The organism is Gilliamella intestini, from assembly GCF_900094935.1.
GTDB classification, from domain to species: domain Bacteria; phylum Pseudomonadota; class Gammaproteobacteria; order Enterobacterales; family Orbaceae; genus Gilliamella; species Gilliamella intestini.
The window spans coordinates 57,672-115,342 of sequence record NZ_FMBA01000001.1 but is presented as its reverse complement, the minus strand read 5'-3'; the positions used below and the strand labels follow the sequence as shown (position 1 = coordinate 115,342).

Here is a 57,671-nt window from a genome sequence, read left to right as displayed (position 1 = left end):
AAAGCCGACATAGACGTTGCCTTCTTGCGCCATGCCGTTAACGGTTGGGTAGATGATCTTATCCATTACTTTTGCAAAAACCGCATCAGTTACAACAGGAGCTGGCGAATACGCGCCCATGCCACCTGTATTTAAACCTGTATCGCCATCGCCAACACGTTTATGATCTTGGCTAGTTGCCATGGGTTCGACATTTTTGCCATCTACCATAACAATAAAGCTAGCTTCTTCACCATCGAGAAACTCTTCAATCACTACTCGGTGACCTGCATCACCAAAGGCATTTCCAGCTAACATATCACGAACGGCGTCTTCGGCCTCTTTTAGTGTCATGGCAACAATAACGCCTTTACCAGCCGCAAGTCCATCGGCTTTAATGACAATTGGGACGCCTTTTTCATGAATATAGTTAATAGCTGGAGCAACTTCGGTAAAGTTTTGATATTCTGCTGTGGGGATGTTGTGGCGAGCTAAGAAGTCTTTAGTAAAGGCTTTTGATCCTTCAAGTTGTGCAGCCGCTTTGCTTGGGCCAAAGATTTTTAATCCAGCTTTTTGGAAGCTATCAACAATGCCAATCACTAATGGGGCTTCTGGGCCAACTATAGTTAAATCAATTTGTTCTTGTTGAGCAAAACTAAGCAGTCCTCCGACGTCGGTCGCTTTGATGTTGATATTTTCTAAACTAGGTTCTAGTGAAGTACCTGCATTACCTGGTGCAACAAAGACTTTAGAGACTCGCGGTGATTGTGCAATTTTCCAAGCAAGCGCATGTTCACGCCCGCCATTACCAACGACTAAAACTTTCATAAAAGATCCTTTAACGATGTCTTTTTTAATAAAAAGATAAATATAGCTAATTTATTTTTAATAATAAGCAAAATTGCCATATTATTCATATCAAAATTAATGCCTAAAATGACGCATATCTGTAAATATCATTGCAATATTGTGTTCATTTGCCGCTTGGATCACTTCGTCATCACGAATCGAGCCACCGGGCTGAATTACACACGTTACCCCCGCTGCTGCTGCTGCATCAACCCCGTCTCGAAACGGGAAAAACGCATCTGAAGCAACAACAGAACCTGCAACTTCTAGATTTTCGTCTTGCGCTTTGATTCCAGCGATTTTGGCGGAATAAACTCGACTCATCTGTCCTGCGCCAATACCAATTGTCATGTTGTTTTTGGCATAAACGATGGCATTGGATTTAACAAATTTGGCCACTTTCCAACAAAATAAAGCATCAGACAGTTCTTGCTCTGTTGGTTTGCGTTTGGTGACGACCGTAAGCTCGTTTGGCGATACCATGCCTAAATCACGATCTTGCACTAATAAACCGCCATTAACACGCTTAAAGTCTAGACTGGCTGTTGTAGAGGTTGACCATTGGCCACATTCTAGTACTCGTACATTTTTTTTCGCTTCAATAATGGCTAATGCGTCTTGATTGACAATTGGAGCAATGATAACTTCAACAAATTGTTGTTGAACAATCGTTTGAGCCGTTGCCGCATCTAATGGGCGGTTAAAGGCAATAATGCCACCAAAGGCCGATGTGGGATCGGTTTTATAGGCATTTAAATAGGCGTTTAGGATATTGTCGCTAACCGCAACACCACAAGGGTTGGCGTGTTTGACAATGACACAAGCAGGCTGTTCAAATGATTTGACACATTCAAGCGCTGCATCGGTGTCGGCAATGTTGTTATAAGATAGTGCTTTACCTTGCAGTTGCTTTGCCGTTGCAATCGATGCTTCGTTAGCGCCTTCTTCAATATAAAAAGCCGCTTGTTGGTGGCTGTTTTCGCCATAGCGCATGTTCTGTTTTTTTATAAATTGAAGATTTAATGTGCGTGGAAATTGTCCTGCTGGTTTGTCGGTTTCGCCCATATACGGTGGTACTTGTTGCCCAAAATAGTTGGCGATCATGCCATCATATTTGGCGGTGTGTTCAAAGGCTTTAATGGCAAGATTGAAACGATATTCAAAAGAAAGGGCGTTTTGGTTATTATCCATCATATCAATGATATGTTGATAATCACTACAATCAACCACAATGGCAACATCTTTATGATTTTTAGCAGCAGAGCGCACCATGGTTGGACCGCCAATATCGATATTTTCAATGGCGTCTTCTAATGTGCAATTTGGTTTAGCAACCGTTTTAGCAAATGGATAAAGATTGACAACCACCATATCAATCGGTGCAATTTGGTGTTGTTGCATAATGTCATCATCAATACCTCGTCTACCTAAAATAGCACCATGAATTTTGGGGTGTAGTGTTTTGACTCGCCCATCCATCATTTCAGGAAAACCAGTATAGTCGGATACTTCGGTTACGGGTATTTGGTTGTCCATAAGTAGCTTTGCGGTTCCCCCTGTTGAAAGGAGTTCTACATTTCGTTCTGATAGGGCTTTGGCGAACTCTAAAATGCCAGTTTTGTCGGACACACTAAGTAAAGCACGGCGAATGGGTCGAAACTGCTGCATAAATGGCTCCGAAGTTAATATAAAAATCAAATTATTAAGTCGCATTATATATAAATTAAGGGAAGATGTTTAGTATTAACTTGTTAATAAAGTGAATAGAGAGTTGTCAAAATTAGGGTTAATTTGGTATATATATTGTTAATATTAGAATTAATTTTGTTGAAAAGTTTTGGAAAGCTTCCTAGTAAGCCATATCCTCAATAAAAAACTTTAATAAAATAAATAACTTTCCTGAAGTGTTTTTAATAAAAAAACAAAAATTTTTATTAAATTTAATGAAGATTTGATTTAATTATTTCTTAAAATTAGGTAAAAAATCAGGCATAAATATGCCTGATTGATAACTTTAAAAATCTAGCGAGTTCGTTAATCATCGCTATAGCCTAAACTTCTTAACGCTCGTTCATCATCTGCCCAGCCCGCTTTGACTTTGACCCAAAGTTCTAGATGGACTTTGTTGTCAAAAAATGATTGCATGTCTTTACGCGCTTCAATACCAATTTTTTTAATTTTTTCGCCTTTGTTACCAATGACCATTTTCTTTTGTCCGTCACGCTCAACTAAGATTAGTCCGTTAATGCGGTACATTCCATTACGTTCGTCAACTTTAAATTGTTCAATTTCAACCGTTACTGAATAAGGTAATTCATCACCTAAAAAACGCATAAGTTTTTCACGGATAATTTCTGATGCCATAAAGCGTTGTGAACGGTCGGTAATGTAATCTTCAGGGAAATGGTGTTCGCCTTCTGGTAAGTGTTTTTTGACGATATCTTTGATGATATCAACGCCTTCACCTTTTTCGGCGCTGATTGGCACCACATCAAGGAAGTTAACTTTTTGGCTGATTGCTTGAATATGAGGTAATAGTTGTGTTTTGTCAGTGACGTTATCGATTTTATTAATGACTAATAATACTGGACATTTGCAGTTTTTGAGTTTGTTGGCAACCATTTCATCATCGTCATTCCAATGAGTCCCTTCAACAACAAAAATCACAAGTTCAACATCCCCAATTGAGCTACTTGCCGCTCGGTTCATTAGGCGATTGATGGCTCTTTTTTCTTCAATGTGCAGCCCAGGAGTGTCGATATAGATAATTTGGTCGTTATTTTGCGTGTCAATACCGATAATACGGTGCCTTGTTGTTTGCGCTTTGCGCGAGGTAATGGAAATCTTTTGACCAAGCAATTGGTTTAATAGCGTTGATTTACCTACATTTGGTCGCCCCACAATGGCGACAAATCCACAATGTTGTGTTGTTTCTGTCATTTTATACCTAGTTGGTTGAGTGCTTCTTGTGCTGCTATTTGTTCTGCTTTTCGGCGACTTAAACCACGACCTAAATATTCGCGGTCGTCATTGTCGATTTTGCACTGAATTAAGAATTCTTGTTCGTGATTATCACCAGTGATTTCAACAATAAGATAACATGGGCGTGGTCGATGAGTCCCTTGTAAATATTCTTGTAATTTTGTTTTGGCATCTTTTTGTTTTATGCCGGGTTGAATTTGGGTTAAGCGAGTTTGGTACCACGATAAAATTAATTGACGAATTGTGTCGATGTTGCTATCTAAGTAAATGGCGCCAATAATGGCTTCAACGGCATCAGAAATAATCGATTCCCGACGAAACCCACCACTTTTTAGCTCGCCTTGTCCCAAAATAAGGTGATCGCCCAATTTAAAATCTTTGCCTATTTCGGCAAGTGTTTGACCACAAACAAGCGTGGCTCGCATTTGGCTTAGATCACCTTCATCTTGTTTGAAAAAACGGTGATATAGCTCATCAGCAATAACAAAACTTAAGATTGAATCCCCGAGGAACTCTAAACGTTCGTTATGCTTTTTATTCGCGCTTCGGTGAGTGAGCGCTAATTCAAGTAGTGATAGATCTTGAAACTGATAGCCGATCGATTGTTGAATTTGACTAAATTTTTTCATAACTATAATTTTTAATGTATCCCACCAATACGACTAAAGCGAATCCCTGTTGGCCATTCGTCTGGTTGTTTTTCAAAGCTGATCCAAATCGCAGTTGCTTTCCCCACAAAGTTACCTTCAGGTACAAAACCAAAGTATCGACTGTCACCGCTGTTGTCACGGTTGTCACCCATCATAAAGTAGTGACCTTGTGGTACCACCCAAGTGGCTGTTGGTTGATCTTTTTGGCGGTAATAATAATTTGGATCCTCTTGCGATCCTTGTGTAATCAAAATGTCGTGCGGTTTGTCACCTAACGTTTCTTGTTGAATGTTCATATTCAATGTTACAACACTATCTGAGTCAATAATACCTTTATCAGCATATTGCTGTAAGGTGTAAAAGCTTGGCGAAGTTTTAAATTGCTCATGAACCTCTTTCCAGTTGCTTGTTTTTGGTTCGCTGTAATGCAAGTCAAGTGGCTGTGATTGCTGGCCTTTACAATCAGTATCCGTTGTTTGGCACGCTGGATAAATTACAATTTTCTTTTCTTTAACCAGATAGACGACTTTGTCACCAGGTAAACCAACCACACGTTTAATCAGATCCATTTGTGGAACATTTGGATGTTTAAACACTGCTACATCACCACGTTTAGGGCGCCCTGTTGGGATGATGACAGTGTTAGTAATAGGATCACGCAAGCCATAAGCGTATTTTTCAACCGCAATAAAATCGCCAATTAGTAACGTTTGCATCATTGAACCAGATGGGATTTGAAACGGTTCATATATGAACGAACGAATGACAAATACGACAAATAAAACAGGGAAAAACGATGCCAAATTTTCAACCCATCCTTTGGGTTTACCCACTTCGGCAAGAATCTTTCCGTCAACCTCGCCATTGCTTTGGGTGCGGATTTCTTCTACTTTACGCTGTCTTGCTGGTTTCCATTTAAATTTTTCTAAAAACCAAAAGATCCCAGTAATGAGTGTTGCTGTTGCTAATATGATGGCAAATGTTCCAGCCATTTTGTTTCCTCTTTAAATAAATCTTTTTATTGATTTGTTTTTAATTAGTTAATCTTTTCCTACATGCAAAATCGCTAAAAATGCTTCTTGTGGTAATTCAACATTACCAACTTGTTTCATACGTTTTTTACCTTCTTTTTGCTTCTGTAAAAGTTTCTTTTTACGACTTACGTCACCCCCATAACATTTGGCTAATACGTTTTTGCGTAGTTGTTTTACGGTTGATCGAGCTATAACATGATTGCCAATAGCCGCTTGTATAGCAATATCAAACAGTTGACGAGGAATAAGATCTTTCATTTTTTCAACTAATTCCCGTCCACGATATGGTGCGTTGTCTTTGTGGGTAATTAAAGCTAATGCGTCAACACGTTCACCGTTAATTAATACATCCAATCTTACCATGTCGGCAGCTTGGAATCGTTTAAAGCTGTAGTCTAATGAGGCATACCCGCGCGAAGTTGATTTTAGTTTGTCAAAAAAGTCTAATACGACTTCGGTCATTGGTATTTCGTATGTTAAGGCTACTTGGTTTCCATGATAAACCATGTTGGTTTGCACACCACGTTTTTCAACACAGAGTGTGATGACGTTGCCTAAATAAGTTTGCGGAACTAATATGTTACATTCTGCTATTGGTTCGCGTAATTCTTGAATGTTATTTACTGCTGGTAACTTAGCAGGGCTATCAACATAAATAATGTCATTGGATGTGGTTAGCACTTCATAAACAACCGTTGGTGCAGTAGTTATAAGATCGAGGTTGTATTCACGCTCTAAACGCTCTTGGATAATTTCCATATGCAATAAACCAAGAAAACCACAGCGGAATCCAAATCCTAATGCCCCTGAATTTTCAGGTTCATAAAATAACGAGGCATCGTTTAAACTTAATTTGCCAAGCGCATCACGAAAAGCTTCATAATCGTCAGAGCTGGTTGGGAATAATCCAGCATAAACTTGTGGTTTGACCTTTTTGAAACCAGGTAATGGATTTTGTGCAGGCGCTTTTGCTAAAGTTAAAGTATCCCCTACTGGCGCACCTAAGATATCTTTGATAGCACAAACAACCCAACCCACTTCACCACAATGCAGGCATTGTTTATCAACTTGTTTAGGCGTAAATATACCAAGTCGATCAACGTTGTATGTCATACCTGTACTCATAACTTTAATTTTGTCACCTTTGTTTAATTCACCATTTTTTATGCGAATTAATGAAACTACACCTAAGTAATTATCAAACCATGAATCAATAATAAGTGCTTGTAATGGCGCATTTGAGTCGCCTTCTGGTGGTGGAATGTCGTTGACAAGTTGTTCAAGAACATCAGTCACGCCAACGCCTGTTTTAGCTGAACAGCGAACAGCATTACTTGCATCAATGCCGACAATGTCTTCGATTTCGGCCGCAACGCGCTCTGGTTCAGCTGCGGGTAAATCAATTTTGTTTAGAACTGGTACAACTTCAAGATCCATGTCTAAAGCGGTATAGCAGTTTGCTAGTGTTTGTGCTTCAACGCCTTGCCCTGCATCGACAACTAATAATGCGCCTTCACAAGCGGCAAGCGAGCGCGAGACTTCATACGAAAAGTCAACATGACCTGGTGTGTCGATAAAATTGAGCTGATAGGTTTCGCCATTTTTAGCATGATAATCAAGCGTAACACTTTGTGCTTTGATGGTGATACCTCGCTCACGCTCAAGATCCATTGAGTCGAGCACTTGGGCTTCCATTTCACGATCTGAAAGTCCACCACAAATTTGAATTATGCGGTCTGAAAGCGTTGATTTACCATGGTCAATATGGGCAATAATCGAAAAATTGCGGATATTTTTATTCATATTAATAATATTATAATGAGTATCTTGGTTATTAATGGTTAACTATCTAAAATGCCTTTGGTTATTACCAACATTGCTAATAAGTACATAGTCATAAAGGAAACATTTTACACATTTATCACTGCTAAGCATAGCGTTATCGAGAAGTTTGCACTTATTTCTGGATAATATTTTGTGCTATACGTTCAAGCGTGGTATGCGGTAAATTACCAATGATGATAATATTTTTGTGTCCCAAGTTAGTTGAATAAATAGTGCGTCCACCTTGTTGGATAATTTGATGTGATTGTTTAGCTTGTTCAGAAGAAATATTAACTGTAAATGAAAATACACCATCTGAAAACAATTTAGTTGCAATATCAGAGTTGTAAAAATTCAAATTATAAGCAGCTATTTCCTTAAACCCTTTAGGTAACCACGCTAATCGCCATTGATCAAACGCACTATCTTGCTTTTCGATCGATAATAAAACAGGATAGGTTCGATTGTTGATATAATCTAGCTGTTTTTTCTTATCAAAATCTTCATCTAATTGGATTACTTTTATCTGATTAATAATGTTGTTATTTTGATCTAATAAATCAACTCTGATCGGCAAATAGGTTTGATCATCAATCCAGATCAGGTAGCTATAACGATCCTTTTCTTTAGCGATGATTTTTACCTGTTGTGCACTGCGATTTGCCGTTCTTGCTTTGCCTAATAGAATAAAATCGTAAAATTCGCTTAGATCATTAAAATTATTATAAATCACATCAGGAAAAGCCTCGATGATGCGTGGGCTTGTGATCGAAAACGAAGGGCTATCAGGTTGAAAGTAACTCGTTACACCATTATGCAAGATGATCTCTTTATTTGGGCCTTCAAGATAGCGTAGGCAGGCATTAATGTCATTTTTGTTTACTGCACCTAAATGGCTATATTCAAATGTAGTTGCATATTGATCTTTATCTTCAAATAAAAAGTGAATATGGTAATTTTGTGTTTGAGCTGCATGATGCATTTTATTTAATAGCGTTAAGGCATCATCAGTATCATTAGCGTAAATGGATGCTGGAAAAAACACAAAAAACAGAGTGAAAATAAAATTTCTACTCTGTTTTATAAAATGTGGTACAAAATAATAAGGTAATTTCATTTCCAATTAGTGAGCATTTAATCTTTTTTGTAATTCATAATCTTGTACAAGCAATCTGATTTTGTCGTATTGTCGCTCTTCAAGCTGTTGCTGATCATTTTGCTGATGAATTCCACCTACTGGCGCAATATTAACACCGACAGGAACAGTGTTTAATGTAGGGATGCCATTTGCATTATCCGTTTGGCTTTGCTGATATTGAACACCGGCAATAATGCCAAGCGTGACACATGCAGCAAGCCCAACTTGGCTGGCTTTAGCAAAAAAGTCTTTAACGTGAATCCAAATTAAGTTTTCAGCTTTGAGTTGTGCGGTTGTTTTGATATTTGGTTGATCTGTTAGATTATTGTATAAATCTTCACTTGCAATAGCTTGAGCAATTTGATTAGAGATATCTAACGTTAATGCGCTACTATGCAACTCGCCTCGCATTGCTTCTCTTACAATATGATAACGGTGCCAGCATGATTGTAAACTTTCATTATGCGATACTTCATCAATAATATGATCGTTTGTGAATTCGCCATCCATAAGTAATGAAAGTTGCTCTTTCTGTTCAATTTGCATAGTAGATACCTTAAATTTATGACTACTTTTATCAATTTTTTGTAGCCATTAACCGAGTAATGGTTTTAGTTTTTCATCTATTGCTTCACGCGCTCTAAAGATACGTGATCGCACTGTTCCAACGGGTGTATCCATAATGTCAGAGATCTCTTCGTAGCTTAAGCCATCAATTTCACGCAATGTAATTGCTGTTTTTAAATCATCTGGCAGAGCTTCAATCGTTGCAAATACGGTCTTTTTTACTTCGTCTGAAAGTGCTAAATTTTCAGGATTATCAAGATCCCTTAATGAATCGGCACCTTCATAACTTTCCGCTTCGCTAGCGTCAATGTCTGATGCTGGCGGCCTTCGTCCTTGAGAGGTTAAGTAATTTTTAGCCGTATTAACTGCAATACGATACAACCATGTGTAAAAAACACTTTCACCTTTAAAAAGACTTAATGAACGATATGCCTTAATAAAAGTTTCTTGCACAACATCAGGAACTTCAGACGCTAATACATAACGAGAAACTAAATGAGCTAATTTATTTTGATAACGAACCACAAGTAAATTAAATGCGTTTTTGTCACCATTGACAACGCGATCTACGAGTACTTGGTCTGTTACTTGCTCCCCCATTAAAGGCCATTCCTTATTATGTTAATAACTGTCAATCGGCCCAAATTTGTGCACACAAACAGTTAGATTCTTAAATTAAAAAAAAGTTCCCATTATTTTAATAGAAATTTAATTATTTTACTTATTAATTGTAAATTTTTATCTTTTTTATACTAAAACACATGCTTTCCTGAAAGTTTTTGACATAATTATATTTAAATAAGATCATTTTGATCGTTTAATTGACGGATATGATCTTGCGCTCACCTGAGTCATTATATGTGATTTGATAAAATTGAGGTAGATTAAAATTAACAGCACTGCCCGTTGTAAAAGTAAAACGATCGTCAGATAAAACATAAAAATCGTTGATATCTTTTACCATATTTTCTTTTGAACCGTTACAATTACGGTAAATTTCAACCTGATTATGTTCATTTAAGATGTAAAGATCAAAACCCGATTCGGTATCTTCAAAAATGAACTGGATGATCCCTCTATAAGCAATGCTGTCGATTTCTTTGGGTAGTTCATTGGTTTCGTCTAAAATATTTAACGGTCTACCTTGTATTTTGTTGTTTGATACGGCACCATAAAAATCGATCGCATTTTCAAATTGATGGCTAGAAACACCTAATCGTTCAAAAAATAGATACCAAGAAGATCCCCCCACCCTTAATGGCTTGACTTGTGTTGAATTGTTTTCAGTCGTGGTTAAGCGCAAATCAACACATTCATCCATAAGTTTTTTTATTTGTTGTTTGATTTCGCAACTTAAGTGTTCACTATAACAAAAAATTTCAATTGAATTAGGAAGATCAGCATTTTTGTGCATGCGATTTAATAATGCTTTAATCGCTTCAAGCACGGACAGTGATCCGCTAAAATGAAGCATACGAATTTCATTCCATGAATTTCTATAAAGAAGATCAATTGTTCCAACTAAGCTAAGTTCATCTTTACCGTAATTAAGTACGCTATTAGCCACTTCATTATCTATCTTTATGTTGGTAGTTGGATCATCTTCCAGATTTAAAATGATCGCTAAATGGCGAATTTCACATGGCCCATATAACTGTTCTTCAGTTGCAGCAGGAACATCGATGGGAAAGTAATTTTTTAGATCGGCGATCAATTTATTGATTTTTGAGTTATTACGATTTTCACCATTCCGATAATAAAATTGGGTAGTATCAGCAATTAAACCATTAAAATAACACCAACCAACCAGTTTTACTAAATATTTGCTGTATTCCAAATATTGGTGACTAATAATCGAATTGAGGATAGGTTTTTGGTTATAAACATACCATCCTGCTCGATTAATGCGATCTTCTGCCACATGAATAAACGTCAAGGCATCTTCTTGCAAATTGTCGGATATATTAAGTTTTAATGTTGTTATTTTGCCTGGTAATACTTCAAAAGCAGCATAGAGTTTACGTGTTAAGATCGCAAGATCTTGAGGACTAATTAATGAGTCTAAATTATTACGACGACCAAAATTGAGTAAATTTCGATAACCTTTCATCATGGTGTGTAATAGAATTTCATGCATTTCTCGAACTTGTTCTATTTTCCAAGTTTGGCAAGCATCTAATTTGGCAATTTGTTGCTCATTCCAGCCCCAATTTTTAACTAAATTACTCAAAATAGTACGACGCCAAGACGGTGATTGTGTAGGGATTGATAGTTTTTCATTCACTTTTAAATAAAAACAGTTACGAATTAGCTCAAGCCGTTCATAGTCATTAATTTCTACAAGATAGTTACTGATTCTGTCTAATAGCATGTAGTATGAATCTAGATTATCCCCTTTATGTTTTTGACCTTTTTGAATAAACTCTCTCATCTGATAAGCAATCGGATCATTTTTAGGGTAAATCCATGAGTACGCTTCTAGTAATAGGGTTTTAAGTACTGCTTTAAAGGGGGAATCGATGCTTTTATAAAGTTGCCATAGACTTGCGCCAAAATACTCTTGTGCAGATAAGCCAGTTAGTGGCCCAAAATCAATCCAGTCATTTCGTTCAATTAAATTAAGATCAACCATAGCGTTAACGCACTGTTCATAAGTGGGATAAGTGACGTTATTTACGGTATAGTTATAAGGCACAGCAAACCATAACAAAAATTTCCCTGCTAATAAATTAGCGGAACGGTAAAATTCTTCAAGCAATAAGATATGTTGAGCAGTTCCACAGTTTTCACCCATTAAACATTCGTGATGTTGATTGATAAAACGATCGGCATCGACCACAAATAACGTTAATTTGACTTGCAAATTCGCTGCCCATTTTTCGATTAATCGGCATTTTTGCTGTAACGCTTCTTTTTGTTGATCGGTTAAATTGTTTTCAATACATATCCAAATATCAAGATCAGATTTTACTGATTGTCCAAGAGAGCAAGTACTTCCCATCGAATATAAAGCGGAGATTGCCGGTGGTAGTATTTGGGTTTGGGTTGTGTTTGTCGGTGGAATAAAATTGAATTGTTTTTTTAGTCGTTTTTTTGCGTCATTAGATAATTGATAGCAAGCAATACCTGAAGGTATATGACCTTCTATATATCCAGGTAGTTGAGGAGTATGATAATGAAAAAGCGCCGGAAGTAATAAAAATACCTGTTGGAATTCAGATGGCATACCAATAAGCGCACGCTCACGCTTTAAATTGGCAAGATCTTCGAGTTCTTTTTTAAGGTTATTGATATAATATTGCATAGCTTTAATTAGGTAAAACGAGCGTATTAGACTAACGCTTTTGTTAAATCTAGCATGTTATTCGTGTAAGGTAAATAGAACAACAATTTAAATTAAATGCTGAATAAAATTAATTATTATGATCACAATCGAAAAGATAACAAAACAGATTCAAAAAAAACAGATTATAAAATGTGTTGATAATAAAGCTGCTGTGCTATTGCCGATCGTTCATGTTGATGATCAACTCGAGCTATTGTTTCAAGTCAGATCAAAAAAGCTAAAATGGCAACCGGGGGATATCTGCTTTCCTGGTGGTCGTGTTGAATTAACGGATATTAATCCCGAACACACAGCTAAACGTGAAACCGCTGAAGAATTAGGCATTGCCCTTAATCAAATCACAATTTTAGGACAATTACCCAAATTTATTGCTACGTTAGGTATGATGATTTATCCATTTGTAGGCACAATAAATTCATTAGATGATTTGCAACTAAACCATGACGAAGTTGAGCAGATTTTTACAGTTCCTATTAAGTGGTTTATTGACAATCAACCACAATGTGCAACGATGTTTTTAGGACATAAACCTGCCGATAATTTTCCATTTGATGTTATTACTAATCGTTCAACCAATTGGCAAAAAAGGTCTGAACATGCGGTCTATTATTATCAGTATCAAAATTGGGTTATTTGGGGATTAACAGCACAATTGCTTAAATTTTTTATTGATACAATTGGTGAATAATCATTATCAACAAAATAATTAAAAACGCACATCGAATTAACACCATTTTAAGCAATTAATGCTAGGTGTTCTACTGTTTCATTAAAAGAACTTGAGGATTATTACTGAACGTCTTATAAAGGTAGCTAGTTGTTTTACTATTCATTCCTGCCAAAACAACTATATGTCTTAACGCTTTTAACAAGTAGACAAGGACAAGACATTCTGGAGCTCCACAAGTTAGAATAATCTCGAAGCAATACCATTAAATCTGCAAATTAAATAGGCGTTAAACAATGATTTTCTATTTTAATAATTCAAAAGTGAAGGACTCAATCATGAAACGTTTTACTAAATCTTCTATAGCTTTAGCTGTGTTATTCTCTTTACCTATTGCTAATGTTTATGCAGCTCAACCATTAACTTCTAAAGAAAGCCGCCACTTAATACCATTGAAAGAAATCTCAGTAACTGGCAGCTATTTACAAGCGGATAATGCTGCTGATGATATTTCACGTGCCGCAGATGAAGCAGGTGCCCAATATTATTATATTACAGCAATGGAAACCCCTGCCAATGGGACTTCTTCAGATCGTGCTATTGTTTATGCCAATATTTATAAATCTAATGCACAAATAGCTGTCGAGCAAAATCCAACCACTTATAATGGTATTGTTTCCTATAACCGCTCAAAAGCCCTTTACTATTTACCATTTGAAGTTGTTAAATTTAAAGGCAATTACAACAATACTTCTGAAATTACTGAAGCAGCAAGTAAATTAGCCGCTGAAAAAAATGCCTACGCGTTTTATATCGATTCTATTTCATCAGTTGGTAGTCAAGACCAAGCTCAAGATGTCGATGTTTTATTATATAAACAAGATGCCCCGGTAAGAGATTACATCGTCACAACCGCAATACAAGGCCAAGATGCCTATGAAATCAGTAGTGAAGCATTTAAACGTATGACACCATACAAGACTATTAGCTTCCATGGTGTCTTTAATGATACTTCTGAAATCAGCGAAGCTGCACAAAAACATGCTGTTGCTAATGGTGCACATTTTTATTATGTAAAAGAAGTATCAAACAACCCTGCAAGCACAGCGCAAACTGTTTTTGTCAATTTATATAAATAATAACGCGTTACCCATGATTTTCCACGTGTTACATAGACTATGCACGTGGAAAGTTCTTTTTATACTAGCCTTTCCTTAAATAAAAGCACCAACTACTTATTATCTCAAATCATCAAAATAAAAATTTGCATCAATAAAGTTATAACTTATAAAAGCTTTGATGAGCATAAAAGACATTAACTGTTAAAAAAACACACATAAAATCAATATTTTTATAGTAGTTTTTGATAATAAACGGGTATTTTTTGAAAAAAGGCACATTGCCACCCTAGTCACAAGTAACTGGTATAGTTTTAAGATTAAATCCTGCCTCTTTATAATACTTATACCTTACCCTTGCTAATGCTTTTAAATCCTCGCCAACAGGTACAAAATCAATAATATCACGATAGACATTAGCAAATTCAGGAAATTGCTCTTGTAAATTAATTAGTAGCGGCCTACTACCACTACTGCGTTTTTGTGGCCAGCTGATTTCAACAGGTGATCCGCCTTTCATACCTTCACCAGCTAAGTTATGTGGCACAAAGCTGTCGGTACTCAGTTGCCATAGATATTCGTCGATTCGCTCAGCTTGTGCTTGATCTTGACAAGCAACTTGTACACACAAATTAGCTTGCCATGCTTCGGCGATTTTTTGGCATGCGAGTTTTTCATAATATAGCATGCCTGATTCGTTGGCTTCTGTTTGGTTTTCAAGTAGATAGAAAATCACTTTTTTCATAAATGCTGGCTCGATTTATTGATCAAGTAAGTATTGAATCAACATAGCAACAGGACGCCCTGTTGCACCTTTTTGTGCGCCCGATTTCCATGCAGTGCCCGCAATATCTAAATGCGCCCATTGATATTTTTCAGTAAAACGAGACAGGAAGCACGCAGCGGTAATTGTGCCACCATCACGCCCACCAGCGTTAACAATATCTGCGCATGTCGATTTGATCTGTTCTTGGAATTGATCGTCGATCGGCAGTGCCCATGCTTTGTCTTCCGCTTTTTGTGATGCGCTAACTAATTGTGCGACTAACTTATCGTTGTTACCCATGACTCCTGTATAGTGATGACCAAGCGCCACAATACAAGCGCCTGTTAAGGTAGCTATGTCGATAACGGTTTTGGGATTATAACGCTCAACATAGGTTAAAGCGTCACACAATACAAGCCGCCCTTCGGCATCGGTGTTAATCACTTCAACCGTAGTGCCTGACATGGTAGTTAATATATCACCAGGACGGTAGCTATTACCGTCAGGCATGTTTTCACAACCTGCCATAACACCTACAACATTGATCGGTAATTTAAGTTCAGCAACGGCTTGCATAACACCATAAACCGTTGCTGCACCACACATGTCGTATTTCATTTCATCCATGCCAGCAGCAAGTTTGATAGATATACCGCCTGAATCAAACGTTAGCCCTTTACCAACTAAGACATAAGGTTGGGCTTTTTTATCTTTGGCTCCTTGGTATTCAATAATGGTCATGATCGATTCGTTTTGCGATCCACGCCCAACGGCTAAATAGGCATTCATGTTTAATTTTGCCAGTTCGCTTTCGCCAAGGCAGGTGACTTTGAGCGATGTGTGTAGTTTTCCTAGCTGTTTGCCTTGTTCGGCTAAATATTTTGCATTACAAACGTTCGATGGCATGTTGGCAATAGTCTTGGTTGCGGTAATGGCATTAGCAATAATTTCACCTTGTAACAAGTTGCTAGTTAATTCATCAATATTGCTTTTATTGCCCGTTAATAATGTCACTTTTGCTAAGCTTGGTGCTGGGGTTTTGGTGGTTTTAAATTCGTCAAACCGATATGTTATGTCACTCACGATTTGTGGTAACTGTTTGGCAATTTGTAGACTATTGCTTTGATTAACAGCTAGCAAGTCCCAAGCAATACTTTTAACTTTTTTGGCAAGTAGTTCTTTGATAACGGCTTGAATCACTTTTTTGGCTTGCGCTACCCCAAAGTCGTTGGCTTTTCCACAGCCAACAAATAGGAGTTTTTGTTTTAGATCGCTATTAGTTTGATACAATAACGTCGTTTTACCCAATTCATGGCTAATATCGCCTGATTTGATAAGCTGACTAACTAAACCGTTGGTTAAGTTGTCGATATCTTTAACAATATCTGACTGGCTTTTTCCTGAATCAATTGAAATAACTAAACACTCTGTTTTTTGTTTGGTTATAATAGTGCTGTTTTTTATTTGAAATTCCATGATGTTTCCATTTATGCGTTGATGGGAATAATGAATATTCTATCGGTTCATTATGGGATAGCAACAAAAAGATAACTAAAACTTAGCAAATCAGATTATAATAATCAGATTTTGTACCAACATGTATAGGTAAAATGTGATAATTCGTCGATATTTAGTTAAAGAGACATTGAAAACCCAAGGAGCAATATTATTTATTTTGTTGCTGATTTTCTTTTCTCAAAAATTAATTAGAATTTTATCAAATGCAATTGATGGCTCTATCCCTCGTGATTTGATTATGCCATTGTTGGTGTTGGGCGTGTCGAACATGGCGGATCTGATTTTACCGTTAAGCCTATTTCTTGGCGTACTGGTGACTTTTGGGCGACTTTATGCTGACAGTGAAATGGTGGCAATGCATGCTTGTGGTGTTAAAAAGAGTTTAACTTATCAGGTGGTGCTGTTTCTTTGTATTTTAACTTGCCTATTAACGACGTTAAATTCATTGTGGTTTGGGCCTTGGTCTAGTATTAAGCAAGATCAATTGCTTGCCAATGCAAAAATCAATCCAAGTTTAGCGGGACTGTTAGCGGGGCAATTTCAACAAACGCCCGATGGCAATTCAATGATTTATATTGGTAATGTAAATGATAATAATTTAGAGAATGTTTTTATCGCGCAAATCAACCCAAAAACCAATCAGCGACCTTCGATTATTATTGCCAATAAAGGCAAAACCGGTCACGACAATGAGGGTAATCAAATCATTACTCTTGAAGATGCCAACCGCTATGAAGGCACTGCGCAACTTAAGGATTTTCGAATTTCTAACTTTCATAATTATTTAGGTATTATCAAACCTAAAGCACTAGATATGAATGAAGATACCGATAAAATCGATGTTCAGCAGTTAGGATTACAGGCACTTGCTGATATGGATACGCCTAAAGCCAATGCCGAATTTTATTGGCGATTAACGCTAATTATTTCCGTGCCGTTAATGGCATTTTTGGTTATTCCATTGAGTGTATCTAATCCTCGTCAAGGGCGTCTTGCTCAAGTTTTTCCTGCATTGTTGCTTTATTTGGTTTACTTTTTATCAGCCAGTTCGATTAAGGCCAATTCGGGTAAAGGTCGGTTAGATCCTGATTTTTGGTTTTACGCTTTGAATGTTGGGTATTTTTTATTAGCTTTAATACTAAATTATTGGGATAGCCTATTTATGCGCAAACTTCGCTTGAAATATGCGGCATCTTAAGGAGATATGCATGTTTTCGATTTTAGACCGTTATATAGGTAAAACTATTTTAAGCACCATAGGTATTAGTCTTTTTTTACTGATCAGTTTATCGGGAATTATCCGTTTTATTGATCAACTTCGAAAAATCAAAGTGGATTATGATGCGTTTTCTGTCGGTGTTTATACACTGTTGATGGTGCCAAAAGATTTAGAAGTGTTCTTCCCGATGGCAGCATTATTGGGGGCTTTGATTGGCTTGGGAATACTCGCGTCACACAGTGAGCTAACCGTGATGGAAACCTCAGGCTTTAGCCGTTTTAAAATTGCCTTTGCTGTAATGAAAACCGCAATACCTTTAGTCTTGATTACTATGGCAATTGGTGAATGGGTTGCCCCTGTAAGTGAACAAACTGCGCGCAACATGCGTTCTGAAAAACTGTACGGTAATTCGCTTATGGTTGAGCAAGGCAGTCTTTGGGCAAAAGATGGGAATGATTATATCTTTATTGGCCATGTAAATAACGATAATTCAATTTCAGATGTGTATATCTATTCGGTCGATCAAAATAAATTACAGTCCATTACTCACTCCGCTTATGGTGTTTATGAAAATAACGCTTGGACTTTGTCACAAATCGAAAAAAATGATTTAACAAACCCCAATAAAGTGGTAGGTATCAATATGGTCTCTATCCCTTGGCAAACCAATATTACTCCCGATAAACTCAGCATCGTCGCGTTTGATCCTGATTCGTTGTCAGCCTCAGGGCTTTATCAATATTCACAATATCTAAAAAGTTCAGGGCAAGATACCAAGTATTACGATTTACTGTTTTGGAAAAAGCTTATTAAGCCTGTTTCAGTGGCGGTAATGATGCTATTAGCCCTATCGTTTATTTTTGGTCCACTGCGCAGTGTGTCGATGGGGATTCGTGTAGTTATTGGCATTAGTTTTGGTTTCTTGTTTTATATTGCCGATAATTTGTTTGCCCAAATTAGTATTGTAATGGGCATTTACCCATTAATTGGATCGCTTATCACCAGTTTTGTGTTTTTATTAATTAGCTATATTCTATTTAAGCGAAAAAATTAATTTAAAAAAAGTTAATCTAGCTGTACTTTTATCAATCCTATCATCTTTTTTAAGATGATAGGATTTTTACTTGTGAATTAGATGGTTCGATTTTATTTATGATTTATCAAATAACTTTAAATACTGTCCATACCCAGCATCTTCAAGTTCATCTTTAGGAATAAACCGTAACGCGGCCGAATTGATGCAATAGCGTAATCCGCCAAGCTCTTTAGGACCATCATTAAACACATGACCAAGATGTGAATCAGCACTAGCCGATCGCACCTCAGTACGGCGCATACCAAAGCTAGTATCTTTTTTTTCAACGATGTTGCTCTTTTCTATCGGTTTTGAAAAACTTGGCCAACCACACCCTGAATCAAATTTATCTAACGAGGTAAATAATGGCTCGCCCGATACGATATCAACATAGAGCCCCTCTCGCTCATTAGCATAAAATTGGTTATCAAAGGGTGGTTCTGTACCATTTCGTTGCGTAATATGATATTGCATAGGTGTTAATACTGATAGTGCTTTTTCTTTCATTGTATTATCCATAAGTCACCTTTTGTTATTTCATGTTGTTTGTTTTATTTATGCTGATCAATCACATTTTAACATTGACTGTAATACTTTATCTTTAATCCAAAAATAATGAAATAAAGCACTAGCTATATGTACAATAAGTAAAGCTATCAATAAATAGGCACTGACTTGATGGGCTTGATGAAATAACTGATAAGCTTTATTTGGCATATCAATAGCAGGAATCAAGATAACACCAAAAAAATTCAGTGGACGGCTACTCATTAAATAACCAGAAAGTGGCACAATAATCAGTAAAAGGTAAATAAAGCCTTGCCCCGATTTTGACAAAATACGTTGTCGTTTTTGTGCTTTGGGTAACACATCTGGCACTCCGTCTTGTTTAATGACGATAAAGCGCCAAAGTGTTATGACAAAAATCAGCACGCCAAAGGATTTATGGAATAAATAAATGTTAAACATGCCACCTAAATAGGCTGATAAAGTTAACTTGAACAGAATCAATAGATATGTAAACACAATCAATATTAATGTTAACCAATGTATCCATTTTTGTTTACTACTGTATTGTGGGTAGTTCTGCATAATTGAGTCATCCTTCTATTTGTTTTTTGACCAATGTTCAGATAAAAAGTGGGCTCGTCCTGATAATTGGTAATATTGATGATAATGCTGTGGCTGTTTAAGGTAATAATTTTGGTGATAATCTTCAGCCAAATAAAAAGTAGAGGCCGGCTCAATAGCTACCTGAATTGGCTTATCAAAGTGGCCGCTATCTTGTAAAGCTTGTTTAGATGACAATGCCAATTTGTGTTGAAATTGGTTATGGTAAAAAATCGCAGGGCGATAAGATTTCCCCCTATCAGCAAATTGTCCTTCTGAATCAGTTGGATCAATTTGATGCCAAAAGATATCAAGGAGCTTTTTATAACTAATTATTTTAGGATCAAATGTGATTTGTATCGCTTCGGTATGCCCCGTATTACCTGCACAAACTTGCTGATAAGTCGGATTGGCAACATGCCCCCCCGTATATCCCGATGCTACATTAATCACCCCCTCATACTGATCAAACGGTTTTACCATACACCAAAAACAACCACCTGCAAATGTTGCTTGTTTATATTGCTGCATAATAACCTCCTGAGTTGATGATTTTATAATGTTTAAAAATCGCTCCGTATGTTGCTTAACACAGGCTTTATGGTACACATTAGAATGTTATGCTGTTAGCAGTATATTACTTGAAAATAAATAAAAAAACACCATGTTGTTTAACAATTATTTTCGTTATAGAGGAAATTGGTTATGGCAAGTGGATGGGCGTCTGACGATGCTGTTAATCAACAAATCGATAATACAATTGCCGATGCTATTACAAATGCAAGACGACAACTCCATCACGGCATAGCAAGCGCACATTTTTGTGTTGAATGTGGCGATCTTATTGCCGAAGCACGAAGACAAGCCTTACCGGGTGTACAATACTGTTTAAGTTGTCAGCAAGAAATCGATAAGCAAATGGCCAAAGCATTTAGCTTATATAATCGTCGCGGTAGTAAAGATAGCCAACTTCGGTAATAGCTGGTTGTATCTAAAAATTGGATGGTCACTAACCACCCAATTTAAGAGTATTACGTTTAAGGTAAAAAATAATAACTATTTTTTACCTTCGGCAACCGAATCATAAGGGTAAATAATTAATTTATTATCAAACCATTCAGCACAAAAAATATCTTCTATTTTTTCATAACCTTGTTTGCTGATCTCTCGTTTAACCCAATCTTCATCTTTCTCAAGTTGCTCAAGATTATCATGGCTAATGCCACCATTTTCGATAATAAGCAAGGCGATATCTTTGTCACCTTTTTTAATAACTGTTAAAGAACCATTTAGTTCATACCATACTTCTTTTAATTCACCAAATGAAGCAATACCTTGAACATTAACTAACGTTTCAAAATCCCTTACTGGTAAGTTTGCTTTAATAAAATTATCCGTTATTAAACGGCCTTTTTTAACCAATTGAATTGGTTTACCATCAATTGTGTCACGTAAACGAGAGTTTTTAGATTTGATAAATCGAATTAAAATAAGCAACCCCGCCCAAATTGCAACTAACCCAGATGCTTGCCAAGGTGATACCGTCGGGCTAAGTAATGCCCCCCCAACTAACGCACCAATGACCATGCTACCAACCTGATCAAGCTGTGACATTGGTGCAATTTGACTTTTTCCTGATAATTTCACATAAATAAGTAAAATAAATAAAGCTAATAAAAATTTTGGTGTCATTTCTAATAAATACATTTTTTCCTCCAAACCAAACATCATATGTTGAACGACAAGCGCAAATACAAATTTCAATAATACTTTTGATTTGCAACGGGTAACAATTTATCTAAAAATCGGTATAACTTTTGTTTTAATTAAGCTTTAACTAAATATTAATGAAATAGAGTTTTGTGTTTACTATTATTTTTAGTATTGCTCAAATATCAATGGTAAGACGAGTTAGAAAAGTTAATATCATTATTCTACTCCAAATTTTTGCCAAGAAAATGGTACTTAACAAATTAATTGTAAAATTCTTTGCTCCTAAAAGCAGAAAAAATTGGCCTATAAATAAAATAGATAATATTTTAAGAATATATTTTTGATAAAAAGTTTGTTAGCGAGTTTGGAATTTTTGGCTCTTGTGTGATGTAGAACAATAAAAAGAGCCAAAACTTATCGACTTGAAGCTTTCTTTGAGAAAGCTTCGCTCATTGATAAATAGTCCACAATTAGAATATAAGTTCTACATGGACTAAGAATTAAAAATTAACAATTAATAACTAAAAATTAAGGTGTAACACAAACCCCATAGTCCCTAAAATTCTTTCCGTAGCTGTGCACAGCACCACTATATGAGTATACATTGAACAGTTGGATATCTGTAGCATCACTCGTCAAATAACCAGCATTAACGTTAGCGAAATTGCTACCAGGATAACTGGCCATAGCGCCCCACTCAGTGAATAACCCCGCACCTATTTGACGCTGATAATGATTACCCTCTGAGGAAGGTGTAGCTCCAACAGATCCTTGGCACTGGCGGGTGACATTTGGACCAGAACAGACTGCATTAGTTAGGTCTTTTACCTGTGGAAGACGATAGCCCAAACCCTTGCACCAACTTGCTTGCCCTGAAGGAATGTCGGTTATAGAACCTCGATTCACAAACCACTTTTGTAACTTAAATCCATATTTTAATACAGCATTACCACTATTATCTCTTCCTACTAACTCAAACGTTTGCGGTAAATTTGGTACGGTAATACCGTCAGGGCTAACATCATTCCATCGATCTTTAGCTTCGGGACCGGTTAGAGTAATGCGCACACTAGTACTTGTTGCATTTGTTATAGTGGCCGTTATCTCTCCGGCCGTGACAGGTGACCATGTTAATTGACTTGCATCAGTGCCTGCTATATCTAAATCAAAATATAATCCATTAGCTCCCGTGGTCGGAAAATGATTATCGTATGATGCAGAACCGGTTGACTGTAGGATAAATCCTTTATCTGCACTCCATATAGTATCGGGCCCAGCAAAATCTACTCTCCAATTATTGTCAAATTTACTGCCATATCGTAGGCTTGGTCTTACAAAGCAGATGGTTGGCGATACCTTCGGATTGATGTAATAAACTTCCTTACCTCCTGTGAAAGTACTAGTGTCTGGTATACCGTAACGAGTGCTTAAACTTCCCCCTAAGCTACTTAATTCTACTTTATAAGGTGCATTACAAATACTTAACACATCGTTACGCTTTACTGTTTTGTTATCTTTATCTGTGATGGTCAGTGTTACATTTCCTGATGCAGTTATATCACCGACTTCCAATCCATCGCCATCATCATCTCCCCAATAATTATTACTCGTCACTAAATCATTTAAATTGATTGAGTTGGTTGAGGTGGGTATTATCATTCCAACATTAGCGAAAGTATCGTTTTCATCCGGTAGTTCTATCGGGTTTGAAGGTGATGACTCATTAGTTGTTGGCGTGATAGTGGCGCCATCGGATAATATGATACTGAATAGGCCATCAGTTGTAGTTACTTTAGTTTTACCCCCATCAAACGTTAAATACGGTTCAGTACCTTGAATAACATTCATGGTACTGGCTGATAATGCTTGTGACCCCAATGAATATGGTAATAGCAACAGCGGCATTAACCCTAACGGAAATTTTGATGATAATTTGAAAGGCAATCTTGAAGATATAAACGGAACTGGTGTAAAAATTTTTTTAATGTGATACTGCATTATATTTAACCTAATAATTAATTTATATTTATATTTATATTTACTAACTTATTTGATAAGTTGATTTTTAAAACCCGCGGAAGTGTAACTTTTTATAAACATTTTAGCTACTCTTTAGCTAAAAATATTTTGAATATAAGTAAAATTAATTTCAAGAAAACAGCGAGTTATTTATACTCGATGATTAAAATAATCGGCTAAAAACTCATAAAATGTTTCCCAAAAATGGCTTTGTGGGCGGATTGTATTACAAAAGCAGATAAATCACATAACATTTTGTTTTTTCGTGTTTTTAATAGTTAAATGTTGACTGATTATGCTATACATCCATTAAAGTTCGTATCACACTTTGAGCTTTCCTATTTGTTTGTGCGAGCAAGCCGGTTTTGTAAATTTTTGCTCAATACGATTGAGCAGTAATTTTTAATAACAATGACTGATAAAATAAAATAGCCATGATCAATAATAACGTTGGTAACTACGATTTTGAGCAACACAAATTATTAATAAAAATAGCTCAACTCTATTATGAAGAAAATAAAACTCAATCTGAAATAGCTAAAATCGTCAATATACATAGATCAAGCATTAGTCGAATGCTAAAAGTTATACGTGAATTAGGCATTGTTTCTATCTCAATTAATTATGATTTACTGCCCAATATTGCATTAGAAGAAAAGATTCTTAATAAATTTAATTTAAAACAAGTTATTGTTGTACCTGTTAATCAAAATATCGATAATGACAGCAAAAATCAAATTGTCTGCAATGTCGCTGCAAATGTATTAATTAAGAATATTCATGATGACGATATCATTGGTATTTCATGGGGGCGCACAATTAATTATATTGTTAGTAGTTTAAAAAATGATAATGCTCAGTTTAATAATACAATTATCGTACCGATGATTGGTGGGCCATCAGGAAAAATTGAAACAAAATATCATGTCAATAATATTGCATATAAACTTTCCAATAAATTAAACAGTCAAGCTATACTTATTGATTACCCCGCTATTGTTGATACCGAACAATTGAAATTAGAAATTGAAAAAACTCAACATATGAAAGAATTAAAGGATTGGTGGAGTAAGATTACCGTAGCGCTTTTTAGCATCGGTTGCCCTGCTATCTCCAAAAGTTCTATTTGGTACGGTTTTTATGGAGAATTATTTCAAGCAATTGCTAATAAAAAAATTGTAGGTGATATTCTATCTCGCTTTTTCGATAATAAAGGAACAGAATTAAAAACACCTTTTTGTAATCAAATTATTGGAGTAACTTTAGATAACCTAAAAAAAATTCCACTAAAAATATGTGCAAGTGGTGACTTCGAAAAAATAAATAGTTTAAAAGCCGCATTAAATGCAAATTATATCGACATATTAGTAATCAGTGATGAAATTGCCACTCAATTAATCGACTAAGTTTTAAACAAAATAAATACCTTACCTTTATTGAAAGCATATACAGAAATTCTTTGCGTTGTTTACAGTAATTTAAGAAAATACTGTAATGTGCGCAAATTATACTAGAATTTCTACAGATATCCTGAATTTTATTAAATTGAATCATTTTATAAAAAAGCAGCTATATTAAAGCTGCCTTAGAATAACAATTTAAACTAATGTATTGTTTTATTAGAAATTAACTTCGGTACCAACAAAATAACGTCTACCTTCCAAGGTTTTACCAAAATCATCGTTAGTTACATTTTTATCAAATAGATTATAAACACCAGCATAAATCTTAGCTTGTTTATGTACTTGATAAGACGCACCGATGTCCCAAAAAGTATAGCCCGGATATTCAACTTTTGTACCATTACGGTTATTAGACGATTCCATGCCATAATAGGCCATTTTTGTCCATAAATCCCATTGTTGGGTGACATACCAATCTAATTGAGTATTGAATTTTTGTTTAGGGGTTCGATTTAAAGATCGTCCTTTAAACTGGCCACTTTTTTGTTCTGTTTTTGTCCAAGAATAGTTAGATGTTAATAGGAAATCAGTAAATAAAGGCGTTTTAAATGAAAATTCAAGGCCTTTAAGATCGGCTTTACCAACATTTTCACGGCCCTGTATAAAGTCGAACTTCTTGCTATAACCATTTAATAAACACTTAGTTCCTTTTTTACGATTACAAATATAATAGGATTGAATTTTGTCTTTATATTTTGTGTAAAATGCAGTTACAGAGGCATCAATACCATAATCATTAGTATAACCTATACCAATTTCTAAATTATTTGTTTTTTCTGGTTTTAAATCTGGATTTCCAATGATTACACCATCAGAATATCCACCACCAGTGACTTGCCCCCAGTCAGTTACTACATAACGTAATTGTGGAGTCGCATAACCCGTTGAATAACCGCCTTTTAACGTAAAGTTATCATCAATATTCCACACACTGTAAATCCTTGGATTCCAGTTGCTACCATAATTTTCATCTTTGTTATAACGTAATCCTAATGTTAAACTCCAATTTTCTAAAATACGTAACTCATCTTCTCCAAATAACGCATAATTCCAACGATCAATTTTAGATAATGTCGTTTTTAGTTGATTTCCTTTGTCATGCAACTCTTGATAATTGTATTTTCCGCCTAAAGTCAACATGTTAATACTAAAAGGAATAGTAACACGTGTATCTATATCCGTATTTCTAATTTTCATGTTCCTTTTTGGATTATTATTTCCTTCGTAAGAGGCAAATGAAGTTGTAGAAACATCACCAAACAAACCATTATGTGTTAGTGCAAACGTATTTCGTCTATTATCTCTATTAAAATCACTTCTAGATTTATCTCTCGTTTTGCCTGCAGTTGCGTTACTATTTTGTAAAGCTCGTCCAAAATCGAGATCAAATTTTTGTGTATCTGTGGCATTTAAAGATAATTTACCATTTAAACTACGTAATTTTTGCCCTGCATGGCCACTAAGGAACTTATCTTCATGACGATTTGAATACTGCCCATAAAGTTGTATACCTAAAACATCATCAATAATCGGTCCCATGGTCGAAAAACTGCCAGTATATGTATCTTTTTCTTTTGAACGATAAGGAATAACCGATTCTAAACGTATACCACTTTGCCACTTATTTGACACTTTTTTGGTAATAATATTAACAACCCCTCCCATCGCATCAGAACCATATAATGACGACATAGGACCTCGTACCACTTCAATACGCTCAATAGCGGTTAATGGCGGCAACCAACCCTGCTCAAATCCTGAATTATCGCTATTTGGTCTTGTTTCACGGGTGCTAATTTTTTTACCATCAACTAATATTAAGGTATATTTAGCATCCATCCCACGAATACTAATATCAGTAGAATCGCCACCACCGGTGATATTTACACCAGGGATATCCTTTAACGCATCTGTGACATCACGATAAGGTTTTTTTTCAATTTCTTCCGGTGTAATTACCGAAATGGTAGCCGGCGCTTCTTTGACTTGTTGAGAAAACCCCGATGCAGTAACAACCATAGTGTCAGTATCTGAATTGCTAGCTGCTATAGCAGCACTTGATAATGACAACAAAATGCCCGTATTGATGACATGCTTTGTCAATTTAAACTTCTTTTTTGTTTTCATTTATTATAACCCCATTATTTATAATGATATTTATCGTTTTAAATGCTATAGCACATTACACTATATGAGAATGATTATCAATATCTTTAAAAATTATTTAGTGCTGGACTTTTTTATTTTTTCAAATAATAATGATTATCATTTGTAAATAACATGAGAGAATCAATATGAACAATAAGAAAAAGTTACTTTTGAGTAGTATTGCCGTCATTGTGCTAGGCTTAACCGGATGCCAATCATCAACCATGAATATAACTGCAGATGATCAAACCGTAGTTGTTCCTAAAGCACCTAAAAAAGTAGTGGTAATGAATTATGGTGCATTAGATACGTTAGATGCATTAGGTAAGGGTTCGATCGTTACAGCTATTCCACGATCTGTAACACCATCTTACTTACAACAATTTAATAAGGCCTCAATTGTCGATACTGGCAATATGAAAGAGCCTGATACTAATGCAATTAAACAAACTAAACCCGATCTGATTATTATTGATGGTCGCCAAGCAAGTAAAACCGAAGATTTATCAAAAATTGCTCCTGTTATTAATTTAAGTGTTGATGCTAAAAATTACGTTGCATCAACCAAAAATCATATTCAAGCACTAGCAAAAATTACAGGAACAGAAAGCAAAGCAGATAATATCATCCAAGCATTAGATAAAAAAATTCAAAGTGCACAAACCTTGGCTCAAGCCAGTGCTAAAAAGGCTATTGTTGCTATTCATAATGATGGAAAGATGATCCTTATCAATTCAAGCTCAAGTGCTGCATTGATTCACGATGTACTAGACGTTAAACGAGCGGTACCAGTCACCGTTATGCCTGCAAATAACTTAATAGGTAAACCAAAACCAATTTTTGTTGATGATAATTACATTAAATCGGTAAAACCTGATATTATTTTTGTTGTTGATCGTAGCAAAGCAATCGGCAATCAAGGTATGGCTGAGCACTTTTTTTCACAAAAAGTATTAAACAAAAGCAAAACACAGGTTGTTTATTTAACCCCTGATCTTTGGTATCTATCAGGTGGTGGTGCTGAAAGCATAAATCGTCAAATAGACGAAGTCACTAATGCATTAAAATAGGATCAGCTTAGTTAATAAGTTTATCTTCCTATTCTTTTTGAAAGGCCTTTATTGCAAATAAAGGCTTTATTTTATGTTGTTCGACAGTATTCAACCAATAACTCTTTTTATCGAAATTAATTAATTATTTTTCAAGTCATCCCTAACATCTAATAGCTAAGTTAAAACATTATTAATATAAATTTCAAATTAGAAAATCAGTGTATCAACTATAATGAAATGTGATAAAATGGCGACTTCATTTTGATTTGTAAATAACAATTAATAAATGTAGTTTATTAAATTCTCAAACAATACCTCATTAAATATAAAACACTATTATAAATACTATGAATATGTCACCCCCTACAATTGGATTTGTGAGCCTTGGCTGTCCTAAAAACTTAGTTGATTCTGAACGAATTTTAACCGAACTGCGCACACAGGGATATCAAGTGGTATCTAGCTATGACAATGCCGATTTGGTTATTGTTAATACTTGTGGATTTATTGACAGTGCCGTGCAAGAATCGCTCGAAGCGATTGGTGAAGCATTGAATGAAAACGGTAAAGTCATTGTCACTGGTTGTCTTGGCGCCAAAGAAGATCAAATTAGAACTGTTCACCCAAAAGTTCTTGAAATATCAGGCCCACATAGCTATGAAGCAGTTTTAAGCCATGTGAATAAATATGCCCCTAAACCCGAGTATAATCCTTTTACTAGTTTAGTTCCAAGTCAAGGGGTTAAATTAACACCAAAACATTATGCTTATCTTAAAATTTCGGAAGGCTGTAATCATCGCTGTACCTTTTGTATTATCCCTTCTTTGCGTGGTGATATGGTTAGCCGACCAATCGGCAATGTTTTAGATGAAGCAAAACGACTAGCCGACAGTGGCGTTAAAGAATTATTGGTTATTGCTCAAGATACTTCGGCTTATGGTGTCGATATCAAAAACCGTACTAATTTTTGGAATGGGACACCATTAAAAACCGATATCCAAACCCTTTGCGAACAATTAGCTAACTTAGGTATTTGGGTCAGATTGCATTATATGTACCCTTACCCTAGTGTTGATAATCTTATTCCATTAATGGCGGATGGTAAAATTTTGCCTTATTTAGATGTGCCATTACAACACGCAAGTCCAACAATTTTAAAATCAATGAAACGACCTGGAACCATTGAAAGAACCTTAGAACGTATCCATAAATGGCGAGAAATCTGTCCTGATATCACGTTACGTTCAACTTTTATTGTTGGTTACCCTGGTGAAACAGAACAAGATTTTGAATTACTGCTCGACTTTTTATCGCAGGCGCAATTAGATCGCGTTGGCTGCTTCCCATACAGTCCTATAGAAGGCGCTGATGCCAATAAACTTGCTGATCAAATTCCAGAAGTAATCAAACAAGAACGTTTTGATCGTTTTATGCAATTACAGCAAAAAATCTCAACGCAAAAATTACAAGCTAAAATAGGCAAAACTTTAGCTGTTATTATTGACGAAGTTGATGAAGAAGGCGCAATTGGTCGTAGTATGGCTGATGCGCCTGAAATTGATGGCGTTGTTTATCTAAACGAAGAAAACCAAGTCAATGTTGGTGATATTGTTCAGGTTAACATTGAGCATTCCGATGAGTACGATCTATGGGGAACGGTTAAACGTTAATTAACACCATGAAACAACATTATAAACACGAAGTAAAAAATCTGGTTAAATTGGCAGTTCCGGTGCTAATTGCGCAAGTATCGCAAACCGCAATCACTTTTGTCGATACCATTATGGCAGGAAATTATAGTAAAACCGCCCTGTCTGGAGTGGCTATTGCAGTTTCAATTTGGTTACCAACAATTTTATTTGGTCAAGGTTTACTCACTGTTTTAACGCCAATTATTTCAAACCTAAATGGTGCAGCTAAACGAAACCAAGTTGCTGATCATACCCGCCAAGGCGTGGTGATTGCACTATTCTTATCTGTCATTATGATGTTAATTTTGTATCATTCTGACAAAATAATCGGTTTAAGAAGCTCAGCAGATCACCCAATTGATCCTGAAATGTTTGAGGTGGCTGTGTCATTTTTACGGGCGATTATGTGGGGAGTACCTGCATTTTTATTATTTTTAGTTTATCGTAACCAATGCGAGGGATTATCTAATACTAAACCTGCGATGGTCATTATATTTACAGCCCTGCTTGCCAATATTCCGATCAACTACATATTAATTTATGGAAAATTAGGCCTTCCTGCTTTTGGTGGTGTGGGTTGCGGTATTACTGCATCAATTATATTTTGGTTGATGTTTATTTTAATTCGCATATACACATTAACGTCCCCAAGCCAACGCGATATTCGACAAACACCAATCACCAAGTTGATTGATTTTGTAATAATCAAAAAAGTCATCCTGCTTGGCACGCCACTTGCGCTAGCTTATTTTTTTGAAATGAGTTTATTTGCGGTGATCGCTTTATTAATTGCACCACTAGGACCAATAACCGTTGCTGCTCACCAAATTATTTTTACTATCAGCAGTTTAACATTTGCTATCCCATTATCGCTAGGAGTAGCAACCAGTATTCGTGTTGGCTATTTACTAGGCAAAAGAAAACCGGTTTTAGCCAAACAAACTGCTTACATTAGTTTAGCCATATCCTTAGCTATCGCCATTATAGTTGCACTAATTTTAGTTATTTTTAGTTCACCAATCATCACCATATTTACACAAGAAAATGCTGTAATTGCGATTTGTATGCAACTTATTATTTTACTCGCTATTTATCAAGCGTCTGACTATTTACAAGTAGTAGCTAGTAATGTGCTTCGAGGTTATAAAGACACTAAAAGCATCTTTTTTATTACTTTACTTTCTTATTGGGTAGTCGGATTGCCTGTTGGCTATGTTCTAGGATTAACCGACCTGATCATTCAACCAATTGGCGCAGCCGGTTTTTGGATCGGAATTATTTCAGGGCTTGCCGTGGCAGCGTTTCTATTAATAGCTAGGATGATTTATATACAAAAACAACCCGTTGAAGTTATTTTAGTACACGCATCAAGATAAAGTTATTTATTAAAGACATTCAATAAAATAAAAAAGATTAACCTCATTTTATTAATAACAACTTATTGATTATTCAATAAATAAACATAAATAGGTTAATCTTTCAATAATTATGGACAAGCAGCCATCCCATCGAAGTTCTAACATTAGTCCATGGTGGTAAACCCTAGACATAGGAAACTTCATCACTTTTTCCTCGTCGATACTAATACTCACAATTAAAATATTGGATATTTTTTATCAAAACCTATTGTCAAATATTTGAATAAATTTATAATTCTTGAAACCAAAAATTGATATAATAAATATAGTTACTATGATAAAAAAAGAAAATATACTTTCACATGGAGTGTGTCTTTGTCTTTCTATTTTGCTTGTTTACTTATTAGGTTACGAGCAAAGATTTGATCGCATATTTCTAACTTACTTTTCTCTTACTTTTTTAGCTCGACTTACTTTTTTTCGAATCTTTTTCTGCATTTGGTTTGTAATAGCTGCTATCTATTTTCCTATTGGATTTTATTATGGTCCACCTAATGTTGCCGTAATTAGTGCTATTGCTGAAACAGATTTTGAAGAAATAACGGAATTCTGTTCACAACTATCAGTTTATTTTTATTTTGCTCCTCTAATCTTAGCATTAATTTTTATTATATTATTTAAAAGATTTTCATTTCCAAAAACTAACAATTTCTATTTACTTATTTTTGTATTAGGGCTATGTTTTTATAGACCAATTAAAGCTGTAATAAAACATAATCCAAATTCTTTCAATACAATATCAACTACTTTATTGAATAATTTAAAGTATCCTATTTTTGAGTTTTCTCTCTCATTTTACGATAGTGCAAAACTTTATTTTCAAGAAAAACAAGAACAATTAAAACAAATTGAGCAAACAAATACTATCCCAATTTTATCTATTAATCCTCAAAAAAAGAACTATATTATTATTATTGGCGAAAGTGTTCGTAAAGACTATATGAGCGCTTATGGTTTTAAACTTGACAATACTCCCTTTGCTCGCACCCAAGCCAGCATTATTTGGGATGGATTAATAACACCTGCACCAAATACCCAATCATCAATTCCACATTTAATTAGTCAATCAATCTTTTTAGACGACAAAAAAGTCAATGCACAACTAAATAATAATATTGTTAGCATTGCTAATGAGGCAGGATTTGAAACTTATTGGCTTTCAAATCAAGGTAAATTAGGCACAATTGAAATTACGGTACCTCGTATTGCCTCTTATGCACAACATTCATTTTACACTAAAAAAGGTGAATATAATGGTAAATCATCGAGAGGAAAACATGATACTTTATTATTACCTGAATTAGATAATATTTTATCGACAGAAAATAGCAAACCAAAACTTATTGTTATGCACCTAATTGGTTCACACTCTAACTTTTGTAAGCGATTAGAATTTAATGTGCAGTTTGATCTGAATAATAAAAATATATCATGTTATGTTAGTAGTATTAAAGAAACAGATGATCTTATTGCACAAACTATCAGTATACTAAAAAAATATAATCAAGATTATTCAGTTGTTTACTTTGCAGATCATGGGCTTGCGCATGCAGATCAACATAATGACTTAAGACACAATTCAGAATATCAAGATAGTTATCGTGTCCCATTTATCTTTTTTGATTCAGATAAAACACCCCAGCAAAAAATTAATAAACAAGTATCGGGATTCCAATTAGTTTATCTATTGAGTAATTGGATGGGTATAAAATTAGACGTAAACCATAATTATATGGAAAACGAACTTTCTCAAATACCAGAACAACAAAATATCAAAGTTAAAGGCTGGGATAACAATAAATTATATCAATTTGATAAACTAAAGAAAGATCCTAATCCCTATTAGGTTTATAATCATAGACAGATATAAAATGCCATCATTAGATCAGATGGCATTTGATTGATAATTATTCTATTATTATTTTAATAAACTATTTGCCTGAGCTATTACATTTTCAACAGTAAACCCAAATGTTTTAAATAGCTGATCTGCTGGGCCTGATTCACCAAAACTAGTCATGCCAACGATTTTGCCGTTAAGACCCACATATTTATACCAGTAATCGCTAATACCAGCTTCAATAGCTAGGCGAGCTGTGACTGATGATGGTAATACTGACTCTTTATAAGCCTGATCTTGTTTGTCAAACGCATCGGTTGATGGCATTGACACTACGCGTACTTTTTTGCCGGCTTGAGTTAATTGTTGATACGCTTCAACAGCAAGCTCAACTTCCGAACCTGTAGCGATGATAATCAATTCAGGTGTACCTGTGCAATCATTTAAGATATAACCACCACGATATACATCAGCTAATTGATGAGCTGTGCGATCTTGTTGTTTAAGGTTTTGTCTTGAAAAGATCAATGCCGTTGGGCCATCTTTACGTTCAATCGCATATTGCCAAGCAATGGCTGATTCAACTTGATCGCAAGGACGCCAAGTACTGACATTTGGAGTCATCCGTAAGCTTGCCATTTGCTCGACGGGTTGATGCGTTGGTCCGTCTTCACCCAAACCGATTGAATCATGAGTATAGACAAATAAAGAACGGATTTTCATTAACGCAGCCATACGAATAGCATTGCGTGCGTACTCCATAAACATTAAGAATGTTGCACCATAAGGAATAAATCCGCCATGTAAGGCAATACCGTTCATGATTGCTGACATACCAAACTCACGCACACCATAATGGATATAGTTACCATTAGCATTAGCTAAAATTTCTTTAGAGCCTGACCACATGGTTAAGTTACTTGGTGCTAAATCTGCTGAACCACCTAAAAACTCAGGTAATGCAGGAGCAAAGACTTCAATAGCATTTTGTGATGCTTTACGAGTAGCTATTGTTGCAGGGTTTGCTTGTAGTTTATTAACCACATCGTTAGCAATTTGTGACCAGTCTGCAGGCAGATCACCATTAACGCGACGTTTAAATTCTTTAGCCAAATCAGGGTAAGCCTTAGCATAAGCGTCAAAACGAGCATTCCATTCATCTTCGCACTGTTTACCTTTTGCTTTGGCATCCCAAGCATCATAATAATCTTTAGGAATATCAAACGCAGGGTGATTCCAACCTAGTGCTTTACGGGTAGCTTCGATTTCAGCATCACCTAATGGTGCGCCGTGGCTTTCATGGCTACCTGCTTTATTTGGTGAACCAAAGCCAATTACAGTTTTACACATTAGTAATGACGGTTTATCACTTACTGCTTGTGCTTGTTCAATCGCTTCTTTTAAGGCTTTAGCGTCATGCCCATCAATACCACGAATAACATGCCAACCATAAGATTCAAAACGTTTTGCGGTATCATCAGTAAACCAACCTTCTACCTCACCGTCGATTGAAATTCCATTATCGTCATAAAATGCAATGAGTTTACCTAACTTTAAGGTACCCGCTAAAGAACACACTTCGTGCGATATTCCCTCCATCATACAACCATCCCCCATAAACACATAAGTATGGTGATCAACAATGGTATGACTTGGTTTATTAAATTGTTCCGCTAACGTTCTTTCTGCAATTGCCATACCAACAGCATTGGCAATACCTTGGCCTAACGGACCCGTTGTAGTTTCAACACCAGGTACATGACCATATTCAGGATGACCTGCGGTTTTTGAATGCAACTGACGAAAGTTTTTTAAATCATCGATAGTTACGTTATAACCAGTTAAATGTAACAAGCTATAAATCAACATAGAAGCATGACCATTTGATAAAACAAAACGGTCACGATCAGCCCATTTAGGATTGGTTGGATTGTGTTTTAAAAAGCCACGCCAAAGCACTTCGGCCATATCCGCCATACCCATTGGCGCACCTGGATGGCCTGATTTTGCTTTTTGCACGCCATCCATGCTTAATGCCCTTATCGCATTCGCCAGTTCGCGGTGAGATAGTGTGGTTGCATTCATGTCATCATCTCCAAAAATTTTGAGTTTAAATTTGTTAATACCTGCAAGGTTAACTTCACTTGCAAAATCGTTATTTAAATTAACGAAAGGAAAATAGTATAAAAATGGGGAACATACTCCCCCAATTGTTTTATATGATTATAACAATGCGCTAATCATGTCTTCTAATTTGCCTTGGTCAACGGCAAAAGCTCGAATACCTTCAGCGAGTTTTTCAACAGCCATAGCGTCACTATTATGTTGCCATCTAAATTCGGCTTCAGTCATAGGGGTAGGACGAGCCACCACAGATTGATTTGGGTTGAGTTTTTGTACAACAGGCGCATTTGATTGTTGCATTTCGGCCAGTAAGTTAGGCGAAATTGTCAATCTATCACACCCTGCTAATGCCAAAATTTGATCGACTTTACGGAAGCTAGCTCCCATCACAATGGTTTTATAGCCGTGTTGTTTGTAATAGTTAAAGATATTACGAACTGAAACAACACCAGGATCTTCATCAGCGACATAAGGATCAATTGGTTTTTTAGCTTGATACCAATCATAAATGCGACCAACAAAAGGAGAAATTAAAAAGGCATTCACTTCAGCACATGCACGAGCCTGAGCGAACGAAAACAATAACGTTAAATTACAATTGATACCTTCTTGTTCAAGCACTTCTGCCGCTTTAATACCTTCCCACGTTGATGCGATCTTAATTAAAATTCGAGACTTATCAATGCCCTTTTCTTTATAAAGCGCAATGATTTTACGGGCTTTTTCAATGCAGCCTTGTTTATCAAAAGACATACGGGCATCAACTTCGGTCGAAATTCGCCCCGGAACACTTTTTAAAATCTCGGCGCCAATATTAACCGCAACCTGATCGCATGCATTAACTAATTGTTCTTCTTTGCTACCACCTAATTTTTTAGCGGTTTGCACGGCAGAATCAATTAAATAACGATATTGAGGGAGTTGTGCTGCTTTTAAAACAAGAGAAGGGTTAGTTGTTGCATCTTCAGGGGAAAACTGCTTAATCGAATCGATATCACCAGTATCAGCTACCACTACGGTTAGTTTTTTAAACTCGTCTAATTGACTCATACTATTTGTCCTCATACAGCATTTTATTACAATGGCAGTATAATAACATTTATTCAATAATAAAACGACTTTGTCATTCAGTAATGATCTAACCGTATAGTTAGTAATAAACAAATAGCTAAAAACATGAATAAGGTTAACTAGCATAAGGCTTTTTCGCAATAAAATCGCTCATTGAACGATTTATTACTACTTTTTTTATTGTGTAAATAAACTCAATTATGTGAACTGAATCACAAAACAAAATCGGTATTGATTGTCTATGAGAAACAGTAAAATAATTAGCACCAAATATATTCAATGTTACGGCTTAAGTCACAACTTGAACAAGAATGACACTGATTTGTTTGGCAAAATAGCGGTTGATTTTGCTCTACTAACTTTATTGTCCCCTTCTTAATCCAAAAAGCCAACATTTGAGTAACAGCACTTTCTGGTAAGTGGAAATGACGTGCAATATCTTGCAAAGATGCACGACCTTTTAACTGCACATAATCACGAATTGATGTTATTAACATGGCTATAATTAAAATCGCAGGCGTTACCTGCGTATTTTTCCTCTATATGATGTTTTACACATTAACCTAGCAAATTTACTGACAGCATGTTGCTTTTTTATTGTTAGATAAATTTGACACTACACCTTGATTAAAAGATAAATATCGCCCAAAAGCACGCATGGACAATAAAGCAACAACAATAAATGTACCGCATCCCAACAACCACCAAACTGCCACATGCGAATGCCCAAGCAATGTAAATTGATAATAAACCGTTGCCGTTAACCACGCTATACTAAAAGTCCAGATGGCTACAAACAAAGTCCATTTAAAACCAGCCTCACGGTACACGGCACCTAGTGCTGCAGCACAAGGCGTATAAAGTAAAATAAAAATCAAATAACTCATCGCAGATGAAGATGAGCCAAATGCATATTTCATTTGTGAAACGGTTGTCGAATCCACCGCAAAATCAGACTGTAGCGAATTAATATCTTGCGAAGCAGTTGAAAACCCTAATGGATCTAAAACCGTATCAGACAAACTAATCAAATTTTTAGGAATTGTGGCTAGTGCATCGTAAATATCTTGCGACAAACTCCATTGCTTAACTTGTTCACTATCATCATTCATCGAATAAAGCGAGTTCAAAGTTGCAATGACCGATTCTTTAGCAAAAATACCCGTGAAAATTCCCACTGTTGCTGGCCAATTATCGTGTTTAATTCCCATTGGTGCAAAAGCTGGTGTGATGGTTTGACTGACAACAGAAAGCATAGAATCTTGCGAACTTTCATGCTTAAACGAACCATAACTGCCCCACGAATTAAGCACACTTAACACTGCCACCATTAACACAATAGCCTTACCAGATCTAAAAATAAACGACTTTAAACGCTGCCAAGTCAAACTTAATAAACTACGCAATGTTGGAATACGATAAACAGGCATTTCCATAATAAATGGCGTAAGTGAACCTTTTAATAACGTAAATTTAAGAACAAACCCGGTAACCATTGCCACTGCAATACCCAATAAATATAAAGCAAACACCACGATAGCCGCATTTTTAGGGAAGAATATTGCCGCAAATAAGGCATACACAGGCAACCTTGCCCCACAAGACATAAAAGGGATCATACAAATTGACATAATACGATCGCGTGTACTTTCTAACGTTCGAGTGCCCATAATCGCTGGCACGCCACAGCCAAACCCGACTAACATGGGGACAAATGCCTTACCCGGTAAACCAACACAGCGCATGACACGATCAACCACCATTGCAGCACGCGCTAAGTACCCAGAGTCTTCTAAAAATGACAACCCAAAAAACATTGCACCAATAACGGGAATAAAAGTCGAAACTGTTTGAATGCCCCGACCAACACCATTGGCTAAAATTGCTGTAATCCAATTTGGAGCATTGATAGCATGAAGAAGTTCAGCCGTGCCATCAACAAAAATCGAGCCACAAAGCACATCAAAAAAATCAACAAACACAGACCCAACATTAATTGCCAACATAAACATGGCATACATAGCTAATAAAAAGAAGGGAACGCCCGTCAAACGTCCTAATGTTACATTATCCAACCAATCAGAAAACCGACTATTGAGCTCACGCGGTTTATCGATCACTTTTTTACAAATTGTATCAATGGTGTCATAACGAGCGCTAGCTAGTGCTACATCGACTTCGTTATCACACCATGTTGCTAGCGATAATCGACAATTTGCTAATATATCACGATCCGATTGTGGCAAATTACCACAAGAATGATCCAATAACACATCCATCAACTGCCAGCGATTAAACTGACGCACCACACTCTCTTTTGGCAGTTCTTCAATATAGCGATTAATCACCGCTTGCACTTCATCACCCAATAAATCTATCGACGGTTGTGCAATTTGTGGATGGTTTACCAATTTTTCAATATGTTGATAAAAGCTTGCCAATCCTATTTTTTTGCTAGATGATATCGCAACAACCGGACAACCAAGCAACGTTGATAACCTATCAACATTAACCTGTTCCCCCATGGCTTTAAGTGCATCGCACATATTCAAAACCACAATCATTGGCAGTTGTAAGTCAATTAGCTGGCAAGTTAAATATAAACTACGCTGTAAATTCGTCGCATCGATTATATTGATAATAATGCTATCACGTTCAGACAACACAAACTGACGAGCTATAAGCTCATCTTGCGACACGCAAAGTGGATCACGCTCGATCGAATAAGTACCAGGTAAATCAACAACCTCATATTGCTTATGTTGATATGAAAAAACGCCCGTTTTACGCTCAACCGTTACTCCCGACCAATTCCCCACGCGCTGCTTTGCACCAGTCAACAAATTAAACAGTGTTGTTTTACCACAGTTAGGATTACCAATTAACGCTACCTTCACGCATTCACCTCCATCACTTCAATAGCTTGAGCTTCTTTACGACGTAAACAAAGCGAAAAGCCTCGCATTTTAATTTCAATCGGATCACCAAGTGGTGCTATTCGCACAGCCAAAACCTTGCAGCCGGGTGTAATACCCATAGCCAGTAACTTTCGACGAAAAGGCAACGATTCAGGTAACAATCGAGTAATCACCGCCTCGTGCCCTAAAGGTAATTGATTAAGAGTAAAAGATGACATTATGCTTCCTAAAAATGACGATAATATTGATAAAAGCAATCGTATAAAATTAAATATGCTTATTTTAAAAAATATCAACGTCATTTTTAGTTTAAAAATGCGAATTATTCTCAATAACAATAAATAATAAGTAAAAAAATCGCAAAAATGATTAAACCTTAGATATGCTGTAGAAATTTCTCTCGTTGTTTACAATAATTTGAGAAACACTGTAATAAATATCCATAAAAAAACAAAACTAAAGCCCTATCACAGACAAGCGATAGAACGCTGATATCAAAAAGAAAAATAACTCTCACCAATTTGGCTAAACCTTTATGGTCAGTCACTAAATCATTTATAGCGTGCTAAAGAAAGCACGATTGAAGCTTTTTGTGCCTTTAACCAGTAAAAATGAACGTATAGAACGATCAGTTAGGGAATTAAACGTCTGGTTAAAGTCGAAAAATCATTGAAGATAACGATAACAAAACCGCTTTGAGAGAAATACGACAAGCTGATACCTAAGGTTTGCCTTTACTTAAAAATGAAACGATGCAGCAAACTAGAGAATATTCGCTTAAAAATATCCATTTGATTTTTATTGTTTTTATACATAAACGTAGTACACTCCTGAAACTTTTTAACAAAAACTATACTGTATTGATTTATTTAAATAAACTGTGTGATAACCGGTATATCAAGCAAAAATCACCTGCTCATAAACTAATGGAAAGCCGAAAACGTGATATGAACTTTGAATTGATATGCGGCATAAGCAGCCAATATTTAACGATTCCAAAGAGAGAAAACAAAAGCTTAAATGTTTGATTAATTTTTATCTTACGGTTAAACCGCATAAAACAATTTGAGGAAAAACGCCTTATGATTTTTAGCGAATTATTTTAATCATGAAGTGTAAACAACTCGGCGTTTTCCTACAGATAAGATATATTAATATTCATGTGTCGTATAAATTTTTTAAGGAAAAAATTTATTGTTTATGGATCTAATTTACAAGTTATCCATTCTACGAGCTTTTTTTCATCTGACCGTGAGCAATGAACTCAGTATCCTTTGATTTCAGGTTTCATCGATAACCTTATAAACCATTGTTCGTCTTTTGGAATATCTTTTTGTAATTTTACTTTTTTATAAACTACTTTCACATCAGAATTTAACTTTTTAATAATCCAGTTCTCTAACGTCATATTGTTGTTTTTTGCTTGTTTTATCCATCGAATGAAACTTTTTTTTCTGTAACAAAAATAAACAATATTGATTTTTGCTCCATTTTAACCTCTTTATAGAAAAACCTATTACAAGTTAACATGCTAATAGGCTTATGAGTAAAGACGAAAGACTAATTTTTTTCGTTGGTTTAGCTACTTTAATACACCATAAAGTGAAAATGAACATAGACAAACCGAGTAAAAAAAGTAACCACATAATAAGTACCTCTATTACTTATTTTTCAGTGGAATGGCAACACATTCTCAAACAAAAAAATTAAGGGGTAAGTGTTTTTTAAATTCAACGGGAGGCAAGCAGCCTAACAAAGAATGTAATCGTTTATGATTATACCAATAAGCATAAGCCGAAAAAGCGCATTGTAACTCAGCCGTTGAGTTAAAACGTTGATCTTTTACAAATTCCGTTTTAATTGTTTTAAATGTCGCTTCCGCTACCGCATTGTCATAAGGACATCCTTTCTTGCTTAATGAATGCGCGATATTAAATGTATTAAAACAATCCGCTAATAACCGATTATCAAACTCTTTACCTCGGTCAGCAACAATTTCACTACGTGATTTACCATGTTGATAAAGACTGAACATTTGCTGTTTAAAATCATCTGTGAATGTTCGTCTTTTGCGTTTAATCTTATTCATATTTGTTCCTTTTTTAGTTGTGATAAGTTTATCTTACCCCTTAAAAAAGTTGTATGAATTAGTGTAGCCGATCCAGTTGTTTGACTTATTCAATGACATAACTTGAAAGGATTTCACAAAACGGATCGGCATATTGACCGTTCTCAAAGTTAACAGCATCTAGGTATTTAACAGGCACTTCGTGACGGGCGACAACTGCGCCAAGTAAGCAGTAAGCCGTCGAAATCATCAATCAAGCTGATATCTTCTGATAACTCAACAAATGTTACATTGTATGAGCGAAAGTCTTTGTTAATGCAGTCACGAATGTGTTGTTCGTAGCCGTCACCGAACTTAATTACCTTTACTTTCGGTGATATTGAGATTGTAGAGCTGTTTTGAGGTTTCCAATGAGATGTTTTCGTAATTTTTTCCAGACATAAAAAAGCCCACAATTGAGAGCTTCAGGTTTAAATTTACTTATATTTTATTTTTATAAAACTTATATATCTTATATAATACTTATATCAAGATTAGTTAGAAAAACAAAATGAATAAAATTATTTATCAAATTAAAGCCTTAAAACAGTTACGGAAAATTCAAAGCAATGCTTTAATCCGTAATAAAATTAATGAACTGGCTTACATGCCGAATTGCATTAATGTAAAAACCTTAACTAATCATAAATATCAGTACAGATTACGGATGGTTAACTATCGAGTGTTTTTTTAATTTTGATGGTGTCATTCATATTGTTTTTATTGAAGAGGTGAAAAAACGCGATGAACGCAATTACTAATATACAGTTTATTAATAATGAACAAGGACAACCACAATTTGTGGTTATGCCTTACAATCAATACTTAGAGTTATCAAACACAAAAACAATCGATGTTGAAACTGGTGTACCAAGCGAAGTTGTTAACATGGTTTTTGATAATAACTATTCTCCTGCACAAGCATGGCGTGAGTATTTAAAATTATCCCAAGTTGAAGTTGCGAATAAAATAGGTATTAGCCAATCAGCTTATTCTCAATATGAAAAAAGCCAAAAGTTAAGAAAAGCAACACGGATTAAAATTGCCCAAGCACTACAAATCAAGCCTGAACTGTTAGATTTTTAATAAAAAAAACCGCCGAAGCGGGTTTCAGATTGAGGCTTTCTTTTAAATTCAGTAATGATCGATGTTCTTGCAATGTTAACTAGTTGAGATGTCGCCTTGGGTTACCGCACATCCAACAAGAGCAAGCTGTTGGTGTTATTACATGCCTTTTTAGCGATTTTCTAGAATCACCAGAATAAAAATCGTGCTTTCTATTATCTAGACATCGTTTTAACTTGTGTCGTCTATATGCTCGTGTTCTCATAAAATTACTCACATATGGATAGCAAAAAGCCCAACTATTTCAGTGGGCTTAAATTCTATGTGTTCAAAACCGCATCTTAGGTAGATTATCTGTTTAAATAAACAGTCAAGTATTTATTGCGTTCTTCAAGCTTTTCGTGTTGCTGTAATTTGAAGAGCCATCCCTAATGCATGAATAATTTTGAGCATAGTGTCAAATCTAGGTTTTTTAGCTGATAAAGTTTTATATAAACTTTCCCGCCCAATACCTGCTTCTTCTGCTATTTTTGCCATGCCTATTGAACGAGCCACATCATTAAGTGCGGCGATAAACTCTTCTGATGAAATATCATCATGTAAAAAATCCGAAAGATACATAGCTCTTTCTTCATCAGTATTAAGAAATTTTGCCGCATCAAATTGCGTCACTTTAATCGTTTTTAATCTCCTTCCAAAGTTTCACCGCTTTTTCTATATCTTTATTTTGTGTTGATTTATCACCACCACATAGCAAGAGATAGGTAATATCGCCATCCTTTGCGTAATATACTCGATACCCTGCACCAACAGTAATCCGCATTTCGTAAATTTCATCCCTTAAAAATTTATGATCACCAAAATTACCAAAAGCTGCTCTGCGAATCCTTGCCGTTATTGCTGTTTTTCCTTTTGGCTACGTCACGATTTAGTTTGTACGGTTTTTCTTTGGGTTTGGCTGATTCAATGGCTTTTATAGTTAGTATAATTACGGTATTTTTGCTCACGGTACTAAAATATACCGTTAGAGCGTTGTCAATCATTTAGAAATCGTGTTAAACCACTTCAAAACGCTGTTAAAATAAGGCTTGAATCGTAGAGTATCGTTTTAAATCTTATTCATGAATTCGACCCCAGCAGGAATCGAACCTGCAACTAGCCCTTAGGAGGGGCTTGTTATATCCATTTAACTATGAGGTCATAGAGGGGTGCTCATTTTAATAAATTTATAAAAATAATGCTATTTAAATAACGAAAAATTTTTTATTTTGATTAATCATGATACAATTAAATCATATTTAATTTTATCAGTTTTAAGCGAAGATATTATGAAAAAACGAATAGTTGGTATGATATTTTCTGTGATGGCCCTAACTAGTTGTGCCACTTATCAGACCGAAACTAACTCTTATAGTGATCCGTTATCTGGCTTTAACAAAACCATGTTTGATGTTAACTACTATGCGCTTGATCCTTATGTCTTTCGCCCTGCTGCAGTCGCTTGGAAAGATTATGTCCCTACTCCTGTTCGTAGTGGTGTGGTTAACTTTTCATCTAACCTTTCTGAACCCGCTTCGATGGTGAATAATTTATTACAAGGTGATGTTCATAAAGCAGGCACACATTTAGCACGGTTCTTTTTAAATACTGTTTTTGGTTTTGCTGGTTTAATGGATATTGCTAGTATGTCTGATCCTCAATTACAAAAGGGTGGTAAACGAAGTTTTGGCGATGTTTTAGGTCATTACGATGTACCTTATGGCCCTTATGTTGTACTACCGTTTTATGGATCTGCAACATTAAGAAACGAAGGTGGTCACGTAGTTGACACGCTTTACCCACCGCTTGTTTGGTTGGACTGGCAATGGGCATTAGTGCGTGGTGTGTTTGACGGTGTTGAAGCGCGTGCTGTTGCGATAGAATATGAAGATTTAATTAAAAATAGCGATGACCCTTACAACTTTATGCGCAATGCATACTTCCAACGTAATGACTTTGTCGCATCGGGCGGTAAAGTCGATGAAAGTAAGCAGCAACAACGTGAAGAAACCATTAATGATTTTATTAATGATATCGATTCACAATAACTTTTTAAATCAAATAAAAACCGCTAATAATTGGCGGTTTTTTTATTTGTGTTGATGCTATTTTATTCATCAAATAGAAAGCATATTACTTACTTGTGAATAGCGTTGATTATATTTTTTTTGATTTTTTTAGTTTTTTTACTTAAACACTATACACTCCTGAAACTTTTTGACAAAAATTGCGCTGTTTTGGTTTATTTAGATAAACTGTGTGATAACCATTATATCAATCAAAAATTTAAACACTTTATTAATTTTTATAATGCGCTTAAACCGCATAAAGCGATTTTAGGGAAAACACCTTATGCGTTTTTAGATGGCTATTTTAATTATGAGGTATAAACAATGCGACGTTTCCTTACATATAAGTCATTTTAATTAAAGGTTTTTTAATACTGGCCTCATTTCTGGCAGATAATGCCAAAATCGACTTGGCATCTGTTGCCGTTGTAATTTAGGATTGATACGTTCTTTGATAGTTAAAGCATTGCAATAGCGTTGCCACATGGTTTGAAATAATGCTTCTTCCTTCGTTAGATATTGCTGATTAACTTGGCTGTGAATAATCAAATCATCCTTATTAACAAGCGAAACAGGCTCAATAGTGTGTAAATTATAAAAATAACCATATTCACGCTTTTCGTCATATATCGCCCATTTTTGATCGGCAAAACGCGCTTTAAAAAATCTGAGGACTAATGGTAATACATTATAAATAGGAGCGATAACCGAAAAATACACTTTATCATTATTGTTATTGTTATTGTTATCATGATGCTCAAACTCACTGTTAAGTGGATGACTAATAGCATTAAAACGTACAAATTGCATCACTCGATGCCGTTCTCGACTTACCTTTTTTGCAATATCATGCACAGTTAACACATCGTGATCAGCAAAATCGGTTTCGATTGTTTGAGATGATTTAAAAACCTTACAAATATAACGAAAAACAACCAAATCGCTTTCGGGCAATTCTGATAGCCACACATACATTAAATGGCGAAGTGCAATTTTGCTGACCTTTTTAATTAATGCCACACGTACTCGCTCATATTTTAGCTCACTAAATACAACATGATGCCTGTCAGACACTAACAACGGCTCAATTTGCTGTGCCGTTAACAAACATTCTGGCATTTTTTTTAGTTTAAAAGCATCAAAAACTGCACAAAGCAGGCTTTCAAAGCTTTTATCGTAATAAAACGCTAACATACGCTACCACCCCATCGCCAATTGCTCAGGAGCATTATTTTGCTTATCTTCTAATAAAGAAGGTTCTTGTAAAGGCGGTTCTTGCAAAGTAAGCCGGATATAATCGGCTGATGAATCAAGCAATTTAAATTTTTTCATTTCATGACACACAACAAAAAACTTCGCTCGCTTTAAAACCACCCCAATACGCTTAAGTGCCTCAAAAGTGAGTTTACGGTGACGCCTTGCCATCACAATTAACTTTGCTGATTTAACCCCTATACCTGGCACACGCAAAATTTTTTGATAACTATCACGGTTAACATCAACAGGAAAATACTGTGGATTGCGAATTGCCCAAGCCAGCTTAGGATCAACTGTTAAATCAAGATCAGGATGCTGATCGTTCACAATTTCATCGACATTAAAATCATAAAAACGTAATAACCAATCCGCTTGGTATAAACGGTTTTCACGCATTCTGGGTACATCTTGAACAACTGGCAAACGTTTATCGTAGCCATTTACAGGAATAAATCCCGAATAATAAACTCGTTTCATACTTGGCCTTTTATAGAGCTTAGAAGTTAATTGCAAAATTTGCTTATCTGACTCATCTGTCGCACCTATAATCACTTGCGTGCTTTGCCCAGCAGGTACAAATTTTGGCGTGGATCGAAATTTTTTGCGATCTTCAATATTTTCTAGCAAATTTTGATGAATTTGGCGCATTGGTTGATAAATGCTTTGATGATCTTTATCGGGCGCTAATAATTTAAGATTTTCTTCGGTTGGGATTTCTAAATTAACACTCATCCTATCAACCAATAAACCTGCTTGATCAATAAGCTCATTACTTGCACCGGGGATCGCTTTCATATGAATATAACCATTGAAACCATGCTCATTACGCAAGATTTTTACCACTCTGATCATCTTTTCCATCGTATGATCAGGGCTTCTTACAATGCCTGAACTAATAAACAAACCTTCAATATAATTGCGGCGATAAAATTCGATGGTCAAATCGGCCAGCTCTCTTGGTGTAAAGCCTGCTCTTGGTATGTCGTTACTTTGTCGATTAATACAATAAGCGCAATCAAACATACAATAATTGGTCAGCATAATTTTAAGTAACGACACACACCTTCCATCAGCAGTAAATGTATGACAGATTCCTGATTTATGCGCATTACCAATACCTTTACCTTTGTTACTTCTTGACGCACCACTTGATGAACAAGAAATATCATATTTTGCCGATTCAGCTAATATTTCAAGCTTCGTTATCATTTTTTCATTCATATTAAAATCACTAATAAACTGTATATTTATACAGGATTATAGCGATTTTATTATAGGATTCAACCCAAACAATGCACTTTTCTACTCAATAAAAAAACAAATATTCTATTTTTACTAAAAAACAATAAGCTAACATTTTATTTAAAATAAAAAAAGAGCTAAGGTATTGTTCAGCTTACAAGCGTACGCTATAATCAACACACTTTAAGTATGAAGCCAAATAACTTAGGAGCTAAATAGTAAATGAAACGTGTTGTAATTACAGGGTTAGGAATTCTTTCAAGTATTGGGAATAATACTAAAGAAGTTTTAGAATCACTAAAAATAGGTCGTAGCGGTATTACTTTTTCCCAAGAAATGAAAGATAGCGGAATGCGTAGCCATGTATGCGGAAATGTCAAACTCGACACAACCGGACTGATTGATCGTAAAATTGTTCGCTTCATGAATGATGCTTCTATTTATGGTTATTTAGCTTTACAACAAGCAATTGAGGATGCCAAATTAACACCAGAACAAGTTTCTAACCCTCGTACTGGGTTAATTGCTGGTTATGGTGGTTCAACCAAGACGCAATATAATGTTGTTGCTGGAATGAAAGAAAAGGGATTACGTGGTGTGGGACCTTATGCGGTAACCAAATCAATGTCATCAGCGATTTCAGCCTGTTTAGCAACGCCATTTAAAATTAAAGGTATTAGCTACTCAATGACATCAGCTTGTGCAACATCAGTTCACTGTATTGGGCATGCAGCAGAGCTAATTCAACTTGGTAAACAAGACATTGTATTTGCAGGTGGTGGTGAAGAGCTTTGTTGGGAAATGTCATGCGAATTTGACGCCATGGGGGCTTTATCAACCAAATATAATGACAACCCAGAAAAGGCATCACGCGCTTATGACAAAAACCGCGATGGTTTTGTTATTGCTGGCGGTGCTGGTATGGTTGTGGTTGAAGAATTAGAACACGCACTTGCTCGTGGTGCTCACATTTATGGTGAACTAGTTGGCTATGGCGCAACATCAGATGGTCATGACATGGTTGCCCCATCGGGTGAAGGCGCAATGCGTTGTATGCAACTTGCTATCCAAGATTTAGATGTTCCTGTTGATTATATCAATACTCACGGCACATCAACCCCAGTGGGTGATGTCAAAGAATTATGGGCAATTAAACAAGTATTTGGTGATAATATTCCCGCTATTTCATCAACTAAATCAATGACGGGTCACTCACTAAGTGCAACTGGTGCACAAGAACTTATTTATTCACTATTAATGTTAGAGCATGGCTTTATTACCCCAAGCATTAATATTGATGAATTAGATGAAGCTGCAATTGGTATGAATATTATTACTGAACCAACCGAGCGTGAACTAACAACAGTCATGTCAAATAGTTTCGGTTTTGGTGGTACTAATGCCTCAATTGTCATGAAAAAATACAAAGCTTAGTAAGTCGGTTTTCAATTGATATTACTTATGAAAATGTTCCATTTAAAATGGTGCAACTTACTGACAAACCTCGATATTATTCGGGGTTTATTTTTATATTAATCAACTAAGCAAGCATTAAAAAGGATATTTTTCTTGACCTGCAAAAAATCTTTTGTCGAGATATAATTATAAGATGTAAGAATTATTCTCACTATTTATACTTTAAAATTCCTGCAAATAAAAATAGTTTTAAGTTTGATACAAATAATCTTAATAAACAAAGAAAAACGATATAATAGATATAGCATGATATGAAAAAAGCAGATTACATAACAAGAGAAGGCTACTTAGCGCTTGATCGTGAACTAAAATATTTATGGAAAGAGGAAAGACCTAAAGTTACTCAAGCAGTATCAGATGCTGCAGCTTTAGGGGATCGTAGTGAAAATGCGGAATATATCTACGGTAAACGCCGATTACGAGAAATCGATAGGCGAGTACGTTTCTTAACCAAGCGATTAGAGTCACTGGTCATTGTCGATCCAGATCCAAGACAAGAGGGAAAAGTTTTTTTTGGTGCTTGGATCAAATTAGAGGATGAAAATGGCAATTTGCGTATCTATCGTATTGTTGGAGCAGACGAGTTTAACCCTAAAAAAAATTGGATATCAATAAATAGTCCTGTTGCCAGAGCTTTAATTGGACATAAAATTGATGATGAAATAGTCGTTATGACCCCTAATGGAAAAGTTTATTATTCTATTGTAGAAATTAGTTATACAGAATTAAAAGTTTAAATGTAGGCAAACACCGAGTTGTTTGCACTTCATGATTAAAATAATCCTCTAAAAACGCATAAGGTGTTTTTTCTGAAATCGCTTTACAAGTATTTAAGTTTTTGTTTTTTATCTTTCGAATCGCTAAATATTTGCTGAACATATCACGCCTCAACTTAAAGTTCGTATCATACTTTAGGCTTTTCCATTGGATTGTGGGGTGGTGATTTTTGGTTGATATGCTGGTTATCACGCAGTTTATTTAAATAAACATTTATCTAACAAATAAAGGTAGTCCCATTTTTGTCAAAAAGTTTCAGGAGTACACTACGTTTATGCATAAAACCTTAAAAATCAAATGGATATACATAAGTAAATATTCTCTATTTTGCTGTTTTGTTTCATTTTTAAGTAAAGGTAAACCTTTGGTATTTCGCTCAGAGAGGTTTTGTTATCGGGTTTAGTTTGCTGTCTTAATTTATCTTCAATAGATTTTTCAACTTTAACAGACGTTTAATTCCATAACTGATGATTTTATACGTTCATTTTTACTGGTTAAAGGCACAAAAAGCTTCAATCGTGCTTTCTTTAGCACGCTATAAATGATTTAGCGACTGACCATAAAGGTTTAGCCAAATTGGTGACTGTTATTTTTCTTTTTGATATCAGCGCTCTACCGCTTGTCTGTGATAAGGTGTTAGTTTTGTTTTTTGTATATTCATTACAGTAGTTTCTCAAATTACTGTAAACGACGCGAAGAATTTCTACATGCACGCTAGTAAATCCTACAGATTCTTAATTTTATTGTTAAAGATATATTTAAAGAGGAAGAAGGAAGCTATTTTATAAAAAAACTGAAATAAAAATCTTTTATCTTATAAAAAAACATATAAAAACTTCGAAGCTGTCTTATTAAAATAAATTTAATTTAAAATATAATTATCTGCACCAAGTAAAGCATAATACTTAATGTATCTATCTTATTGAAGATTTTATTTTTGGAGTTTTTGCTACTGTTTTTTTTAATTAAAACACATAAGTACTTAATATAATTTTTATGGCTGGGGTACCAGGATTCGAACCTGGGCGTGGCGGGATCAAAACCCGCTGCCTTACCGCTTGGCTATACCCCAATAAAAGGGAGAGATATCTAGTATAGGTAGTGAGATTTGAGCTCGCACACCTGTTCAGAGCTAGAATCTAAATCGAGTGCATCTACCAATTCAACTATACCCGTTTAGGATAATTGTAAAAATAAATTACAAAAGTGATAATAGACTGAATAATCAGATATCAAAAAATTAAGCAGTTGGAATGGCTGGGGTACCAGGATTCGAACCTGGGCGTGGCGGGATCAAAACCCGCTGCCTTACCGCTTGGCTATACCCCAATAAAGAAGACACTAAAATTAAATGGTGCGGGTGGAGAGACTTGAACTCACACGCCTTGCGGCGCCAGAACCTAAATCTGGTGCGTCTACCAATTTCGCCACACCCGCACTGAATACTTCCGGTAAAAGTACTACCTAATCTTAATGGTGGCTACGACGGGATTCGAACCTGTGACCCCATCATTATGAGTGATGTGCTCTAACCAACTGAGCTACGTAGCCATTCATTCGCAACGTCATAACCAACACTGCGAGGCGCATTATGCTAGGGTTACACCAAATCGTCAACTATTTTTTTAAGATATTTTGAAAAAAAGTAACGATTGATTAAGATACAATCAAATACAGTTTAATAACGCTTCAATTCGCCTTTTTTGTAACTCAAAATGAATTTGTTTCCCTGTATAACCTTCAGAAATAATTTGCTGCACATTGACGCTATTGGCGATTTTATAAGCTTCTTTTATATAATTTGCTTGTGCAAACGATGTTGTTTTAGAAAAAGTTTGGCTTGCAATAATTAATTGGTCAAGGTGCAAAGGGTTGCGCCATACATCAATGCTATTTAGCAAAGAAATAATTTGCTCGGCAGTCAGGGTTTGCACTCGTTCAAGATTATTTCGATATTGCTGAACCATGACGGCAACTTTAGTATAGTTGTTAGGTACTTTAATTTTTTCACATAATGCTTCGACCGCTAATTTGTTAGATAACTGTGCACACAGTACAGCAAAACGGATAGTTAAATCATCAGTTAATTGAGCAGATTTTTTTAGTGCATCACTAATATTGGCTGTTAAGTCTAATGATGAAAATAATAATGGAAGCGCTCCACATTGTTCTAGTATTTGAAAATAGATCTGTGGATTTAATGTCGACAATGCTTTTTCGGTTTCTTTCCATACACGTTCTGGTGTTAAGTAACTAACCTCACCTGCTAATACCATTTGTTTCATTAGCTCTAGAGTTTGAGGAGCTACAGTAAAACCCAATCGATGAAAACGAGCAGCAAAACGTGCTACACGCAAAATACGTAGAGGATCTTCTCGGAAGGCTGGCGATACATGGCGTAAGATTTTATGTTTGATGTCATCAACGCCATGATATGGATCGATGATATTGCAATCTTCATCCATCGCAATGGCGTTAATTGTTAGATCACGGCGAATCAGATCTTGTTCTAATGTGATCTCTTTACCAAAATCACAAATAAATCCAGTATAGCCTCTACCCGATTTGCGTTCAGTACGAGCCAATGCGTATTCTTCTTTAGTGCTAGGGTGCAAAAAAACCGGAAAGTCTTTACCAACTTGTTGATAACCTAAGGCCAAAAGATCCTCTGGTGTAGCACCAACAACTACCCAGTCATGATCAGCAACAGGTAGGTGCAACAATTTATCACGCACACTCCCTCCTACAAGATAGATTTTACTCATCTAACTCATCCAACGATCTTTTTTGCGTCGACCTGGTATAATTATTGGTAATATAAGCCCTAAAATAAGACCGCCTCCAGCAACAAGACCGCCATAGGTAAACCAAGTTACAATAAGGTCTCGGCGTTTGTCATCGACTTGATTTAGCATTGATTCAATTCGTGAATTTTGCTCTTTAACTTGTTGTTCTAGTGCTTCATTTTTATTTTGAAGTGTTTCTATCGATTTTTCAGCTGTTTGCAACTTTTGGATATAATCACTTAACAATTTTTGTTGATTTGCCTCAGCATTATCAACTTTATCTTGATATTCTGCTAGTTTTGCTTCCAGAGCTGGAAAGCGTTCTTTATAACTAGGTTGTTCATTTAGTTTGTTTGTTTCAATCCAAGCGGTACTACCATTATTAAGTTGAATGCGAGTAAATTTGCCATCTGCGCTTTTTTCAAGCTCGACAACTTTTTCTCCAGCTTTAACTGCATTAGAAACCGCATATTGCGAACCCGGGCCTCTACGTAAATAAATATCGACATTATCAGTCACATATTTGTCTATAGCATAACCATTAAAAGAAATCGCAAAAAACGAAAGTAGTACGATAATATTCTGTTTTTTCATATATTTCCAATAAGCATCTATAAATAGTTTCATAATAACATAAAATCATAGCAAGTCGCATATTCATTTTATAATAAATAGTTTTAAAAACTAAAATAGATATGACTTTTAACAATGAAATCGCTTACATATTTTGTGAGATCTTAATCACAAAATATGAAATTAAAAATATTATTTTATATAAATAGCTATTATTTTATATAAGTAAAATATTACAAATTTGGAGCCATTATGAATTATTGTCTTAGCAAGAACAATATAGATATCCTTTTTCGTACTGAACCGTATGCCGAATTGTGTTATTTTGGTAAGCGATTACAAAACTTTCAACCTGAAATGATTGACATGCTTTACCCTGCTGTCGCTAATTCTCGTATTGATGTCAATGTACCTTTCACCCTTTGCCCTGAAGAAGGCTTAGGTAATTTTAGTACACCGGGGCTTGAAGGACACCGAGAGGGTAAAGATTGGTCACCAGTTTTTGTAACCAAAGAAGTTATCAAAACGGATAATGATATAACGATTATTAGTGAAGATACTGTCGCTAAACTGCGTTTAACTAGTCATTTTATTTTAGATAAAAGTGGTGTATTGCAGAGTCAAAATACGTTAACCAATTTAGGTGATGAACCATATCAAGTTAATCGCTTTTCTATTACGTTACCTATTCCTGAACGGGCACAAGAATTAATGGCTTTTAGTGGTCGTTGGATTAAAGAATTTTTTCCTCATCGAACTAAAATATCACATTGTGGTTATTTACAAGAGAATCGACGAGGACGAACATCACACGAATATTTCCCGGGTATGATGGTTGGAACAGAAGGTTTTAAAGAACAAACTGGCGAAGTTTGGGGAATCCACTTGGGATGGAGTGGCAATCATCGCATTCAAGTTGCAGTTAAAAGTAATGGTAAACGTTTTATTCAAGCGGAAGCTCTGTATTATGCAGGAGAAATATCTCTAGCTAAAGGTGAATCTTTAAGTACGCCTTGGTTATATGCTACCTATAGCGATGAAGGCTTAAATAAAATAAGTCAACATTTCCACCAATATTTACGTAGTAATATTATTAAATTCGCCAAAAATAAAGCTCGTCCTGTTCATCTTAATACATGGGAAGGTATCTTTTTTGACCATAACCCAGATTACATTATGAAAATGGCGACTAAGGCAGCTCAAATTGGTGTTGAACGCTTTATCATTGATGACGGTTGGTTTGGTAAACGTGATGATGATTACCAAGGATTAGGTGATTGGTATTTAGATGAGCGAAAATATCCCAATGGTTTAGAACCGGTTATTAAACATGTTAAAGATCTTGGTATGGAGTTTGGTATTTGGGTTGAGCCAGAAATGATTAATAAAAACTCAGATCTTTATCGTGCTCACCCTGATTGGTTACTTGAACTACCGGGTTATCAACAACCAGAAGGTCGCCATCAGTATTTACTTGATCTACAAAATCCCGCTGTATTTGAATATCTGCTTGAAAGAATAACTTGGTTACTCGGTAACCATGATATTGATTATATTAAATGGGATATGAATCGAGAAATTGTACAGCCTGGGCATGAAGGAAATCCTTCCATTGTAGGACAAACAAAAACACTTTATCGATTACTTGATATTTTGCAAGAAAAATTCCCTAATGTTGAAATTGAATCTTGTTCATCCGGTGGCGGGCGAATTGATTATGAGATTTTAAAACGTACCCAACGTTTTTGGACTTCTGATTCTAACGATGCATTAGATAGACAAATAATTCAACGCGGAATGAGTTATTTCTTTCCTCCAGAAGTCATGGGGGCGCATATTGGTGGAAAATTATGCCATACCACATTTCGTGAACTACATATGAATTTACGTGGTTTAACCGCTTTATTTGGACATATGGGAGTCGAGCTCGACCCAGTAAAAGAGTCTGAGCAAGAACAAAAAGGTTTTGCATATTATATTAATTTACATAAACAACTGCGCTCTTTGTTACATAGCGGTAACTCTGTAAGATTGGATGTTGATGATAGCCCAGCTATGCAAAGTTATGGGGTTGTAAGTCAAGACCAAAAAGAAGCTGTATTTATTATTGCTCAACTCACATTACCAACCTATGCGTTAAGTGGCAATTTGAGGTTGGCGGGTTTGTTAGCTGATAAACAATACCAAATTGAAGTGCTAGATATGCCTGATAATATCGATCCTAAAATAAATGGTCATGTTATGAAAGAATTTCCTAAATGGATGAAAGACAAAACAACGTTATCTGGTGATTGGTTAATGAATGTCGGTTTACCTTTACCAGTACTTGACCCAGCAACTGCTATGTTAATAAAAGTAACCGCTAAATAATATTATCAATACTTCTAAATTAATTATTAAGCAACTATCTGGGGATTTGCTAATTGCTGTCCCCCTTAATATTCAATCTTTAATGAAACAATTCTAGTTTTCAATTCACCAATGATATTATTGGCAAAGTTTTTATTTTACCTTATTATGATCAGTTAATTCAGTCATATATCAAGAGTATTGAAAGTAAATTAATTTGAAGATAAGAAAAAGATAATCTTTTCACTTTCAGTACCTTTTGTCTTATATTATTGTTAATCTATAGAACTCTACATTGATAAACATTATAATTATCAATACTTTATGAGTAGCAATTAATTAAAAGGTTTTTTATGGCGACAATAAAAGATGTTGCGCATTTAGCTAAAGTTTCAGTTGCAACTGTATCTCGTGTGATTAATAACGCAAATAACGTTCGGGATAATACTAGAGATACCGTAAAAAAAGCTATGGAAAAATTAAACTACTATCCTGATGCTAATGCACGCGCTTTATCACAACAAAATTCGAATACTATTGGTATTATTGTAGCTGATGTATCGGATCCATTTTTTGGTGCCATGGTTAGCACCGTTGAAAAAGTTGCCTCACGAACAGGTCATTTTTTGTTGATCGGTAATGGCTATCATAATGAGCAACAAGAATATAATGCGATTACTCAATTAATTGAGCATCGCTGTTCGTCGTTAGTTGTACACGCCAAAATGCTCTCCGATAGCGATCTAAAAAAATTGATGCAACAAGTACCCGGTATGGTTCTGATTAATCGTATCGTAAAAGGATTTGAAAAACGCTGTATTGCTCTTGATGACCGTTACGGCTCTTATCTTGCAGTCAAACATTTAATTCAACATGGACATACTAGAATTGGTTATTTATGTTCAAATCATAATATTTCTGATTCATCTGATCGTTTACAAGGCTATAAAGACGCATTGTTAGAACATGGTATTGATGTTAATGAAAACCTTATTGCGATTGGTTTACCTAATGAAATAGGTGGCGAACAAGCAATGATGTCATTACTTGAACGTAACTGTCATATCACTGCAATTGCTTGTTATAACGATTCAATGGCCGCCGGTGCAATGTCTGTGCTTTATGATAATGATATTAAAATTCCAAACGATATTTCGATTATTGGTTTTGATGATCTTGTTTTATCGCATTATTTACATCCTAAATTAACTACTATTCGTTATCCTTTACAGACAATGGCTGAACAAGCTGCTGAATTAGCACTAAAGCTTGCAAAAGGAGAAAGTATTCCAACAAATTTGATTAACGTCTATATACCAACCTTAACTAAGCGTTATTCAGTAACTTTTATTAATAGTTAAAAATGAAGTAGTTATACATCAACAAAGTATCTATTTTTCATCTGAACTATATATTTTACATCTATAATATAGTTCAGATGATAAGCCTTATTTTATATCTATAACCTTACACTTAAAACCAAGCTTCTGTTTGTACACCAAAGCTAATTTGATGATCTTTACCATTAAAATCAAATTTACTAATATCATTTTGTAGTGCTTCTATATAAGAAACATAAAAACGAATATCAGGTCGTGAAGATAAAATACTTTTTCCGACTTTAAATGAATGGTAAAGTGTTGTTTTATATCCTTCTTCAACATAAGTTTTACTTTTAACTTTGTCTTTCTGACGAAAGTAACCTAGTTCAACACCGCTTTGATTATAAGTATCCCAGATATAAGCTGGTCTTATTGCTGATTTAAAACTTGTAAAATCGGTATGTGGAAGATTAAGATCATAAGAATAAACATCATTGCCTGAAGTTAAAGCCAAAGCATGGGCAACAATGATATTATCGCTTAAATAAGCTTCACCTTCAGATACTAAACGATAAGCTTTACCACCAGTATGTGTACCTATATAGTCATTATCCGAATTACTAGCAAATTCAGGGTTGTTAGTATTAATATTAGCCAGCTGTGAAGCGACAGAATTAGTTGCTGTCTGTAACGTAAATTGATTAAATCCACCCAAAAATTCATTTTGACGCAAGACAAAGCTACCAAGCCAAGCATTTTTAACCGATATATTATCTTGGATTTTAGATTTATTTGGTGCTGAATAACGAGCATTCACACCAAGCGTTGCATTTTGCCATAATGGAATATCACGATAGCGAATTTCTAATTCATTTAAATCAACTTCTTCTTTTTTATATTGGGTAATTTTATTTCCCAGACCATCATCTTTAATGAATCCTTTTTTGCTTTTTACATTTACATCAGCTCTAACTAATGCTAAATCAAGAGCACCAACACCGACTCTAAGATTTTCAATACCAATCCCCCCACCCGCAGGTGTTTTTTGTGTTTTCCAATCAAGCATTTGAATTTCATTATAAGGTAAAGAGTGTTTACCAACCCATAATTTCGCATCAGGAAAATGCGGCACAAATCCTTTTGTTTCTAAATAGATATCTGAAAATTGCATAAGATTGTCATCTTGCGTATTAAATAAACCTGCAGCTTTATTGGTTGCCACGTTTCCATCAATCATAACAATTGCATCAACTCTTCTGCCATCTTGATCATAGACTTTTTGCTTAAAGATAAGATCATACCAACCACCA

At 35.4% G+C, this 57,671-nt stretch carries 49 protein-coding genes, 5 tRNA genes and 2 pseudogenes (2 of these 56 cut by a window edge); 17 read left to right on the top strand and 39 right to left on the bottom strand.

Annotation, left to right across the window (positions count from 1 at the left end):
• From purD to GA0061080_RS00495, 10 genes are all read right to left on the bottom strand, one after another.
• On the bottom strand, positions 1-807 hold the 5' portion of the coding sequence (gene purD, locus GA0061080_RS00540) for a phosphoribosylamine--glycine ligase (protein WP_091119225.1). Its footprint begins 492 nt before the window's first position; the window shows 807 of its 1,299 coding nt (coding positions 1-807); it begins with the start codon at positions 805-807; its stop codon lies beyond the left edge, outside the window.
• A gap of 96 nt (positions 808-903) precedes the next feature.
• Entirely contained in the window at positions 904-2,496 is a 1,593-nt protein-coding gene (purH, locus tag GA0061080_RS00535) for a bifunctional phosphoribosylaminoimidazolecarboxamide formyltransferase/IMP cyclohydrolase (RefSeq protein WP_091119221.1), read from the bottom strand.
• A gap of 366 nt (positions 2,497-2,862) precedes the next feature.
• A complete protein-coding gene (era, locus tag GA0061080_RS00530; protein WP_065637122.1) occupies positions 2,863-3,768 on the bottom strand; it encodes a GTPase Era in 906 nt (301 codons plus the stop codon).
• On the bottom strand, positions 3,765-4,439 hold the full coding sequence (gene rnc / locus GA0061080_RS00525; protein WP_091119218.1) for a ribonuclease III: 675 nt from the start codon (positions 4,437-4,439) through the stop codon (positions 3,765-3,767). Before rnc ends, era begins: the two co-directional genes overlap by 4 nt.
• Positions 4,440-4,450: 11 nt before the next feature.
• Positions 4,451-5,452, bottom strand: coding sequence for a signal peptidase I (gene lepB, locus GA0061080_RS00520; RefSeq protein ID WP_091119216.1), 1,002 nt, complete (start codon positions 5,450-5,452; stop codon positions 4,451-4,453).
• A gap of 48 nt (positions 5,453-5,500) precedes the next feature.
• Complete coding sequence (gene lepA, locus GA0061080_RS00515) at positions 5,501-7,297, bottom strand: translation elongation factor 4 (protein WP_091119213.1); 1,797 nt, start codon at positions 7,295-7,297, stop codon at positions 5,501-5,503.
• Between the two features lie 154 nt (positions 7,298-7,451).
• On the bottom strand, positions 7,452-8,435 hold the full coding sequence (locus GA0061080_RS00510) for a MucB/RseB C-terminal domain-containing protein (protein ID WP_091119209.1): 984 nt from the start codon (positions 8,433-8,435) through the stop codon (positions 7,452-7,454).
• Between the two features lie 6 nt (positions 8,436-8,441).
• Positions 8,442-9,002, bottom strand: coding sequence for an RseA family anti-sigma factor (locus tag GA0061080_RS00505; protein WP_091119207.1), 561 nt, complete (start codon positions 9,000-9,002; stop codon positions 8,442-8,444).
• A 48-nt stretch (positions 9,003-9,050) separates the two neighbouring features.
• Positions 9,051-9,623 (bottom strand): RNA polymerase sigma factor RpoE, encoded by a 573-nt coding sequence (gene rpoE, locus GA0061080_RS00500; protein WP_091119203.1) that lies wholly within the window; start codon positions 9,621-9,623, stop codon positions 9,051-9,053.
• 217 nt (positions 9,624-9,840) lie between these two features.
• On the bottom strand, positions 9,841-12,327 hold the full coding sequence (locus GA0061080_RS00495) for a class I adenylate cyclase (protein ID WP_091119199.1): 2,487 nt from the start codon (positions 12,325-12,327) through the stop codon (positions 9,841-9,843).
• A 118-nt stretch (positions 12,328-12,445) separates the two neighbouring features.
• Here GA0061080_RS00495 and GA0061080_RS00490 point away from each other — a divergent pair, with 118 nt between their 5' ends.
• The gene (locus GA0061080_RS00490) at positions 12,446-13,057 is read left to right on the top strand and encodes an NUDIX hydrolase (protein ID WP_091119195.1); all 612 of its coding nucleotides are present in this window, start codon (positions 12,446-12,448) and stop codon (positions 13,055-13,057) included.
• Between the two features lie 317 nt (positions 13,058-13,374).
• Complete coding sequence (locus GA0061080_RS00485; RefSeq protein ID WP_167349149.1) at positions 13,375-14,175, top strand: YdgH/BhsA/McbA-like domain containing protein; 801 nt, start codon at positions 13,375-13,377, stop codon at positions 14,173-14,175.
• A 268-nt stretch (positions 14,176-14,443) separates the two neighbouring features.
• On the opposite strand, the gene GA0061080_RS00480 is transcribed toward GA0061080_RS00485, so the two are convergent.
• The gene (locus GA0061080_RS00480) at positions 14,444-14,899 is read right to left on the bottom strand and encodes a DNA polymerase III subunit chi (protein WP_091119186.1); all 456 of its coding nucleotides are present in this window, start codon (positions 14,897-14,899) and stop codon (positions 14,444-14,446) included.
• A gap of 15 nt (positions 14,900-14,914) precedes the next feature.
• Positions 14,915-16,396 (bottom strand): leucyl aminopeptidase, encoded by a 1,482-nt coding sequence (locus tag GA0061080_RS00475; protein ID WP_091119182.1) that lies wholly within the window; start codon positions 16,394-16,396, stop codon positions 14,915-14,917.
• Positions 16,397-16,532: 136 nt separating this feature from the next.
• Here GA0061080_RS00475 and lptF point away from each other — a divergent pair, with 136 nt between their 5' ends.
• Together lptF and lptG are read left to right on the top strand one after the other, a co-directional pair.
• Complete coding sequence (gene lptF, locus GA0061080_RS00470) at positions 16,533-17,636, top strand: LPS export ABC transporter permease LptF (RefSeq protein WP_091119178.1); 1,104 nt, start codon at positions 16,533-16,535, stop codon at positions 17,634-17,636.
• A 10-nt stretch (positions 17,637-17,646) separates the two neighbouring features.
• Entirely contained in the window at positions 17,647-18,711 is a 1,065-nt protein-coding gene (gene lptG / locus GA0061080_RS00465) for an LPS export ABC transporter permease LptG (RefSeq protein ID WP_091119174.1), read from the top strand.
• Positions 18,712-18,807: 96 nt separating this feature from the next.
• Here lptG and msrB read toward each other — a convergent pair whose 3' ends face one another.
• The 3 genes from msrB to msrA are packed head-to-tail and all read right to left on the bottom strand — an operon-like array spanning position 18,808 to position 20,373.
• Positions 18,808-19,239, bottom strand: a complete 432-nt coding sequence (msrB, locus tag GA0061080_RS00460) for a peptide-methionine (R)-S-oxide reductase MsrB (protein WP_091119249.1) — start codon at positions 19,237-19,239, stop codon at positions 18,808-18,810.
• A 57-nt stretch (positions 19,240-19,296) separates the two neighbouring features.
• Entirely contained in the window at positions 19,297-19,824 is a 528-nt protein-coding gene (locus GA0061080_RS00455; protein ID WP_091119171.1) for a cytochrome b, read from the bottom strand.
• A gap of 15 nt (positions 19,825-19,839) precedes the next feature.
• On the bottom strand, positions 19,840-20,373 hold the full coding sequence (gene msrA / locus GA0061080_RS00450) for a peptide-methionine (S)-S-oxide reductase MsrA (RefSeq protein ID WP_091119167.1): 534 nt from the start codon (positions 20,371-20,373) through the stop codon (positions 19,840-19,842).
• A 174-nt stretch (positions 20,374-20,547) separates the two neighbouring features.
• On the opposite strand from msrA, the gene GA0061080_RS00445 reads away from it, so the two are divergent.
• Entirely contained in the window at positions 20,548-20,820 is a 273-nt protein-coding gene (locus GA0061080_RS00445) for a DksA/TraR family C4-type zinc finger protein (RefSeq protein WP_091119164.1), read from the top strand.
• 78 nt (positions 20,821-20,898) lie between these two features.
• On the opposite strand, the gene GA0061080_RS00440 is transcribed toward GA0061080_RS00445, so the two are convergent.
• A complete protein-coding gene (locus GA0061080_RS00440; RefSeq protein WP_167349148.1) occupies positions 20,899-21,549 on the bottom strand; it encodes a DUF421 domain-containing protein in 651 nt (216 codons plus the stop codon).
• A gap of 534 nt (positions 21,550-22,083) precedes the next feature.
• Positions 22,084-23,553: a hypothetical protein gene (locus GA0061080_RS00430; protein WP_141683064.1), complete on the bottom strand. Its 1,470-nt coding sequence runs from the start codon at positions 23,551-23,553 to the stop codon at positions 22,084-22,086.
• Positions 23,554-24,008: 455 nt separating this feature from the next.
• Here GA0061080_RS00430 and GA0061080_RS00425 point away from each other — a divergent pair, with 455 nt between their 5' ends.
• Positions 24,009-24,980: a sugar-binding transcriptional regulator gene (locus GA0061080_RS00425; RefSeq protein ID WP_091119148.1), complete on the top strand. Its 972-nt coding sequence runs from the start codon at positions 24,009-24,011 to the stop codon at positions 24,978-24,980.
• Between the two features lie 213 nt (positions 24,981-25,193).
• Here the strand turns inward: GA0061080_RS00425 and GA0061080_RS00420 are convergent, their stop codons facing one another.
• A complete protein-coding gene (locus GA0061080_RS00420) occupies positions 25,194-27,164 on the bottom strand; it encodes a TonB-dependent receptor domain-containing protein (RefSeq protein WP_091119144.1) in 1,971 nt (656 codons plus the stop codon).
• A 167-nt stretch (positions 27,165-27,331) separates the two neighbouring features.
• Between GA0061080_RS00420 and GA0061080_RS00415 the strand changes: the two genes are divergently transcribed.
• The 4 genes from GA0061080_RS00415 to GA0061080_RS00400 all read left to right on the top strand — a co-directional run bounded on the left by GA0061080_RS00415 (position 27,332) and on the right by GA0061080_RS00400 (position 33,192).
• Positions 27,332-28,255, top strand: a complete 924-nt coding sequence (locus GA0061080_RS00415) for a siderophore ABC transporter substrate-binding protein (protein ID WP_091119141.1) — start codon at positions 27,332-27,334, stop codon at positions 28,253-28,255.
• 335 nt (positions 28,256-28,590) lie between these two features.
• Positions 28,591-29,907, top strand: a complete 1,317-nt coding sequence (rimO, locus tag GA0061080_RS00410; RefSeq protein WP_091119137.1) for a 30S ribosomal protein S12 methylthiotransferase RimO — start codon at positions 28,591-28,593, stop codon at positions 29,905-29,907.
• Between the two features lie 8 nt (positions 29,908-29,915).
• A complete protein-coding gene (locus GA0061080_RS00405) occupies positions 29,916-31,304 on the top strand; it encodes an MATE family efflux transporter (protein WP_091119133.1) in 1,389 nt (462 codons plus the stop codon).
• Between the two features lie 793 nt (positions 31,305-32,097).
• Positions 32,098-33,192 (top strand): phosphoethanolamine transferase, encoded by a 1,095-nt coding sequence (locus GA0061080_RS00400; RefSeq protein ID WP_167349147.1) that lies wholly within the window; start codon positions 32,098-32,100, stop codon positions 33,190-33,192.
• A 72-nt stretch (positions 33,193-33,264) separates the two neighbouring features.
• Here GA0061080_RS00400 and tkt read toward each other — a convergent pair whose 3' ends face one another.
• From tkt to GA0061080_RS13060, 9 genes and pseudogenes are all read right to left on the bottom strand, one after another.
• Complete coding sequence (tkt, locus tag GA0061080_RS00395) at positions 33,265-35,271, bottom strand: transketolase (protein ID WP_091119129.1); 2,007 nt, start codon at positions 35,269-35,271, stop codon at positions 33,265-33,267.
• A 138-nt stretch (positions 35,272-35,409) separates the two neighbouring features.
• Complete coding sequence (gene tal / locus GA0061080_RS00390) at positions 35,410-36,360, bottom strand: transaldolase (RefSeq protein WP_091119126.1); 951 nt, start codon at positions 36,358-36,360, stop codon at positions 35,410-35,412.
• A 281-nt stretch (positions 36,361-36,641) separates the two neighbouring features.
• Positions 36,642-36,878, bottom strand: coding sequence for a FeoC-like transcriptional regulator (locus GA0061080_RS00385; protein ID WP_091119122.1), 237 nt, complete (start codon positions 36,876-36,878; stop codon positions 36,642-36,644).
• 75 nt (positions 36,879-36,953) lie between these two features.
• Positions 36,954-39,278 (bottom strand): Fe(2+) transporter permease subunit FeoB, encoded by a 2,325-nt coding sequence (gene feoB, locus GA0061080_RS00380; protein WP_091119118.1) that lies wholly within the window; start codon positions 39,276-39,278, stop codon positions 36,954-36,956.
• Positions 39,275-39,517: a FeoA family protein gene (locus GA0061080_RS00375; protein WP_081300229.1), complete on the bottom strand. Its 243-nt coding sequence runs from the start codon at positions 39,515-39,517 to the stop codon at positions 39,275-39,277. Before GA0061080_RS00375 ends, feoB begins: the two co-directional genes overlap by 4 nt.
• Before the next feature lie 1,046 nt (positions 39,518-40,563).
• The gene (locus tag GA0061080_RS12515) at positions 40,564-40,707 is read right to left on the bottom strand and encodes a hypothetical protein (protein WP_167349146.1); all 144 of its coding nucleotides are present in this window, start codon (positions 40,705-40,707) and stop codon (positions 40,564-40,566) included.
• 285 nt (positions 40,708-40,992) lie between these two features.
• Entirely contained in the window at positions 40,993-41,388 is a 396-nt protein-coding gene (locus GA0061080_RS00370) for an integrase core domain-containing protein (protein WP_091119115.1), read from the bottom strand.
• A gap of 88 nt (positions 41,389-41,476) precedes the next feature.
• Positions 41,477-41,596, bottom strand: a pseudogene (locus GA0061080_RS12345) (phage minor tail protein L); the annotation flags it as partial.
• Positions 41,556-41,822, bottom strand: a complete 267-nt coding sequence (locus GA0061080_RS13060; protein WP_091119111.1) for a phage tail protein — start codon at positions 41,820-41,822, stop codon at positions 41,556-41,558. The gene GA0061080_RS13060 and the pseudogene GA0061080_RS12345, both read right to left, overlap by 41 nt.
• Positions 41,823-41,917: 95 nt before the next feature.
• Between GA0061080_RS13060 and GA0061080_RS13055 the strand changes: the two are divergent.
• A pseudogene (locus GA0061080_RS13055) lies at positions 41,918-42,167 on the top strand (type II toxin-antitoxin system RelE family toxin).
• Positions 42,151-42,492 (top strand): helix-turn-helix domain-containing protein, encoded by a 342-nt coding sequence (locus tag GA0061080_RS00355; RefSeq protein ID WP_091119108.1) that lies wholly within the window; start codon positions 42,151-42,153, stop codon positions 42,490-42,492. The pseudogene GA0061080_RS13055 and the gene GA0061080_RS00355 overlap by 17 nt, the downstream one beginning before the upstream one ends.
• A 369-nt stretch (positions 42,493-42,861) precedes the next feature.
• Here GA0061080_RS00355 and GA0061080_RS00350 read toward each other — a convergent pair whose 3' ends face one another.
• From GA0061080_RS00350 to GA0061080_RS00340, 3 genes are all read right to left on the bottom strand, one after another.
• On the bottom strand, positions 42,862-43,143 hold the full coding sequence (locus GA0061080_RS00350; protein WP_209435670.1) for an addiction module antidote protein: 282 nt from the start codon (positions 43,141-43,143) through the stop codon (positions 42,862-42,864).
• A 1-nt stretch (position 43,144) separates the two neighbouring features.
• Entirely contained in the window at positions 43,145-43,357 is a 213-nt protein-coding gene (locus tag GA0061080_RS00345) for a type II toxin-antitoxin system RelE/ParE family toxin (protein WP_245174420.1), read from the bottom strand.
• Positions 43,358-43,599: 242 nt separating this feature from the next.
• Positions 43,600-43,671 (bottom strand) — tRNA-Arg (locus GA0061080_RS00340).
• Positions 43,672-43,799: 128 nt separating this feature from the next.
• Here GA0061080_RS00340 and GA0061080_RS00335 point away from each other — a divergent pair.
• The gene (locus GA0061080_RS00335; protein ID WP_091119096.1) at positions 43,800-44,558 is read left to right on the top strand and encodes an MlaA family lipoprotein; all 759 of its coding nucleotides are present in this window, start codon (positions 43,800-43,802) and stop codon (positions 44,556-44,558) included.
• Positions 44,559-44,936: 378 nt separating this feature from the next.
• Here the strand turns inward: GA0061080_RS00335 and GA0061080_RS00325 are convergent, their stop codons facing one another.
• Positions 44,937-45,773, bottom strand: coding sequence for a TIGR03915 family putative DNA repair protein (locus tag GA0061080_RS00325; RefSeq protein WP_091119090.1), 837 nt, complete (start codon positions 45,771-45,773; stop codon positions 44,937-44,939).
• A 3-nt stretch (positions 45,774-45,776) separates the two neighbouring features.
• Positions 45,777-47,057, bottom strand: a complete 1,281-nt coding sequence (locus tag GA0061080_RS00320; RefSeq protein WP_091119085.1) for a putative DNA modification/repair radical SAM protein — start codon at positions 47,055-47,057, stop codon at positions 45,777-45,779.
• 243 nt (positions 47,058-47,300) lie between these two features.
• On the opposite strand from GA0061080_RS00320, the gene fabB reads away from it, so the two are divergent.
• Both fabB and greB read left to right on the top strand, forming a co-directional pair.
• Complete coding sequence (fabB, locus tag GA0061080_RS00315) at positions 47,301-48,512, top strand: beta-ketoacyl-ACP synthase I (RefSeq protein WP_065636530.1); 1,212 nt, start codon at positions 47,301-47,303, stop codon at positions 48,510-48,512.
• Positions 48,513-48,805: 293 nt separating this feature from the next.
• Positions 48,806-49,291, top strand: coding sequence for a transcription elongation factor GreB (greB, locus tag GA0061080_RS00310; RefSeq protein ID WP_091119082.1), 486 nt, complete (start codon positions 48,806-48,808; stop codon positions 49,289-49,291).
• A 1,037-nt stretch (positions 49,292-50,328) separates the two neighbouring features.
• Here the strand turns inward: greB and GA0061080_RS00305 are convergent.
• From GA0061080_RS00305 to GA0061080_RS00280, 6 genes are all read right to left on the bottom strand, one after another.
• Positions 50,329-50,403, bottom strand: a tRNA-Gln gene (locus GA0061080_RS00305).
• Between the two features lie 182 nt (positions 50,404-50,585).
• Positions 50,586-50,660 (bottom strand) — tRNA-Gln (locus tag GA0061080_RS00300).
• 23 nt (positions 50,661-50,683) lie between these two features.
• Positions 50,684-50,768 (bottom strand) — tRNA-Leu (locus tag GA0061080_RS00295).
• Positions 50,769-50,805: 37 nt separating this feature from the next.
• Positions 50,806-50,882, bottom strand: a tRNA-Met gene (locus tag GA0061080_RS00290).
• A gap of 116 nt (positions 50,883-50,998) precedes the next feature.
• On the bottom strand, positions 50,999-52,096 hold the full coding sequence (locus GA0061080_RS00285) for a multifunctional CCA addition/repair protein (RefSeq protein WP_091119078.1): 1,098 nt from the start codon (positions 52,094-52,096) through the stop codon (positions 50,999-51,001).
• Positions 52,097-52,711 (bottom strand): TIGR04211 family SH3 domain-containing protein, encoded by a 615-nt coding sequence (locus tag GA0061080_RS00280; protein WP_167349145.1) that lies wholly within the window; start codon positions 52,709-52,711, stop codon positions 52,097-52,099.
• A 231-nt stretch (positions 52,712-52,942) separates the two neighbouring features.
• On the opposite strand from GA0061080_RS00280, the gene GA0061080_RS00275 reads away from it, so the two are divergent.
• Both GA0061080_RS00275 and GA0061080_RS00270 read left to right on the top strand, forming a co-directional pair.
• A complete protein-coding gene (locus GA0061080_RS00275) occupies positions 52,943-55,060 on the top strand; it encodes an alpha-galactosidase (RefSeq protein ID WP_091119070.1) in 2,118 nt (705 codons plus the stop codon).
• A gap of 332 nt (positions 55,061-55,392) precedes the next feature.
• Positions 55,393-56,400, top strand: coding sequence for a substrate-binding domain-containing protein (locus GA0061080_RS00270; protein ID WP_091119066.1), 1,008 nt, complete (start codon positions 55,393-55,395; stop codon positions 56,398-56,400).
• Positions 56,401-56,512: 112 nt separating this feature from the next.
• Here GA0061080_RS00270 and GA0061080_RS00265 read toward each other — a convergent pair whose 3' ends face one another.
• Positions 56,513-57,671, bottom strand: the 3' portion of a protein-coding gene (locus tag GA0061080_RS00265; protein WP_091119062.1) for a carbohydrate porin. 557 nt of this gene lie beyond the right edge of the window; only the last 1,159 of its 1,716 coding nucleotides appear in the window; the start codon falls outside the window, past its right edge — the gene reads right to left on this strand; its stop codon occupies positions 56,513-56,515.

Excerpts from the sequence above, each read along its gene's own strand:
- purH (WP_091119221.1), bottom strand. The coding sequence starts at position 2,496 with ATGCAGCAGTTTCGACCCATTCGCCGTGCTTTACTTAGTGTGTCCGAC.
- era (WP_065637122.1), bottom strand. The coding sequence starts at position 3,768 with ATGACAGAAACAACACAACATTGTGGATTTGTCGCCATTGTGGGGCGA.
- rnc (WP_091119218.1), bottom strand. The coding sequence starts at position 4,439 with ATGAAAAAATTTAGTCAAATTCAACAATCGATCGGCTATCAGTTTCAA.
- lepB (WP_091119216.1), bottom strand. The coding sequence starts at position 5,452 with ATGGCTGGAACATTTGCCATCATATTAGCAACAGCAACACTCATTACT.
- lepA (WP_091119213.1), bottom strand. The coding sequence starts at position 7,297 with ATGAATAAAAATATCCGCAATTTTTCGATTATTGCCCATATTGACCAT.
- GA0061080_RS00510 (WP_091119209.1), bottom strand. The coding sequence starts at position 8,435 with ATGAAATTACCTTATTATTTTGTACCACATTTTATAAAACAGAGTAGA.
- GA0061080_RS00505 (WP_091119207.1), bottom strand. The coding sequence starts at position 9,002 with ATGCAAATTGAACAGAAAGAGCAACTTTCATTACTTATGGATGGCGAA.
- rpoE (WP_091119203.1), bottom strand. The coding sequence starts at position 9,623 with ATGGGGGAGCAAGTAACAGACCAAGTACTCGTAGATCGCGTTGTCAAT.
- GA0061080_RS00495 (WP_091119199.1), bottom strand. The coding sequence starts at position 12,327 with ATGCAATATTATATCAATAACCTTAAAAAAGAACTCGAAGATCTTGCC.
- GA0061080_RS00490 (WP_091119195.1), top strand. The coding sequence starts at position 12,446 with ATGATCACAATCGAAAAGATAACAAAACAGATTCAAAAAAAACAGATT.
- GA0061080_RS00485 (WP_167349149.1), top strand. The coding sequence starts at position 13,375 with ATGAAACGTTTTACTAAATCTTCTATAGCTTTAGCTGTGTTATTCTCT.
- GA0061080_RS00480 (WP_091119186.1), bottom strand. The coding sequence starts at position 14,899 with ATGAAAAAAGTGATTTTCTATCTACTTGAAAACCAAACAGAAGCCAAC.
- GA0061080_RS00475 (WP_091119182.1), bottom strand. The coding sequence starts at position 16,396 with ATGGAATTTCAAATAAAAAACAGCACTATTATAACCAAACAAAAAACA.
- lptG (WP_091119174.1), top strand. The coding sequence starts at position 17,647 with ATGTTTTCGATTTTAGACCGTTATATAGGTAAAACTATTTTAAGCACC.
- msrB (WP_091119249.1), bottom strand. The coding sequence starts at position 19,239 with ATGAAAGAAAAAGCACTATCAGTATTAACACCTATGCAATATCATATT.
- GA0061080_RS00455 (WP_091119171.1), bottom strand. The coding sequence starts at position 19,824 with ATGCAGAACTACCCACAATACAGTAGTAAACAAAAATGGATACATTGG.
- msrA (WP_091119167.1), bottom strand. The coding sequence starts at position 20,373 with ATGCAGCAATATAAACAAGCAACATTTGCAGGTGGTTGTTTTTGGTGT.
- GA0061080_RS00445 (WP_091119164.1), top strand. The coding sequence starts at position 20,548 with ATGGCAAGTGGATGGGCGTCTGACGATGCTGTTAATCAACAAATCGAT.
- GA0061080_RS00440 (WP_167349148.1), bottom strand. The coding sequence starts at position 21,549 with ATGTATTTATTAGAAATGACACCAAAATTTTTATTAGCTTTATTTATT.
- GA0061080_RS00430 (WP_141683064.1), bottom strand. The coding sequence starts at position 23,553 with ATGCAGTATCACATTAAAAAAATTTTTACACCAGTTCCGTTTATATCT.
- GA0061080_RS00425 (WP_091119148.1), top strand. The coding sequence starts at position 24,009 with ATGATCAATAATAACGTTGGTAACTACGATTTTGAGCAACACAAATTA.
- GA0061080_RS00420 (WP_091119144.1), bottom strand. The coding sequence starts at position 27,164 with ATGAAAACAAAAAAGAAGTTTAAATTGACAAAGCATGTCATCAATACG.
- GA0061080_RS00415 (WP_091119141.1), top strand. The coding sequence starts at position 27,332 with ATGAACAATAAGAAAAAGTTACTTTTGAGTAGTATTGCCGTCATTGTG.
- rimO (WP_091119137.1), top strand. The coding sequence starts at position 28,591 with ATGTCACCCCCTACAATTGGATTTGTGAGCCTTGGCTGTCCTAAAAAC.
- GA0061080_RS00405 (WP_091119133.1), top strand. The coding sequence starts at position 29,916 with ATGAAACAACATTATAAACACGAAGTAAAAAATCTGGTTAAATTGGCA.
- tkt (WP_091119129.1), bottom strand. The coding sequence starts at position 35,271 with ATGAATGCAACCACACTATCTCACCGCGAACTGGCGAATGCGATAAGG.
- tal (WP_091119126.1), bottom strand. The coding sequence starts at position 36,360 with ATGAGTCAATTAGACGAGTTTAAAAAACTAACCGTAGTGGTAGCTGAT.
- GA0061080_RS00385 (WP_091119122.1), bottom strand. The coding sequence starts at position 36,878 with ATGTTAATAACATCAATTCGTGATTATGTGCAGTTAAAAGGTCGTGCA.
- GA0061080_RS00375 (WP_081300229.1), bottom strand. The coding sequence starts at position 39,517 with ATGTCATCTTTTACTCTTAATCAATTACCTTTAGGGCACGAGGCGGTG.
- GA0061080_RS12515 (WP_167349146.1), bottom strand. The coding sequence starts at position 40,707 with ATGACGTTAGAGAACTGGATTATTAAAAAGTTAAATTCTGATGTGAAA.
- GA0061080_RS00370 (WP_091119115.1), bottom strand. The coding sequence starts at position 41,388 with ATGAATAAGATTAAACGCAAAAGACGAACATTCACAGATGATTTTAAA.
- GA0061080_RS00355 (WP_091119108.1), top strand. The coding sequence starts at position 42,151 with ATGAACGCAATTACTAATATACAGTTTATTAATAATGAACAAGGACAA.
- GA0061080_RS00335 (WP_091119096.1), top strand. The coding sequence starts at position 43,800 with ATGAAAAAACGAATAGTTGGTATGATATTTTCTGTGATGGCCCTAACT.
- GA0061080_RS00325 (WP_091119090.1), bottom strand. The coding sequence starts at position 45,773 with ATGTTAGCGTTTTATTACGATAAAAGCTTTGAAAGCCTGCTTTGTGCA.
- GA0061080_RS00320 (WP_091119085.1), bottom strand. The coding sequence starts at position 47,057 with ATGAATGAAAAAATGATAACGAAGCTTGAAATATTAGCTGAATCGGCA.
- fabB (WP_065636530.1), top strand. The coding sequence starts at position 47,301 with ATGAAACGTGTTGTAATTACAGGGTTAGGAATTCTTTCAAGTATTGGG.
- greB (WP_091119082.1), top strand. The coding sequence starts at position 48,806 with ATGAAAAAAGCAGATTACATAACAAGAGAAGGCTACTTAGCGCTTGAT.
- GA0061080_RS00285 (WP_091119078.1), bottom strand. The coding sequence starts at position 52,096 with ATGAGTAAAATCTATCTTGTAGGAGGGAGTGTGCGTGATAAATTGTTG.
- GA0061080_RS00280 (WP_167349145.1), bottom strand. The coding sequence starts at position 52,711 with ATGAAAAAACAGAATATTATCGTACTACTTTCGTTTTTTGCGATTTCT.
- GA0061080_RS00275 (WP_091119070.1), top strand. The coding sequence starts at position 52,943 with ATGAATTATTGTCTTAGCAAGAACAATATAGATATCCTTTTTCGTACT.
- GA0061080_RS00270 (WP_091119066.1), top strand. The coding sequence starts at position 55,393 with ATGGCGACAATAAAAGATGTTGCGCATTTAGCTAAAGTTTCAGTTGCA.